Origin of the sequence: Teichococcus coralli, assembly GCF_009829925.1 — a bacterium.
Lineage (GTDB): Bacteria > Pseudomonadota > Alphaproteobacteria > Acetobacterales > Acetobacteraceae > Pseudoroseomonas > Pseudoroseomonas coralli.
Window position 1 is genome coordinate 167,553 of record NZ_SNVJ01000006.1, and the last position, 55,615, is coordinate 223,167.

Genomic DNA, 55,615 nt, shown 5'->3' on the forward strand with positions numbered 1-55,615 from the left:
GCGGCCATCTCGCCCATGCGGCCTGCCACCTCATCGTCTGCCGCGCCGCCTATTCCATCCCCGCCTGGTCAGCGGCGAAGCCTAGGCCGGGCCGTTAAAGGTAGAGGGGCTCCACGGAAGTGATCTCGGCCTGCGCTCCGCATTTGCGAGGGAAGCACCACCTGCCCTACCACCGCAGCACTGTTGCAATTTCCATTGTATCGCGTTGTCGGAACGAAGGGTGCGGCAAGCCTTGGCAGGAAACAAGCCGCAGGGAAGGCGTTGTGCCGCTCGCGCAAGCGCTCGCCGATGCGACAACAATGCCGACCTGCTGCGTCTGATCACAGTCTGCGCGGTGACTTGGGGCCACGCCTATGCGCTGGCCTGCCCAAGCAAGGCGATGCCGGTCAGCCGCCTGCTGGGCTTCGACTGTTCCGGATTGCTCGCAACAATGCTTCTTTTTGTCCTGAACGGCCTGCCCGCCCTGAACAGCGGGATCGGCAACCCCTCGGCCGCACACCGCATGTGCGCACGTGCATTCCGCCTCTTCCTCGCGCCCGTCATCCGCGCTGCTGCTTCCTTGCTTGTTCTGAGACTCTTGCTCACCGGGCTGCCGCCTCGCACCTGCTCCGCAAGCTCATGAAGCGGCTGACCCATCCTCATCAAGCCTGCGACGGCGGATGTTCTGGCGGGCGCGTTGCAGCACGGCCCGAACCGGCTTGCGAATGGCGTGCTGCGGGCTCTCCTTCATGACCAGACGATGCATGAACCAGCTCGGCCTTGCCGGAAGCTCCAAGTCTCGGGAAGGCGGAGCCCAGACAAGCAAGACGTTCAACCGCCTTTCGTCCGAGGCCCGATAGCGGGAGGCGCGGCTGGTGCTGGATCGCGGAGGCGCCCAGGCTCCGTCGGGAGCGGCCGCCGGCGCAATCGCGGCCAGCACGGCCGAGGCCTTTCGGAAGCTCGGTGCGGCGGGCGGAACACGGCCATGGGCTACCGGCTCGCCCGAGCACGGCGGATCAGGACGCTGGCGCGGGAGAACCGCGCCCAAACCCCTCTTGCGCGCCGATCCGCGGCGCCGACTCAGCGGCGACTGACAGCGTCACACTCCGGTCCAGCAGTTGCATGGCAAAATCTTGTTGAACACTCCGGCAAGCCCTGGCCAACACCATCTGCCACGCGGCATCATGGTCAAAACCGAGCTGAGGCTATGCGGGGCGCATTAGGGTGTTTTATGGCGATTGTTCAGGTGAGGGCCTGATTTAATTCCGTTACCCCGGGTAGTAGCTTCGATGGTCAATGGCCGCCCCGCCTTTTCCGGTGCAGGAGGTATTGCTTGGTCCGGATCTTGCTGGTTGATGACCACGACGTGGTTCGCCATGGACTGCGGCACCTCCTTGAGCAACAGGAGGGCTGGGCGGTTTGTGGCGAAGCAGCCTCCGGTCGTGCGGCGGTCGAGCTGGCTCGGTCACTTACTCCCGACGTCGCCGTGATCGACGTTGCGATGCCAGACCTGAATGGCCTTGAGACAACACGGCAGATCCGAAAGGCCAGCCCTCGCACTGAAGTTCTCATCTTTACCATGCATGAGTCCGAGCAGCTTGTTCGCGAGGTGCTCGCGGCAGGCGCCAAGGGTTACCTGCTGAAGTCCGATGCTGCGCGCTCCATCGTCGCGGCGGTTGAGGCTGTGGCAGCGCGCCACCCATATTTCAATTGGAAAGTTTCCGAAACGATCCTGGATGGCTTTCTACGCATCACCAACAACTCATCAGGCGAAGGAGAGGCGGTGGGCGAACCACTCACCCCTCGCGAGCGAGAAATTGTTCAACTTATTGCTGAGGGATGCAGCAATAAGGAGACGGCCATACGTCTCGATATCAGCGTCAAGACCGTTGAAACTCATCGCGCGGCACTGATGCGCAAGATCGGCGCACATACCATCGTTGATATCATCCGCTATGCCACGCGCAATAAGCTGGCCTCGATGTGAAATCTCCAAGGCTTCGCAGAGCTTGACCCTGCCGGCGGCGCCTGCGGGGCAGAGGACGCATGGAATGGGGGACGTGCTTTCCGTGGCAGGCGGCTACGGCGCGCCACTCCTTCAGGTACACTCAAAGCTTCTCCAACCGGAACCTCTTGTTGTCGATCCAGATGAGATGAGCCAGAGGCGTTTCGGTTCGCCTAGGCAGAATCGTGAGCCGAGCGCCCATGGCCCGGATCCCGCCGCGGAAGGCATCAGAGGCATAGTCCTTGCCGCCTACAACCCAGCCCTGCGTCCATAGCAGACAGCCAGCAGGTCACGAGCGGTTCCCACGCCTCGCCGTCTGCGAGAGCCAAGGTGGTGGCCTGTCCACATCCCATCCAGAGCCCGCCCGCTTGGTGCCATGGCCGTCGCGTAGCCGGCTCAGGCGCTTGGCGCAGATTTCGGTTCTCGCCAAGAGCCAGCTTCTTCCGCCGGCGCTGACGTGTGGCGAGCGAAAATGTTGATGCCTTCGAGGAAGATCATGCCGAACGCCGCGCCATAACGCTTGATTTGCGCCAGCAGGTGCGTGCAGATGCCTGCCTTGCCACATCGAATGAAAAGTTTGGCCCTCCAGCCATCAGGCCGGGTCGGCGGGAAGGCTGTGCCGCTTGGCGCCGTCCTGAGGCCCTCAAGGATTGGCCGCGAGCCTTCGCTGCGGCTTCTTTGGAGGCACCTTGCTGCTAGACCCGATCTCCTCAATCCGAGGCTCCAACACTGCTCTGGCCGCATCTGCGAAGGCGTGGCCCCTCTCGCTTTCCGCCACATTCGGAAAATAGGGCCGGTATTCGAGATCTGGCAGGCCTCAAACCACCACTCCCTCAGGGACGTGTTCTTACTTCTTCAGGGATCGACCTGATACTGCCCATACAAAAAATGCGTGAAGCTGCCGTTTGTGAATCCTCTGGTGCAGCACATTCCCGCTGCGCATAGAGAGCCGATGGGAAGGATGGATATCATGAAGTTTTGCAGTACCTTTCGCGTTTTAGCGCTGGGCATGGCAGCCTTCGCCGGCCTTCACGCTTCCGAGGCTTCCGCCCAGCAGAAAAACTGCATCGATGTGCTTGCTGGCAACAAGCAATTCTCGCGTTTTGTGAATGGCATCGTTCATACTCACCTGTCCAACCAGATGCGAAACGCGAATGAGATAACGATCTTCGCGCCGACCAACGACGCTGTAGGTCATATCAACCAGGTTCTGCTCGACCGCTTGTTTCCCATGGAAGAGGGAAACTCTCGGCAAGCAGATCCTGTGCTGGCGCCCGCCGCGGTGGGTGCGCACATCGTTCAGGGAAAACACTCCCGTGAGCAGCTTCGTCACGGCGCCAACTTCACAACTGTTTCTGGTACGCCGCTGAGTGTGCAGGCAACGGGCGACACACTTCGCGTCCAAGGTGCTGGCGGCACGGAGGCTCGTGTTACGCAAGCTGACATTCAGTGTTCAAATGGCGTAATCCACGCCATTGATGCGCCTCTCCTTCGTTGAGCAGGCGGGGAGAAGGCGGCATCGACGATGAACTGGTGCCGCCTTCTCTACGCTTCTCTTACAAGCTGGAGGCAGCATCTTCCTTGCTGTGGCTTGCGTCAGGGACGAGTTTGCCTTGGCTGCGGAAAGGCGAAGATGAGCATCATAACGCGACATAAAAGATGGTTGGTTGCCTCCACCGCTTATCTGTTGGCCAGTGCTGCGCCTTCGCAGGCGCAATGGCGTTTTCTTGCCCCAGAGAGCGGTCAATCTCTGACAAGGGAGGATCTTGATCTGCAGCGTGCGGCAGCGCAGTCGCTTCTCGCTATGAATCCCCCCGCTCCGGGCGCTTCGAAGTCCTGGGAGAACTCTCAGTCAGGCGCGCGAGGCGAAGTATCAATGCTGCGGGCTTTCGAGCAGGGCGGGATGCCCTGCCGGGATTTGAAATATTTCCTGGCAAATTCCGGCTCCACAAATTCAACAGAAATGGTTTTGAAGCTTTGCTTGACAAAGGCCGGCGAATGGAAAGCTGTCGATTGAGGCTTATTTGGCCTGCATTCCTGGAGATGAGATCATAATCTGATATGGAGCCAAGACGGCTGCGGTTCAGGCAGACTTGGACCAACGCATTCCTCGGCGATTGCACGCGGCAGAGCTGACAAGCGCCGTCCAGAAACTGGGCAATGGCCCGGTTCCGCCCCTCACAGGCATTCGAGACGACCAGCTTCACGCCGCGCCTGACCCGTGTCTTGAGGCAGGCAGTTTAAGGCAGTGCCTCGTGTCACCCTGGAATTTTAGCTGGATCAAGGCGTAGGAGGACCGGCAACTAGGTCCTGAGCCGCCCGGCACCGGCGCGACAGAGACCGACTGGCCGCGATCACTGGCCAGGCACTGGCTCCCCCCTGTGTGGCCGCCGCGCGAGCAGCCCAGCGCTCGCCCCCACTCCTCGACTCAGGACGATGCCACGGACCTGCCGCCGTCGGGAGGTGCGCCAGCGCGTGCGAGTGGCCGAGGCTGGCTGCACGCGGCACCTGGCCAGATGTAAGTCGCCACCATGGCGAACATGCGCGGCAGGAGGCCTTGCCGCAGATGGATCTTGTCTGGCGCCCCCTCGATCGGCCCCTCCGCGTCGAAGGGGATTGCCTGCTCGGCTGATTGGGGATGAAGAGGATGGCTTCCCGCCCGATCCGCCAAAATGTCCTTGAAGGCACTTGTCGAAGCTGACCTGGTGCTCCCTCAAATCCCGGCAGATCAGTGCACCTCAGCTCCTCCACATGCGAGGTTCATGAAGTTCCTCCATACCGGTGCAGTCTCCGCTCTCTTGGTGATGCCTCCTCCGGTCCAGTTGTTGATCAAATCAGGACTCAACCGGATGCAAGGCGGAGCGGCGGTGCGTGCAAGCTTCCGTCTCGAGAGCTGCAACACACCACCTGAGCAGATAGGGGATTCCGGAGCATGAGACGCACCGCGCTTTCGCTCGCCTTCCTCATAATGGGAACGGCCGCCGCCACGGCGCAGGACAGCGCAACATCGTCCGATTCCCTGAACGCGGAGGCTTTCCGCGGCGGCAACGGAGGAGATCTTGCGCGTCTTTGCGCCGTGAAGCCTGACACCACCGCACGTGTCCTGGCCATGGGATACTGCCACGGCTTCCTGGCAGGAGTTGGTCAGGTGCATCGTGTGCTGACCGGCACCGATGGGCCATTCCATCCAATGTTTTGCCCGCCGCAGCCGCCCCCGACGCTCTTCCAGGTTGCCGAGCAGTATGTGGCCTGGATGCAGGCACATCCGGAGCATGCGGAGGAATTGGCGGTGAATGCGCTCTTGCGCTTCGCGGACGCCACCTATCCCTGCCAGTCGCCCCCCGCCGCAAGCCGGCGGCGGCGCTAGTGCCCCCATGCGTATGAAAGGAGGAGCCTTGGCGATGGAACTCTTCGGAGCAGGGCGGAGGATTGCCCTTGTGGTGCTGCTTGGCCTAGCCGCATGCGCACCGCAGACCGAGACAGGACGCACAACCACAACGGGAGCGGGTCTTGGCGCACTCAGTGGCGCGGTGGTCGGCTCGTTTTCCGGCAATGCTGGATGGGGCGCGCTGGCTGGCGCGGGTGTCGGCGCTGCCGGAGGCTACGCCGTCGGGCGCTCGCGCGAAGCTCGGCGAGATGCTTATTGGCACGGATACAACGACGCTTACCGCCGGTAGGAGACGTCCTGGAAACAGCAAAGCGAGACGCCTCTCAGGACGCCGCCTTTGTCATGGGAGGGGTGTCCGGGGAGGAGAAGGCAGCTTGGGTGCCGTTTGGAAGCTGTCGATCGTCCATTCATAGACAGCCGCGCTGGTTCGCAGCGCGCCGATGCGCGAAGCTCCGAGATCCAGGATGCTCAGGATGATCACGGTCCACATCACCGTCAGGACTGCGCCCAGAACACGCAGCGGGTTGTCGCGCAGGCCCAGTTGGAAACCGAGAGCTGCCATGCTCAACAGAGCGAGGCCGATCAGCAAGCCGACCAGCCGGCCCGGAAGTGTGAAGGCATAGGCGAAGCGCTGGGCTGTGCTTGCGTCGAAGGTGTCGTTGACGGCGCTCATGAGTGACACCGTGACTGGATCGGCGCGCTCACGCACCAGTGCCGAGATCTGCTCCCAGATTTTCTGCTGCAGCTCTCCCGTCTGGCGGTCTGCCGCACCGATGATATCCGGATCCAACGGTGCGCGCACGAACTCTGCCCGGACCCGTGCGTAGCCCTCCAGGAGATGCATGATCTCGCTGGCTCTCGGGCCGCCCACCGCCTCTGCCCGCAACCAGGCCGTTCCGATGGCATTCGCCTCCGCCAGTGTCCCCGCGCGGCGTTCGCCGAAGCGCGCGTTGGCAAAGGAAAGGGTCAGCGCCAGGACGAAGGCCAGCAGGCCAAGCATCGCGCCGACCATGACGTTGACACCTTCCCCCTCCCCTCCTTGCTTGCGTGCGGTCCGGCGCCCGAACCAGTAGCCGACCTCGCGCGCCAGGATCTGTACGAGGAGGAGCAAGGCGGCGAAGGCCGGCATGCTCCAGGTCGCGATCGCCGCGAGGAACTGCATTGCAGTGTCCATCATGTTGCCCCGTCTTGCTGTTCAGAAGCTGACACCGAGACCGACGGAGAAGCCAGAAATATTCCGGCCGAACACGTAGCGCCCGAGCAGGCGAACGCGCTCCACGTACAGGCCCAGGGCTCCAATCTTCAACGCACCAGTGTCAAGTTCCAGACCACCACCGACCTTTGTGAGATATTCGATGCCAAGTGCCGCGTCGCGTCTGCCGAAGAAGCGCGAGTGCTGCCCTTCCAGGACCCAGCGGACAGGCCGGTCAAAGGCATCCATACCGGTTGGCCAGCGTATCCGGCTCCAGAGATTGACGGTGGTCGCCTCAGTCCCGATCCCGCGAACCGCGGCCGAGGTGTCGCCGAAGGTTTCGAGATGGAAGCGTGTTCCCCGGAGCTCGACGTCGATCTCGCGCGCTGGCTGATGATCGTACCAGGCCAGCACAAGGGAGCCGCCAAGGCCCCAGGCGTTCATCCGGCCCCGGTCGAGAAAGGCGAGATTGATATCGTTGCGAAACTCAACCAGGCTTCCGAACAGCGCGGCGTCGCTCGTCACATGCGCGACTGCCGCGTTCAAGATCGGCCGCAGGTAAAGGTTCCGTGCCAGGCGGAAGTCCCATCCCACGCCGAAGGTCGCGGAAATCTGGTCCCAGCGTGCCGGCAGACGCCGCTGTTGCTCACCATCGCTGAAGACGAAGCGCGGATCGTAACGCGCATAGCCAAGATATCCTTCGAGATACAGCGGAAAGCCTTCGCTGACGGTGAAGCCGGCGCCGAGCTGTCCCAGGGTGACGCCAACATCATCATCGCTGCGGTTGATCTGCAGGGCACTCGCGGTGCCGTCGGGCACAACAGAATAGGCCAGCAGGTCGAGCACGCCCTCGGCCACGCTTCGCGGGGTGGTGCCCACAATGCCGGGTGGAAGTTGCGGCAGGCGGATCTCCTGCGCGGCCGCCTGGCCGAAGGCAGGCCCCAGGACAAGGCTCAGTCGGAGCAGGCCGAGCAATCCGCGGGCGACAAGGTGGAGCGCCTTACGCATATCCGTCACTCCTGGGCAGAGCCGATCGGATAAAGGATCGAGCCACGCAGCGGCGGTTCTGCCCCCTCCTGTCGCCAAGCCGCGCCAAGCTTCTGCTCCTTGAAGCTGCTGCCGAGGCGGGCGCACCATCCGCCAGCCCAGCCATACGCATCGCCCCGCCCTACCGCTCAGAACCTGAAAGTCAGCGACAGAAACGGACCGTTGAAGTCGAGATCCAGGCCAAAGCCGTGGCGCACACGATCGAAGGTCAGATAGCGCCAGCCGATCGCTGCCGAGACCGAGTCTGAGAAGCGATAGTCCAATGCCCCGAGTGCCTGCCAGCTAAGGTCGGAACCGGCGCCGAACCCACCAACATCGCCGTAGAGCGTGATGCCGAGCTGCGGCGACACTCGCAGGTGGTGACGGACAGCGATGACCGGGTCCGCCCAGTTCGCCGCGTTCTTGGCAATCTGGCCCGCGATCAGGCCCGAGTTGAGGGAAACCTTGGCGCTGACCCCGTAGATCCGCACGCCGGCGCCGAATTCAAGCGGCTGCTCCGACGTGCCCGCGACGCGTGCCATGCCGAGAATTGTGCCGACTGTGACCGCCGCCCGTGCATGCCCCCCGCTGAACAGCAGGTCCCTTTCCTTGATGTCGCTCTCGAGCGCCGCATAGACGAAGTCGCCGACAAGGGCGAAGCGGTCGTACCGAGCCTCCGCGGCGACCATGACCGGCACCGCCGAGAGGCTGGTGAGCACATCGCCCGATTCGAGATCGGAGGTGTGGTTGCCGACATTTGGCAGAGGTGTCTGGATGGAGCCGCCAAGCGCCGGCAGCCAGACATAGGGCGTCAGCGTGAACTGCCAGCCAGGTAGAGGCCCGCTAGCGGCCGCATTCGCGGGTTGCGCTTGCGAAGGCGGCACCGATCCAGGCAAGACGCCGCCAACGATGGCCAGGATGACGAAGGCAGCGGATCGGGGGCAGGCTTCCCTCAGCCTGCGCCACAGCGATGGCCAGCCGGGCGCGGCTCGCGCTGCACGGCCCGCGCAATCCCGGTGCGCACCCGGTTCGCCGCCCCTTACGAGAGCGCCTGCGACTAGTGTCGCCGCATGGAGCTCATCGACCAGCCCGCGGCGGGGTGTGGCGTCAGGGCTGGACATCCCATTCTGCCAGTTCGGAATCATCGCGCCCATCGCGGATCAGTCAGCCGTGGCGTGAACGTGGCTGCCACCGGGTTGAGCGGCGGCAACGGCGCGACCCTGGCAACACCGCCTGAGGAGTCGCGCAGCCGCCACTCAACGCACCGGGCGGCGGTGAGCAGCTCCGCGCCGCGCCACTGCGTGTCGGCGGCCCTGCCGTAGAGCTGCGCTTCGAGGGCTGTTGCCGCCACCGCCAGCTCAGGCACGCCGGTGATGGCGGCGAGCCGCGCGACGCGCCTCTCGCCGCCTGGCGGCAGTCGCGCGTCGGCCCATTGATAGAGCGCTGTGACGGCGGCGTGCGCGTCATTCCTGCGGCACGCAGCGGCAAGGCGAGCGAGCGGCGACGATGCGCGACGGGCGCGCCGTCGCGCCAGCCACCAGGCGGAGGCGCCGAGCGCCAGGAGGACCAGCGCCACACTAACCCAGCGCCCGGGATGAGGCGCGAACACCTCCTGCGCCGTTCCCGCCGCGGGCAATACGGTGAGCCGCACCGGCGGCACCTGCGGCGTCTGCAACCTGCCGCTGCGCGGGTCGACCCAGCTCACGCCGAAGCCCGGCAACTCCACCGTTCCCGGCTGTTGCGGCACGTAAGTCACGCTGTCGCGGCGCTCGGCACGCAGCACGCCGCGATCCGTGCTGTCCTGCAGCGCCGGCGGGTCGGGATACACGCGCACGCCTTCAGGCTCACCCCAGAGCGCGGGGGGCAGCAGCATGGCGCTGGTGTCCTCGGCCACCATCTGCACGCGGCGTGTCACCGGTTGGCCGACGCGCAGCTCGCCTCCGGCCCCCTCGGTCGAAACCTCAAGCCGGAAGGCCGGAGAGACGACGAGGCGCGCGACATCGTCAACGTTTGGAGGAAGGCGGGCCGTAAGGCGCGCTGCCTCGGTCCTGGAGCGTGCCGTGACCGGCTGGCCCTCCGAACCGCCCACGCGCACCGTCATGTCGATCGCCTCCAGCACCAGCGTGCCGGCGCTTACCGGAAACAGCGTATAGGTCCGCTGCAAGGCGGCGTAGCTCTGGCCGCCCACCCGCTCGGTGCCCGGCACGGTGTCGGCCTCGGGAAGCACCACGGCGCGGCCGGCGGTGAAGGCGAGATCGGGCCAGCGCGGCGGGTCCACGAAGCGCACGGGCGTCATCGCCGTCAGCGTCACCCTCACCCGCTGGTTCACCGTGACCGGCCCCTCGGGCGAGACCCGCAGGCGCAGCAGGAAATCCGCCGCCTCCTGCGCCCGCGCGTCCGGCAGGCCGGCCAGCAGCAGCAGGAGAAGAATGGCGGCGGCCCTCATGGCGTGCCCCCCGCCGCGGCCTGGCGGGCGAAGCGCAGGCGAAGGAAGTCCGCCGGGGTGCCGCCGACGCGGCGCATCCACAGGGCCTGGATCTCGCCGTCCGAAAGCCCCTGGCCGGGCGTGTCGCCCTGCGTCTCCCGCCGCTCGCCCTCGGGCTGCGGCGGCTGGTCGACGACGATCTGGTCCGGGTCGGGCGGGTGGGTCTCGGGCTGGTCGGTCTGGTTCGCCGCACGATCCTTCGACGCCGCCTCCCAGGCGCGCAGGAAGGCGGCGGCCAGGTCGCGGTTCTCGCGCGCCTCGGGGAAGTCGGGACGAAGTTGCAGCGCGTGGTCATAGGCCTCGATCGCCTCCGCCCAGGCGCGCGGCCGCATCATCTGCGCATTGCCGAGGTCATAGGCCGCCTCGGCCGTGTCGCCCTGGCTGAAGGCGGTGGCCGCGCCGTCGAAGTCGCCGGCGCGGTAGAGCGCCGCGCCGCGCCGCACCGGGTCGGTGAACAGGCCGGCGGCGCGCGCCGGCTCGCCCCGGTCGAGCATCAGCTGGGCGCGCTGGTCCGGCGTCAGCCAGAGCTGCCAGAACCAGTTCAGGTCGCCCTCCGCCGCCATGGCCGGGCGGGCACCGAGGGCGAGCAGCAGCAGCGCCGCCAGGAAGCCGCGGCGGGCGAAAAGCAACGCCATTGGCACGGCCAGCAGCGCCACCCAGGGGCCGGCATCCCGCCAGCGCATCGCTGGGTCGTCGGCGGGCGCGGTGGCGAAGTTGCGGCGCGCCAGCGCGGCGACCTGGTCCACATCCGCCGTGTCCGGTGCCGGCGCCACCACGGTGGCACCGGGAGCGCCGGCGAAGGGGCCCTGCCCGGTCGCCAGCAGCACAATGGCGTGGGGGCCCGCCTGCCCGGCGGCGGCCTGGAAGGCGGCGGCCTGCGTGGCCGGCACCGCCGGCGTCACCAGCACCACCGTGCCGGCGCCGCCCTCCCCCGCCTCCAGCATCGCCAGCCCCGCCTCCAGCGCTGCCCCGGCGGCATCGCCGTCGCGCGGCATCACCTTGGGCGAGAGCGCGTCGAGATAGGCCTCGATCAGGCGCGGGTCGTCGGTGGGCGGCAGCGCCGGGTGGGCGCTGCCGGCATAGGCGACGAGGCCGGTCCGCGCCCCGGCCCGCGCCGCCACCAGGTCGCGCACCTTGCGCTTGCCGGCCGCCAGCGCCGGCTCCGCCGCGCGGGAAAGGTCGAGCGCCACCACCAGCCGGGCGCTGTCCGCGACAAAGGGGCTGGGCTCGCGCCGCCAGCTCGGCCCGGCCAGCGCCACGGCCAGCACGGGGAACAGCAGCAGCGCGACGGTCGCCGGCCGCAGGCGCGGCGGCACCCCGTCCCGCACCAGCAGGGCGGCGAGCAGGTGCGGCGCGACCACGCCGCGCCAGCCGCCGGCGCCACGCCGCCGGGCGCGCTCCAGCAGCAGGGCGGCCGGTCCCGCCAGGGCGAGCAGCAGCCACCAGGGCCGCAGGACGTGGAAGGCGGCGAGGAACCCGCTCATGCCGCCCTCCGCCCCGGCGCCAGCGGCCCGGTGCCGAGCAGCAGCGCCGCGAGCAGCGCGAAGCCGGCGAGCGGCCAGGCGAAAAGCGGCGTGCGCGGGCGCCAGGAGACCGCCTGCGCGGGCGTCGGCTCCATCGCGTCGATCCGCCGGTAGGCCTCGGCCAGCGCGGCGGGGTCGGAGGCATGGAAATGCGCGCCGCCGGTCGCCTGCGCGATGGCGTCGAGGGCGGCGAGGTCGAGCGCCGCCTCGCCGGCCGCTGCCGGGTCGCCGAGCGAGACGGCGTAGATCCGGACGCCCAGGTTGCCGGCGATGGCGGCGGCGCGGGCCGGTGGCACGCGGCTGCCGGTGTCGTTGCCGTCGGTCAGCAGCACCAGCAGCCGGCCGGTCACCTTGGCGCGCTCGAAGGTCCGCGCGGCGAGGCCGATGGCGTCGCCGATCATGGTCTGCGGCCCGGCCATGCGCGGGAAGGCCTCGTCGAGCAGGGCAAGCAGCGCGGCATGGTCGCGCGTGAAGGGAGCGAGCACGAAGGCGGAGGTGCCGAAGACGATCAGCCCGAGCCGGTCGTCCTCGCGGCGCGCGATGAACTCCTTCAGCACGGCGCGCGCGGAATCCAGCCGGCTCTCCATGCCGCCGGAGCCGGGCATGTCCTCCGCCGCCATGGAGCCCGAGAGGTCGAGCGCCAGCAGCACGTCGCGCCCGCCGGTCTCCCGCGTCACCGGCGGCTCGATCCGCACCGGCGCGGCCAGGGCGAGCACCAGCAGCAGCCAGGCCAGCAGCGCCAGCGCGGCGCGCAGCCAGCCCGGGCGCGGCGCCTCGGGCTGGGGCGGCCCGGCCTCCCCGGCGATCCGCGCCAGCATGGGCAGGCGCAGCGCCAGGCCGGGCTCGCGGTAGGCGGGCAGCAGCAGCCAGGCGAGCAGCGGCAGCGGCAGCAGGGCGAGCGCCCAGGGCTGGTCAAGCGCGAGGGTCATGGCGCCGGATCCACTGCGCCGCCGCCGCCCGCACCTCGGGGGGCGCCGCAGGGGCGTAGGCGAGGCCGGCAAGGCGCTCCGCCATGGCCGCGCCGAGCGCAGCGCGCGGCGCGCTGCGGCGCAGGAAGGCGGCCCAGTCCGCGCCGGAGAGCGCCGCCACCCGCTCGCGCGGCCAGGCCGCGAGGGCGGTGCGCTTCAGCAGCGCCGCAATCTCCGCCGGACCGGCCCCGGCGAGCGCCCGCAGGGCGTCGCGCCGGTAGGCATCGCGGCGCCAGGCGCGCCAGGCCCGCAGCGCCAGCCAGCCGAGCAGCGCCAGCACCAGCAGCAGCAGCACCAGCCAGGCGGGCGTGGCCGGCCAGAAGGCGACCGGCGGCGGCTCGATCAGCCCGTGCATGGCCGCGCGGCTGGGCATGGCGTCGGGGTTCATGTGGAGCGCCTCCGCTTCGGCGCGGCGGCGCCGCCGAGCAGGCGGCGGAGCTGCGGGGCGGCATCCTCCTCCGTCCCGATCGGCAGCACCGGCGTCTCCAGCCGGATGCCGCCGCGCCGCACCGCCTCCAGCCGCCGCTCGTGCGCCGCCCGCACCTTCGCCCCGAGCCCGCCGCGCCCGGGGTCCAGCACCACCACCCGCGCGCCGTCCGCCGTGGCGCGGCCCTGCCAGGGCGGCGCCGGCAGGGCGCGCTCCAGCGGATCGGACACGGTGACGGCGATGACGTCGTTGTGCCGCGCGATGCGGCCGATGGCCTGGTCGGCGGCGAGGTCGAAGGCCTGCAGGTCGGCCGCGACCAGCACCAGCCAGTCATGCCCCGCGATCGCCTCCGCCCGCGCCAGGGCGGCGTTCAGCGGGCCGGCGCCGACCGGGCGCGGCGGCGCGGCGGGCAGCGCCGCGGCGCGGGCGGCGAGGGCGCCCAGCACGCGCATCACCGCCGCGCGGCTGCGCTGCGGGTGGTGCTCCTCCAGCCCGTCATCGCCGAACACGATGGCGCCCACCCGGTCGCCGAAGCGCAGGCTGAGCCAGGCGGCGAGCGCCGTCGCCTCGGCGATCACCGCCGCCTTGGTCGCGTGCACGCTGCCGAAGAAGGTGGCGGCGGTGAGGTCGGCCAGCAGCAGCGTCGGGCGGTCGCGCTCCTCGGTGAAGACGCGGGTCTGGGTGCGGCCGGTGCGGGCGCTGGCGCGCCAGTCGATCTGCCGCACGTCGTCGCCGGGGCGGTAGGCGCGCAGCTCCTCGAAGGCGAGGCCGCGGCCGCGGATGCGCGAGGCGCGGCGCCCGGCCAGCAGGCTGGTGACCGGCTGGCGGTGCAGGAAGGAGAAGCCGCGCGCCTGGAACTGGCAGCGGATCAGCGCGCCGAGCGTCGGGACCAGGCGCGGGTCGGGGCCGGGCGCGTCCATCGGCTCAGGCCACCGCGACCAGCGACAGCAGCCGCTCCACGGCCGCGTCGGCGGAGACCCGCTCCGCGCTCGCCTCGTAGCTGAGGATCAGGCGGTGCCGCAGCACGTCGGGCGCGACGGCCCGCACGTTGTCGGGCGTCACCTGCGGCTGGCCCGCCAGCCAGGCATGGGCGCGCGCCGCGCGGTCGAGCGCGATGGTCGCGCGCGGGCTGGCGCCCACCTCGATCCAGGTGCCGAGCTCGCGGTCCAGCGCGGCGGGGGCGCGCGTGGCGCAGACGAGGGCGACGATGTAGTCCTCGATCGCCTCCACCACCGTCAGGCGGGAGAGCTCGGCGCGGGCGTCGAAGACCGCCTGCTGCGGGATCGGCGGGGGCGCCGCCGCGCCGCCGCCGTGCCGCGCCTGCTCCTCGCCGCGCACGAGGCGGAGGATGGCGCGCTCGTCCGCGTCGGGCGGATAGTCCACCGAGACCTTCATCAGGAAGCGATCGAGCTGCGCCTCCGGCAGCGGGTAGGTGCCCTCCTGCTCGATCGGGTTCTGCGTCGCCATCACCATGAACAGCGGCGGCAGCGCGTGGGTGGTGCCGCCGACGGTGACCTGGCGCTCCTCCATCGCCTCCAGCAGCGCGGACTGCACCTTGGCGGGGGCGCGGTTGATCTCGTCCACCAGCACGATGCTGCCGAAGACCGGCCCCGGCTCGAAGCGGAACTTCCCGGTGGCCGCCTCGTAGATGTCGCTGCCCACCACGTCGGCGGGCAAAAGGTCCGGCGTGAACTGGATGCGGCGGAAGGCCGCCTCCAGGTTCCGCGCCAGCGCCTTGACCGCGCGCGTCTTGGCGACGCCGGGCAGGCCCTCGACCAGCACGTTGCCATCCGCCAGCAGCGCGACGAGCAGCCGCTCGATCACCCGCTCCTGGCCGATGATGGCCTCGCCCATGCGGGCGCGGAGGTCCGCGAAGGCGGCGCGTGGGCTTATGACCGCGCCTTCGGACATCACCGGCCCACCGGCGGCGAAAGGCTTTCGAGCTGCTGGAGCCGTTGCAGCGCCTCCGTCGCCCGCAGCGTGTTGTAGCCGATGCCGGCGGCGTTCAGGGAGTTGCCCGTCTGCATCGGGAACTGATCGAGAGTGCCGATGAACTCCTTGATCTTGCCCTGCACGGGCACGAGCAGCCACATCAGATCGGCATACCAGCGGATATAGTTGCTCGCCTCCGACGGAGCTTTCTCGTACGGATCGGCCCGCAGGTTGATGATCACCGGCCAGGCCGGCACCGAGCGCGTGCCAGTGGCGATGTTGCCGACCAGCGTCGCGAAATGGATTTTCCAGTCGTCCCAGCGCACGGCGTTCAGCTCGCCGCCCTGCCCGAAGTAGTAGATGGTGTCGCGCGGCCCCTTCGGCGCGTCGGCCGGGCGCACCGCGGGGGGAGGCACCGGCTGCGGCGTGCGCAGCGTCTGGAAGAAGGGCAGGAAGTTCTGCCCGTCGGCATGGATCTTCCAGGTCTTGCCCAGCGCCTGATGCCCGTTGGCCAGCTTCTGCACGATGTCGGGCTCGCCGGCCGCGGCGAGCAGCGTCGGCATCCAGTCCTCATGCGACATCATGTCGTTGATGACGGTGCCGGGGGCGATGACGCCGGGCCAGCGCACCAGCTGCGGAACGCGGAAGCCACCCTCCCAGGTGGTGCCCTTCTCGCCGTGGAAGGGCGTTATTCCGCCATCCGGCCAGGAGCCGACCTCCGCGCCATTGTCGGTCGAGTAGATGACGATGGTGTTGTCGGCGATGCCGAGCTGGTCGAGCTTGTTGAGCAACTGCCCGACATGGCCGTCATGCTCGACCATGCCGTCGGGGTAGAGGCCGACCCCCGTGGTGCCCTGCGAAGCCGGCTTCAGGTGCGTCCAGACATGCATCCGCGTGCTGTTGAACCACATGAAGAACGGCTTCTTCGCCTGGTTCTGGCGGTCGATGAAGTCGAGCCCGGCGGCGAGGAACTCCTCGTCCACCGTCTCCATCCGCTTACGGTTCAGCGGCCCGGTATCCTCGATGCGGCCATCGGCATTGCTGCGGATGACGCCGCGTGGGCCAAATTTCTGCCGGAAGGCCGGGTCCTTCGGGTAGTAGTAGGTTTCCGGCTCCTCCTCGGCATTCAGGTGGTAGAGGTTGCCGAAGAACTCGTCGAAGCCGTTGTTGGTGGGCAGGTGCTTGTCCCGATCGCCCAGATGGTTCTTGCCGAACTGCGCGGTGGCGTAGCCGCGCTCCTTCAGCAGCGTCGCGATGGTTGGCGACCACTCCGGGATGCCATGCGGATCGCCCGGCATGCCGATGGTGAGCAGCCCGGTGCGGAACGGATGCTGGCCGAGGATGAAGGAAGCACGACCGGCGGTGCAGGATTGCTGGCCGTAGGCGTCGGTGAAGATCGCGCCCTCGCGCCCGATGCGGTCGATATTGGGCGTGCGGTAGCCCATGATGCCATGATTGTAGGCGCTGACGTTGCTGACGCCGATGTCGTCACCCCAGATGACGAGGATGTTCGGCGTCGTGCCTGCGGCCGGTGCGGCTCCGCCTTCCGCCGGGCGCTGCGCCTGCTGGGCGCGGGCTCCGCCCATGCCAGTGAGGGCGGGCGCGGCCAGCGCGGCGGCGCTGCCCAGCAACATGGTCCGCCGGTTCGGTTGATCAGCCATCCTTACCCTCCTCGCTTCCGACAGCGCCGCAGCCGGCAGGGCCGCCGCGTTTCAGCCTTCAGGGAAAGACGCGCGACCAGTCCTCGCGCATCGAGACGAGTTGCCAGCCGCGCCGAGGCGCCTCCTCCATCGCCTTCGCCAGGCGGCCGGTATGGCTGTCGCGGTCGTAGGCGTATTCGCGCGCCGCGTCGTCATGGTGCACCAGCATTCCGAAGCGGCGGCCCGGCCCCTCCGTGGCATAGCGGAGCATCTGGTAGTCGCCATCCGAGTTGCCGAAGGCGGCGATCGGGCGCTGGCCGATATGGCGGGCGATGCCGACCGGCTTGCCCGGCCCGTCATCCACGAAATCCACCTTCGGCTCGCGCGTCAGCGTGATCCGGCCATCCTGCTCGCCCGGGGTGAGCGCGAAGCTGGAGCCGACAACCTGGTGCGGCGGAATGCCATAGGTCTCGGCCGAGAAGGTGCGGACGAACTCGACGCCGCCGCCGGAGACGATGAAGGTGGTGAAGCCCTTGCTCCGCAGGAAGCTCAGCACCTCCAGCATCGGCTGGTAGATGAGGCTCGTGTAGGGCCGCCCCCATTTGGGGTCGCGCGCGGAGGCGAGCCACTGCGTGGCGATGCGCTGGAACTCCTCGGGGCTGTTGCCGGCCTGCGCCACCCCGGCAAGGCGCAGCAGCCCCTCCACGCCCTGCGCGGAAGCGCCGGCGATGTCACCCGCGATGGCCGCGCGCAGCAGCGGATCCTGCTGCCATTCCGGATGCTGGGGCGCGAGTTCGCGAATCCGGTCGAAGGCGAAGATGAACTGCGTGTAGATGGGTTGTTCCACCCAAAGGCAGCCGTCGTTGTCGAAGGTCGCGATCCGCGCGCCGGGCGGCACGAAATCCGGTCCGCCCTCCGTGGTGACGGCAGCGACGAAATCAAGCAGCGCGCGTCGGCGTGGCCCGTCCCGCCAGGAGGGCAAGGGGTCGGCCCCCTGCGCGCGGGCAACGCGCGGTGCGGCCAGTGCCGCGCTCGCGAGGAGCAGCGCGTGGCGTCGTCGCAGGCCGTGGGATGCTGGCATCATGGCGATCACATTCCCGGTCCGGGTCGGGGGCTCGGGCGGGCGGCCACGGAAGCGGCCGCCCGCGATTGATCAGGCGCTCAGCCGCCGCCGGCGGCTCCCTGCTCCAGCTGGCGCAGCACGCCTTCCAGGTTGAAGGAGTCGGGCTTCTGCCGCGGCGGGAATTCGCGGAAGGACTCGTAGAACTGGCGGGCCATCGCCTGCGCCGGCACCAGCAGATAGACCCTGGAGAGCAGCCAGTCGTTGTAGGTGTTGCTCGAATCGTCGGCGCGCTCGAAGGGATCCATGCGCAGGTCGAACAGCTTCGGGACGCGCAGCTCGATGAACGGCTCCCGCCAGACCCCGAAGCCGACGCCGCGGTTCTCCAGGAAGACGACCTTCCAGCGCTCGTAGCGCATGGCGACCATCTGCCCGTCGTCGTTGAAGTAGAAGAACTCCTTGCGCGGTCCATCCTCCGTCTGCCCGGTCAGCAGCGGCAGCTGGTTGTAGCCGTCCAGGTGGACCTTGTAGGTGCGTCCCCCCGCGTTGAAGCCATCCAGCAGCTTCTGCTTGATGCCGTCGTCGCCCGCCGCGGCGACGAGCGTGGGGAACCAGTCGAGGTTCGAGACGATCTGGTTGGTGACGCTGCCCGGCTTGATGTGCCCCGGCCAGCGCACGGCGAAGGGCACGCGGTAGGCGCCTTCCCAGTTCGAGTTCTTCTCGCTGCGGAAGGGGGTGATGCCGGCATCCGGCCAGGTGTTGAAGTGCGGGCCGTTGTCGGTTCCGTAGACGACGATGGTGTTGTCCGCGATGCCGAGATCTTCGATCTTCTTCAGCATCTGGCCGACCTGGTCGTCATGCTGCAGCATGCCGTCGGCGTATTCGTCGAGGCCGGAGCGGCCGCGGTAGTCGGACGGGACATGCGTGCGGAAATGCATGCGCGTGGTGTTGAACCAAACGAACATCGGCTGGTTCGCCGAATGCTTGCGGTCCATGAAGTCGAGCGCCGCGGTCAGGAACTCGCTGTCGATCGTCTCCATGCGCTTCTTGGTCAGCGGGCCGGTGTTCTCGATCCGGCCATCGGCGAAGCTCTTGATCACGCCGCGCGGACCGAAGCGGCGGCGGAACTCCGGGTTCTTCGGATAATCCTCGTTCTCCGGCTCCTCCTCGGCGTTGAGGTGGTAGAGGTTGCCGAAGAACTCATCGAAGCCGTGGTTGGTGGGCAGGTGTTCGTCGCGGTCGCCCAGGTGGTTCTTGCCGAACTGGCCCGTCGAGTAGCCCATGCCCTTGAGGATGGTGGCGATGGTCGGGTCCTCGGCCTGCATGCCGGCCGCGGCGCCGGGAAGGCCGACCTTGGAGAGGCCGGTGCGCACCGGCGTCTGCCCGGTGATGAAGGCGGAGCGGCCCGCGGTGCAGGACTGCTCCGCGTAGTAGTCGGTGAAGGCCATGCCCTCGTTGAAGATGCGGTCGATGTTGGGCGTGCGGTAGCCCATCATTCCGCGGTTGTTGTAGCTGAGATTCCAGAACCCAATATCGTCGCCCCAGATGACGATGATGTTCGGCTTGTCACCCGCCGCCTGCTGCGTGCCCTGCTGCTGCGCCGATTGTTGCTGCGCCGGTTGTTGCTGTGCCTGGGCGAAGCGCGCGCCGGCGACCATGGGGGCGGCAAGGGTGGCCGCACTGCCCAGCAGCATGGCGCGGCGATTGGGATTCTCGCTCATATGGCTCTCCTCGGGGCCTATCGGCCAGGGCTGTCGATTCAAGTCCTCGGCGAACGCTTCAGGAGTTGCGCCGTCTTCGGCGGAGCGGCAGAAACGCCAGCCGTCCCCGTCGTTCTTTCACATTCCCCCGCTGGCCGGCCGCGACACGCAGCGGAAGCCGATATGGCAGGTGGAAGTGTCCTCCGCCTCCGCATGGCGGGCGGCAGGGCGGTAGCGGCGGCAGGCATTGGGCGCGCAGAGAAAGCTGCCGCCCTTCAGCACCCGCCGCGCGATGCGGATGGCGGGGTGCGCCGGGTCGTAGCTCGCCTCCGCCGAGGCGACGCGCGGGTTGCGCGGGATGCAGCAGGGCTTGGCCGCGTCGCCGGGGTGGCGGGGCTGCCAGTAGTCCTGCGTCCATTCCCAGACGTTGCCGATCATGTCGGAAAGCCCGTAGCCGTTCGGCGGAAAGGCGCCGACCGGGCTGGTGGCCTCCCAGCCGTCCTCCCGCGTGTTCTTCCAGGGGAACTGGCCCTGCCAGGTGTTGGCCATGATCCGGCCGCCCGGCCGCATCACCTCGCCCCAGGCGAAAGCGGCGCCGTCCAGGCCGCCACGCGCGGCGAACTCCCATTCCGCCTCGCTCGCCAGGTCCTTGCCCGCCCAGCGCGCATAGGCGAGCGCATCGGCATAGGCGATATGGACCACCGGATGCTTTTCCAGGCCCTTGAGGGAGGAACCGGGGCCATAGGGCTCGCGCCACCAGGCGCCGCGGCGGTACTCCCACCACAGGCCCCACTGCGTCAGGTCCACTGGCCGCTTCGTTTTGCGGAACACCAGGCTGCCGGCATAGAGCATGTGCGGCAGCGCGCCGGGATAGTCGCGCGGGTCGGGCGGCACCTCCGCCAGCGTGACGTGCCCCGTGGCGGCGACGAAGGCGGCGAACTCGCGGTTGGTGACCGGCGCGCGGTCGATCCAGAACCCGTCCACCGTGACCCGGTGCACCGGCGCCTCCTCGGCGTAGTGCGCCTCCGAGCCCATGCGGAAGGTGCCGCCGGGGATCCAGGTCATGCCCGGCGGCGCCTCCAGGGCGGTGTCCATCACGGCGCTCATCGCGGGAACACGAAGACAAGGTTGAAGCGGAGGCCCCAGTCCGGCCCGCCATCCGGCGAGGCGGCTATGTAGCGCAACCCGCCGCCGATCTGCACGCGCTGGCCGCCGAGGTTCACCAGCTGGTTCACCCCGAGGTTTATCGGCACCGTCCATTCCCGGCGCGACCAGTCGTAGGTGCTTTCTGTGTTCAGGAAGTAGGTTGTCTGCGACGGCGTCACGTAGTTGATGAAGGGCTGCAGGAAGGTCGCGTCCACGTCCTCGCTGCGGTCCGGCGTGCCGCCGAGGCTCCAGATGTGGTTGGCCAGCGCGCCAACGATCCAGGGCCCCGCTTGCCGCAGGATCACGCCGGTCGGGCCGGCGCCCCATTGCCGCTGGCCCAGCCCGTCGGTGGCCGTGGGGTAGAGGAAGGCAGGCCCGACGCCCCAGGTGATGCCGGACTCGGTCGGCCGCGCCGGGGAAAGGAAGAAGCTCTGCACCACGTCGCCAAGGCCGGTGCGGTGGTCGGGATAGACCCGCTCGACATGGCTGAACGGAAGGATCGTTCGGGTGATCAGGTTCCAGTCGCTGCTCAGCGAGATGGGGATCACGGGCTGGATGTTCAGCGTGTAGCGGAACGCGTCGCCGGTGCCGCCGCCATAGTCCAGATTGCTCTGGAACGGCACGCTGATCAGGCTCGCAACCGGGTTGGCAAGCTGCTTCGCAAGCTCGTCCTGGCTGTCCTGTGCCGGCGCGCGCTTGGGCACGAGCAGGCTCATCACGCTGCAAGCTACGCAGAGCAGCCGGATTGCGACATTTGTCTCGGCCCTTTCCCGGGCGCAACGCCGCGCATTCAGGATGCGGCGCGAACTTCCTGCTGAAGTCGGCGGATGCATCACCTTCCTCCTGTGACGCAGTAGCCCTGACATTAATCAGGAGACCGGAGTGGCTCCATCAGGCCATCTACTGAGGGGTGAGGAGGAATGACTGGAGAAGGCAGGGGGCCATACCGCAGTACACGCCCCATGCCGCCCATGCGGCGCATGAGGTCTTCAGGAGGATCCTCGCAGCCCGTGGCGCGAAGCGTCATGTGTGGAGGCAACGCTCTTGCGAAGAGCGATTGCGGAGCATTCCAGCGCCCGGCGCGGCAACCGCGACCGAACGTGTGCGCTAGCTGACCGCGTTTCTTCGTTCAAGGGAGGGCAACGGCACCGTCGCCTGAACGAGAGTGCCGCCCTGAGGGGCTGGGCCGATATTCAGGCAGCCGCCAAGCTGGCGTAGCCGCTCACGCATGCCGGCAACGCCGACCCCCAGATCGCCCGGCCCGGCCTCCGCGGGGATCTTGCCTGCGCCACGGGCCCGCCCATCGTCCTGCACGATCAGGCGCAGCCTCCGCGCCACGCCGCTCCCGGTCATCTCCATCCGGACTTCGGCCGTCGTGGCGACGGCATGGCGGTGCACATTCACGAGCGCCTCCTGCGCGACGCGGAACAGAGCGGTTGCCGCCTCGCTCGAAAGCTCTTCCGGCAGCGTCTCGGCCGCCACGGTGATCCGAAGGCCGCTGCGCCGGGCGAAACCCCGTGCGAACCATTCCAAGGCGGCGCCGAGACCGGCTTCGTCCAGCATGGGCGGGTGCAGGAGATAGGACAGGGTCCGGATCTCGCGCTGCGTCCGCTCAATGAGGTCCAGGCTTTCCGCCAGCAAGGCCGCGGGCTCTTCCGCCAGCTCGGGCGCGAGCCTGCCCGCGCAACCGAGCGCGAGAGCGGCACCGAGCAGGTTCTGCGCCGTTGAATCGTGCAGCTCGCGGGCAATGCGCCGCCGCTCCGCATCCTGCGCTGCAAGCAGCCGACCCGCCAGGCTGCGCACCGCTTCTGTCGCCTCTCTGGCTTCCGTGATGTCCTCATGCGCCATGACGATGCGGCGCTGCTCCGCCTCACCGAACCGCGCCGCCCGAAGCTGGAACCAACGGCGGGCATGCGGGGAATGGCAGGCGTACTCAATGCGGAACTCTTCTCGCGGCCCGTGCAGCATGGAGCGCAGGGCAGCGGCGATTGTGGCCGCCACGGCAGAACCCTGGCTGGCACCCTCGCAGACAGCGAGATAATTCATCCCGATGCCATCATCCCTGTCCTTCAAGGCATTGGCTCGGGCGAAGCGCCGCCAGGCGGCGTTCACGGCGAGGATGCAGCCCTTGTTGTCCAGGATCGCCACATGCGCGGAGAGCGCATCCAGCGTGCGGCCCAGCATGTCGCGCGTCGCGTCCGCGGCCGACTCAGCCTGGCGGCGGAGGGTCACGTCCTGCGCGCAGCCGAGCATGTGCGTCACCCGGCCCTGCGCGTCGCGGGCAAACACCGTCTCCCGGCTCGACAGCCAACGCCACTCTCCCGAGCGGTGCCGCAACCGGTAGTCCACGGCCGCGAACGATACGTCCGGCAGCGCCTCGCATCGACGAAGATGCGCCTCGATGCCGGCCCGGTCATCGGGGTGCAGCAGGTGCGGGATGATCTGCTCGCCCATTGCCGCGAGCTCGGCTTTGCCGTAGCCCAGCACCTCGCTGGCCTGCGCGTTGATCCAGACGCTGGTTTGGGCGTGCAGATCGTAGACATACAGAAGGTCAGGCGTGGTTTCCGCGATGCGGCGGAACATGGCCAGCGCCTTGTCGCGCTCGCGCTCGGCCTGGCGTTGCGCGGTGACATCGCGTGCGCTGGCGAGAATCGATTTTATCAGCCCTGTCGCCGGATCGTGGATGGGAACGAGAATGAGTTCCCAATCACGCTGAACGCCTGGCAGGCTCAGCAAGTTCTCGTAGCGGACCGGCGCACCCGTCGCGATGCACTGGCGGCAGTTCGCGACCGCGAGAGCTGCGGCCTGAGGCGCGAGAACCTCGGTGATGTCGCGCCCAACGACAGCCTCCGCGCACAAGCCGGTCTGGCGTTCATAGGCCGGATTCACGGCATCCAGCAGGAAGCGGCCATCCTCCGTCACTCGAATGTCGAACAAGGCTTCGTCGGTGCTCTTCCAGTGCGCGCGCTGGCGCGCCTCGACGCCATGCTGATGCCGCCGGGTGGCGTCGAGGAGATTGGACAGGTGCTCGACCGGCCGCTCGATCCGGCGGGCCAGGGCCAATCCGGCGGCGATGCCCCCGGCGAGCAGCGCGAGGCCGGCGCCGAGGAGCAGCTTGAGCACGCTTCGCACAGGCGCGTCCGCAATGGTGAGCGGCACCTCCACAACGGCGGTCCAGCCGGCCTCGCCCACGCGGCTCATCGCGACCATCGCCGGCGCACCGGAGAGCCCCTGCCCCTGCAGCAGCTCTTCACTTCCGGGCGATGCGGCGATCTGCTGAAGCAACTCTGCCGGCGGCTTGTCGCCGACAGCAAGGGAGCCAGCCGGAACCAGAACATTTCCCTGACGATCGAGCAGGGTCGCCAGCCACCCGCTTGGCAGCGAGCGGAGAGACACGGCGGCGGCGAGCTGTTCGGCCGGGATGATCGAGCCCAACGCGAAGATGACCTCACCATCGATGCGCACGGGGTAGTGCACCGAGGTGGCCTGAAGGTCCCTGCCCGCCACAGGCGTCCGGGTGAGGTTCGAAACCCGCGGCTGCCCGCGCTGGAAAAGCTGCGCCCGCCCCGCTTCAGCTGCCGGGCCGAAATCCGTGAAACGAGGAAGGTCGCGCTCACCGAAGGGGCGTAAGGTATTGAGCAGTTGTTGTTCCGCATCCCACAAAAACAGCCAGGTCCCCGGCGGGAGGGGAACAGCCTTCATCTGGTCGTAAAGCGTGCGGAAATCGCGGTGCTGAAGCGCCGGTGAGGTGGCGAGCGTCTCAAGACGCGCAAAACCTGTGGAGATTTCGCGCTGCACGGCAGTGGACGCATTGTGTGCTGCCGCGACCGCCTGCCGGCGAATGCCCGCTTGCTTCTCTGTAGCCTCATGCAGCGCCAATGCGGCGGTCAGTGTTAACCCTGAGGAGATGCAGGCAACCGCCAGCAAAGTCAGAACCCTTCTGACTTCGCATGATATCACCCCTGAGGAATGCACCTGAGCTTCAGGGCGCCCGAACTTCGTAGCCGACGGCGCTGCAGGTACAGACTGGTACCCGTCGAGCATATCAGGCTTACCCCTTCAGTTTCTCTTTTTGAGGATGCGTTATCTAGTGAAGATTCCCATTATGAAACGTTCAAGGCTCCGTGAAGTCTGCTCTCTCAGTCTCGTTTCAAAGATTTGAACCGTGGCTTGCACCTCGGGCACAGACCTGAGGACAGCGAACCTGCGGCCCGGGCGCCTGGGCAGCGTTGATCGTGTCCATGACACCAACTCCGTTCCGCAGCAGATCCAGAGCCAAGGCAAGGTTCCAACTCGTCGGCCGGAGCTGAACTGGGATTGGAAATGTTGCTTCAGTTCGTTCTCTGCTGCGGCCGCAAGCTCATTGAGCAGATGCTTTGCCGCAGAACGGGGTTTCACCGCATCTTCGCCCGATACAATAGGCCGGCGACGGGTCCTGACCGCTGCCCAGTTTACCACCACCGCCAACAACAGGTTAGGCGTCTCGAATATTTCATACCTCGGTCCCCAAGCGGGACTTAGGCGATCGTGCGGACCGCCCTTTGCTGCGTCGGACAGCTTGGTGCGGCCGGCCGGAGTACCCGTCCATGCTTGACGATGCGACCGGGCAATTCGTTACTGACATGTTCGAGGCGGCTTCCCGAACCGCGCCCTTCATCATCATGAATCGAGAATGCCTCGTCTTCTGCGTGCAAGTCTACGCAATCAGCCGCGCCGCGTTGGTTTTCACTCCCACCCAAGGCTCGGCGTTTATCGTGGTCGAAGTGGCGGGACCGCGGCGCTCGCGAACCGCGCCGGCCTGGATGGCGCCAGCGGCTCGGAGATCGTCGCCTGCCGAGAGCTCAACCACCCCGTGTTCCTGGTAAATACTGGCACCCCGTTGATGCGCCGTCAGGTCAAGCCGAACCTCTCCCAGACGGCGCGGCGGACCGGAAGGCGGGGAGGCGCGGCGCCCTACCCTGCTGCGACCCAGCCTCTCGCGGCGTGACGTCGGCCTTCCGCACCACGCGGATCCAGCGGTTCAGGTCGGCGGCGACACGGCGATCTTCCACCGTGTGCCGCCTCTGCTGAACGCGATGGCCGACCGCACCATCCCTGTCGCCGACAGCATTCAGAACGGGGGATCGCCAGCGGTCGCGCGGCACTACACGCGGTGATCGAGGCGGATGGAGCCGAGCGTCCCGGCAGGACCTGGAGAGCCGATGCGGCGCCCCCCGGCGCCGCATCGCGCACGCCGTCGCCTTAGGCCTCGCCGGAACGGTTGCCACCGCCCAGCGCCTCGCCGGCCAGCCGCTCGGAGAACTGGGCCATCGCCGTGTGGTCCATTCCCGGCCCCAGCAGCTTCACCGCGCTGGCCCACATCTCCCGGCACAGGGCCGAGAACGGGGCGGGCGTGGCGGTGTCGCGCGCCACTTCCAGCGCCACGGAAACGTCCTTGGCCATCAGCTCCAGGCCAAAGCCGGCATCGAAGCGGCGCGACAGCACGAACTGCTTGAACTTCTTCTGCGTGCTGTTGTTCATGCCGGTCGAGTTGTTCAGCACGTCCACCATCTGCGCCGGGTCGAGGCCGAAGCGCTGGCCGATGAGCAGCGCCTCAACGCCGATCAGGAAGCCGGCGGCGCCCATCAGGTTGTTCAGCGCCTTCATGGCCTGCCCCGCGCCCACGCCGCCGACATGCGTCAGCGTAGTGCCCATCGCGCGCAGCACCGGGTCGGCCCGCTCCACCAGCGCCGCCTCGCCGCCGATCATGATCGCCAACTCGCCGGTCCGCGCGCGCGGCACACCGCCGGAGACCGGCGCGTCGATCATGGCGACGTCGCGCGCCGCCAGGCTCTCCGCGAACCCGCGCGTCGCCGTCGGCACGCCGGAACTCATCTCGATCAGCAGCGTCCCGGCGGTCAGCGCGTCACCCATCGCCCCGATCGCCTCGCCGACCTGCTTGGAGGTCGGCAGGATGGTGATCACGGCATCCGCACCGCGCACGGCGGCGGCGGCGTCCGCCGCGGCCTCGCCGCCAACCTCATCGGCGAAGCGGGCCGCGCGCTCCGGCATCACGTCGCAGGCAACGACCTGGAATCCGGCAGCGGCCAGGCGGGCGGCCATCGGCCAGCCCATGTTGCCGATGCCGATGAAGGCGATGCGGCGCAGTCCGTCGCCCAGGGCGGCGCCGCTCACTTCCTTGCCGGCTCGCCGGTGAGCGCGCCCTCCTTCACCAGCACCTCGTGCGCCGCCTTGAAGGCGTCGAGCCCCGCGGGGATGCCGCAATAGACCGTCGCGTGCAGCAGGATCTCCTTGATCTCCTCAACGGTGACGCCGTTCGCCAGCGCTCCCTTCACATGCAGCTTGAGTTCGGGCGTCTTGCCCAGCGCGGTCAGCATGGCGAGGTTCAGCATCGAGCGCTGCTTGCGATCCAGCCCGGGGCGGGTCCAGGCAAAGCCCCAGCACCATTCGGTGGTGATGTGCTGGAAGGCCATCATGAAGTCATCGGCCTTGGCGATGCTGCCGTCCACGTATTCGGCGCCGAGCACCGCGCGGCGGACCTCAAGACCACGGTCGAACAGGCTGTCATCGGACATTTTGGCGTCTCCCTTGAGATGGCAAAACTCTGTTGTATGTCTGATTGTCTGTCAATGCGCGGCGGCTTCATCCCTTTCGCTGGACGGCAGCGCTGCCGGTCGCCAGATTGCGGAGTGCGGCGTGACTCAGGGAGGCCCGCCGCAGGGAACACGGAAGAGAATGCCGGACGATTCACTGCAGATCACTCCACAGCCCGTGCGGCGCCAGGTCGAGGAGCGGCTGCGCGAGGCCATCATCACCAGCCGCTTCATGCCTGGCGAGCATCTCTCCGACCGCATGCTCTGCGATCTCTTCGGCGTCAGCCGCGGCGTGATCCGCGAAGCCGTGCGGCTGCTGGAAGCCGAGGGGCTGGTCATCGTGGTGCCCAACCGCGGCCCCTTCGTCGCCTACCTTTCCGCGGCGGAGGCGACCCAGGTCTATGAGGTGCGTGGCGTGCTGGAGGCGCTGGCGGGCCATGGCTTCGCCGAACGCGCCTCCACCGAGGAAGTCGCCGAGCTGCGCGCGGTGTTCGAGGAAATCGCCGCCACCAGGCCAGGCGCGGACCGGATGGCCCTGCTCACCCTGAAGCGCCGCTTCTACGACGTGCTGCTGCGAGGCTGCCGCAACAGCTATGTCGCACGGATGCTGGACCAGCTGCTCAACCGCAACTCACAGCTCCGCGCCACCACCCTCTCGGACCCGACGCGGCTGCCGCACACCGTGGAGGAGATCCGGCGCATCGTCGAGGCCGTGGAGCGGCGTGACGCGGAGGGAGCTTGGCAGGCCTGCCGGGATCATGTCGCGCAGGCAGCCAGGGTCGCACTGCGCATCCTGAACGAGCGGGCCGCGACCGGCGGCCCGGCCCCCGCACGCCGGCCGGCGGCACGGCGCCGGGCCGGCTGACCGCTCATCGCACCGCCGAGAAGGCGGTCGGCTGCAGGATCAGGTTCTCCACGCGCGCGATGATGGCGCCGTCGCGCTCCGTTTCCGCCCGCTTCCCGATCCATTCCGGGTCGGACTGGAAGGCGTTCCACTTCTGCTCGCGCTCGGCCAGGGAGTCCCATTCCAGGAGGTAGTAGAGGTCCTGGTTGGAGTCACCGATCGTCACGGTCCAGAAGCCGGCCTGGCGGATGCCGTGCTTCTGCCAGATGCCGAGGGTGATGGTTTCGAAGCGCCGCAGCAGCGCCGGCAAGCGGCCGGAGACGCAGTGATAGATGCGCAGTTCGTGGATCATGGGACCTCCTTGCTTGCGACGATACCCGGCCAGGCGGCAGGAACTCCAGCGTGCCGATCCCCGCCTCGGCAACCTCGATCGCGCTCCTGGCGCGGCGACGCTCGCGCTTGGCGCGGCAGCGGCCGAAGCGCATGCGGACCGGCGCGCCATCTGGCTCCGGGCGGTCGCGCGCACCGCCGCCGCAGGGCGCGACACGTCCCTGCCGGAAGGCCGCGGGGCCGGTCAGCAGGTCCCGGCGGATGGCGGGAGTCCGGCCAGCCTCGCCAGTGCCGTGGCCGAGCCCTGCGCGCCCGCACCGGCACGCACCTCCTCGCGCACCAGCCCGCGCCTGGCGGCGGTCTTGGCGAAGGCGGCCCCGCCCGTGACGCCGCGCCGATGCCGCTGTCCTCCCCAGTGACGACAACACGCCTGCTCACGAGTGGCCCGCTGCCTCTGCGGGCGGCACGTCCAGCCGGACGGCGATGCCCTCCAGCTCGGGCGAGACCGCCGGATACCGCCGCATCACCTCGGGATCATGCCCGGGAACAATATGCGCAAGGCTGGGTGCTGCGGCACGCAGGCGGTCGTGGCTTTCCAGCATCTCGGCCACGCTGACGCAGATCGGGAAAGGCCGGCCCGTTTCCAAGTTCTCGTAGAAATGGGTGACGTCGGAAGCCAGCACCACCGCCCCCCGCGCGGTGTTCACGCGCACGAACTGCAGGCCCGCCGAATGCCCGGGCGCGGGATGCAGCGTGATGCCCGGCGCCAGCTCGACCTGGCCGGTGTAAAGCCGCACCCGCTCGGCGAAGTTCAGCCGGACGATGCCGACCACGTCCTCCACCTCGAAGGCGTGGCGCAGATGCCCGTAACGCATGTGCCGCCCGCAGGCGAAGTGCAGGTCGGCCTCCTGCAGATGAAAGGTCGCGACAGGGAAGCGGTGGAAGTTGCCGACGTGGTCGTAGTGCAGGTGCGTCAGCACCACGTCCTGAACCCTCTCCGCCTCGACACCGAGCAGCCGAAGCGCCTCGATCGGGTCGCGCAGGAAGGTGCGCTTGCGGCGCGCCGCCACCTCGGCGGTGAAGCCGGAATCGACGACGATGCTGCGCCCGGCGCCGCGGATCAGCCAGAGAAAGTAGTCCATCGGCATCGGCCCGTCATGCGGGTCGCCGCCGATGAAGTGGTCGGAGCGCATCGCCTCCCGCATGGCGTAGCGCAGGGCGAACACCTCATAGGTCGGAAGCTCGGTCATGCAGCCCCTCCTCACAACTGCGGACGCTGCACGGATTCGAAGATCGTGTCCACGACGGTGGGCGGGAGGCTCATGGAGGGCCTTTCCAGCCCTTGCGGAGAGGTGATGGCAACTCCGGCCCCGAGCACCACCGCCCTGCGGCCCGCGACGGAACCTTGCAGCCCCGCGCCCGAGATCCCCTCGGACGAGCGGCCATCATGGGGCCGTGAGGCACTTCGCGCGGCCGCCGATCCAGGGCGGGCTTGTGTCATCTCCTGCGGCCGCGCAGGATCGCCGCCCTGAAGCAGAGGGAAAGCTCGATGGCCGCGCGGATCGACTACTACGTTTCGCTGAATTCACCCTGGACATATTTCGGCGCGGGCCGGATCGAGGCTCTCGCGGCGCGTCACGCCGCCGCCCTCCGCATCTACCCGGTCGACTTCTCGGCCATCTTTGCCGCCTCGGGCGGGCTTCCCCTCCCGAAGCGCTCGCCGCAGCGGCAGGCCTACCGCATGATGGAGTTGCGGCGGTGGCGCGAGCGGCTCGGAGTGCCGATCCATCTGCAGCCGAAATTCTTTCCGGCCCGCGAGGCCCTGCCGGCGCATGCGGTGATCGCGGTGCGGGAAAGCTTCGGCGACGCGCCTGCGGTCGCCCTGGCGCACGCCATTCTGAAGGCGCTCTGGGAACAGGAGCGCGACACCGGCGACGCCGCCACACTGGCCGAGATCGCCACCGGTACAGGGCTGGACGGCGGGGCGGTTCTGCGCCTGGCCGAGGAGCCGCGCTGGGCGGAACGGCGCGCAGCGGATACGCAGGCTGCGCTGGAGCGCGGCGTCTTCGGGGCACCGAGCTACGTGCTGAACGAGGAGATCTTCTGGGGCCAGGATCGGCTGGACTTCCTGGACGGTGCGCTCACCCGCTGATGCGGCCGGACGGCTGGGCGGCCGGTGGCCCGCCCGGTTCTCAACCACGGCCATCATGTCCGGAGGCCGGAGCCCTCTGCCGGGAAGGGCGGCCGAGCGCATCCGCCTGGACCCGATCCACGATCGCGCCATGACGCGGGAGTCCCGCCAGGGGCACGGCCACTCTTGGATTCTCCCCGGAATGCCGGGGAGGAGACCGGCGGCGTCCCGCCAGGGTCCCGCGCCCTTCCGCGCCTCCGATCACGGCCTCGCGCCGCACCTCTCATCGCCCCGTGCGGCGAGCGTGGGACGGGGGCAGGTCATGCGGCGCCGTCCGCATCGGAGGAACCCGTCAGAAGCGTGGCGAGGGCCTGGAGCAGGGTCGCGCCGCTAACAGGCTTGTTGCACCACGGATGGGTCCTGTAGGCCGCCTCGATGCTCTCCGGCCCGAACCCGGTGGTGAAGATGAAAGCCTGTCCGCTCCTGATCAGCATCTCCGCCAGCACGTAGGATTTCTCGCCACGCAGGTCCACGTCGAGAACGGCGCCGTCGAGTTCCCGGCCGCGCTCCCGCAGAAAGCGTGCTGCCTGCCCGACGCGGCCGATCGGCCCCAGCACCACCGCGCCGGCCCGCTCCAGGATGCCGCACATGTCCTGGCCGATGAAGTAGTCATCCTCCACCACCAGGATCCGCTTGCCGCGCAAGACCGTGTCGTTCATCAGGCCTTGCTCCAGGCTGCACCATCCTTACCTTCCGGCAGCGGCATCTCGATGGTGCAGACAACGCCATCCTCGCCGAATACCAGCTCGGTCCGCGCATCCAGGCTGAAGGAGAGGGCGCGCTCGATCAGCTCGCGGCCATAGCCGCTCCGCTCCGGCGGCGCGGCGATCGGCACGCCGCTTTCCCGCCATATCAGCACCAGGCAGCGGTCGGAGTGCTCGTCCGCGCGGATTGTCCAGCCGATGTGCAGCTTGCCGCCGGCCCGCTCCAGCGCACCGTATTTCAGGGCGTTGGTGGCGAGCTCGTGAAGCGCGAGCGCCATGATCTGCACATGCGTCATGCCGAGCGGCACGCGTGGCCCGGTCACGGCCACCCGCTCGCCTTCCCGCGCGTCCAGGGCGCGCAGCTCGGCCCGGACGACGTCGCCGAGATCGATCTGGGTGTCGGCGGTGTTCCCGATCAGGCTTTGCACGCGGCCGAGCGCGGCGAGGCGCTGCTGGAAGGCCTCCATCCGCGCGTCATAGCCCAGCGTGCGCTGCGCGATGGACTGCACCACGCCCAGAAGATTGCGTGTGCGATGCTGCAGCTCGGCCACCAGCATGCGCTGCCGCGCCTCCGCGCGGGTCAGGTTGCTGACATCGATGATGCTGACGACGACGCCCTCGGCGCGCCGGTCGCCGTCGAGGTATGGCGCCACGCGGAGCAGGTAGAAGGCCTGGTTCTTCTCGTCGTCCACACGCCGCTCCAGCGGCCTGCCGGCCGCCAGCACTTCCGCGAGGTCCTCGGTGAAGGTGGGCATCGCGAAGCGCTGCGACAGGTCGGTGATCGGCCGGCCGCGGTCGCCCGGCAGGATGTTGAACACGGTGGAGGCGGTCGGCGTGAAGCTGCGGATCTTCAGCGCGCCGTCGAGAAAGATGGTCGCGATATCCGAGCTGTTGAACAGGTTCTGCAGGTCGCTGTTGGCACGGTCCAGAGCGTCCACCTTGGAGTGCAGGTCCGCGTTGACAGTGTGCAGCTCCTCGTTGACGGACTGCAGCTCCTCCTTGGAGGCCTCGAGCTCCTCGTTCGTGGACTGCAGCTCCTCGTTCACGGAGACCAGTTCCTCGTTCGAGGACTTCAGCTCCTCCAGCGCCGTCTCGTACTCCTCGATCAGCGATTGCAGCCGGTCGCGCGTCTCGCGCAGTTCGCGCTCCAGGTGCGGCGCGGCGCCATCGTGCTGGGTATGAGCGCGGCCGGCCGCCTCCTCCCGGCTGAGGGTGGGGCCCTGGTCGGTGAACAGCACCAGGAAGAGCGGCTCACCGTCGTCGTGCTTGCGCAAGGGTTCGGCGGTCAGCGTGACGATCTGCACGCGGCCGTCCTCGTCCTCGATGGCGATGTCCTCGCGCGTCACGGTGCGGCCGGCTTCGAGAGCCTCGCGGAACACTGTCCGCAGCTCGAGCCGCAGCCCTTTGCGGGCCATGGCCAGAAGCTGACGGCTTGGCAGCCCCGCCGCGGCCTCCAGGTACTTCCCGGTGCGCCCGGAATAAAAGACCACGTCGCCGTCGATGCCGTAGATCTCCCCCAGCGCCTCATCCTCATGCGCCAGCAGGGAACGGGAGGCCATGCCGTCGAGCAGGCGCAGGGAGCGCGCGAAGTCCACCAGCCGCTCGCCCATCCGGTCCGCCGGCAGGGCGAAATCCACCAGCCCGGTGGAGAGGGCGCTCTCCGGCATGTCCTCGGGCCGGGGGCCGTGCCCGTCGGCGACCTGGGCCAGAGTCACGCCGCCGCGCTCCTTGATGGCCTTGATGCCGAGCGTCCCGTCGCCATCCCCTCCCGAGAGCACCACGCCGGCCGCCCGCTCCCCCTGGTCCGCCGCCAGGGCGCTGAAGAAGATGTCGATCGGCTTGCGGTGGCGCCGGCTGGAGTTCGGCTTCTGGATGACGAGATGCTGCTGCTCGATGCCCACGACGGCGTCGGCCGGCAGGACATAGACATGGTCCTTCTCGACCCTGGCCCCGTCGGTGGCGACCAGGACCGGCAGGCGGGTGTAGCGCTTGACGATCTCGTGAAGCAGGCTTTTCCGCTCGGGACTCAGGTGGGTGATGATGACGAAGGCCAAGCCGGGGCTTTCCGGCAGCCCCTAGAAGAAACCTTCCAGCGCCTCGACGCCGCCGGCGGAAGCGCCGATGCCAACGATCGGGAAGGCGTCCTGCGTGCCAGCGTCCATTATCGCGTCGCCTTGCCCTGGTTCAGTCCGCGCCGCCGTGCTCCGCTACCGCGGCTTGGCCGGGCCCCGGCTGAGGATCCGCCTGCTCGTCCCCGAGGCGGCACGGCTCAATGCCTTATCAGCCTCATCGGGACGGCCATGCTCCGCTTGGCGGAGCGTCCAACGGCGATAGTCGGCCACGGGAACACCCTTGGCAAGGCGGAGCGACAATACGTCTCTCCGAAGCAACGCCACGCGAATGGCGAAAGCTGCCCTTCTCTCGCCATCACCTCCGCGGTATCGCGGCCGCCCGGCATGGCGCCGGGGGATCTCCGAACTGGGGCGCGGCTGGCCGTGGCGGATCGCACGCGACGGGCGGTTTTGCGGAACGCGCGCCGGCCGCCCAAACGCGAAAAGCCCGGCGCGAGCGCCGGGCTTTTTCGGAATCCCCATGTTTTCCAAGGAGAAGATCTGGCGCGCTCGAGAGGATTCGAACCCCTAACCCCCAGATCCGTAGTCTAGTGCTCTATCCAATTGAGCTACGAGCGCTTGCCAGTGGCGGGGAGATAACCGACCGGCCCTCCCCGCGCAAGGGCGTTTTTCGGTTGTTACGCCCCCAGCTTGTCCAGCTCGCGCAGCACCGCGTCACCCATGACGCTGGTGCCGACACGGGCGGTGCCGGGACCCATGATGTCGGCGGTGCGGAGCCCACCGGCCAGCACCTTCTCGATCGCCGTCTCGACCAGCCTGGCATCCTCCTCCATGCCGAAGGACCAGCGCAGCAGCATGGCGAAGGAGAGCAACTGGGCACAGGGATTGGCGATGCCCTTGCCAGCGATGTCCGGCGCCGAGCCATGGATGGGCTCGTAGAGCGCGCGCCGCCGGCCGGAGGCGTCCGGCGCCCCGAGCGTGGCGGAGGGCAGCATGCCGAGCGAGCCGGTGGCCGCCGCCGCCAGGTCGGAGAGCAGGTCGCCGAAAATGTTGCTGGCCAGGATGGTGTCGAACTGCTTCGGCCGGGCGCAGAGCTGCATGGCGCAGTTGTCGGCATACATGTGCGACAGCTCGACTTCCGGGTACTCGGCCTTGCCGATCTCGGAAACCACGGCGCGCCAGAGGCGGCCGGACTGCATCACGTTGGCCTTGTCCACGCTGGTCATCTTGCCGGTGCGGCCCTTGGCCAGCTCGAAGGCGACCCGCGCCACGCGGGCGATCTCGTCCTCGGTATAAACCTCGGTGTCCACGCCGCGGCGCTTGCCGTTGGACAGGGTCTCCACGCCGCGCGGCTCGCCGAAATAGATGCCGCCGGTGGATTCCCGCACGATCATCAGGTCGAGCCCGCGCACCACGTCAGGCTTCAGGCTGGAGGCGTCCACAAGGGGGTCCAGCACCAGGGCGGGGCGAAGGTTGGCGAAGAGGCCCAGCTCCTTGCGCAGCCGCAGGATGCCGAGCTCAGGCCGCTTGTCGAAGGGCAGCGTGTCCCATTTCGGGCCACCCACGGAGCCGAACAGCACGGCATCGGCGGCCAGCGCCCGCTCGACGGTGCCATCCGGGCAGGGCGAACCCTCGGCCTCCAGCGCGGCACCGCCGACCAGCCCTTCCTCCAGCGCGAAGCTGACGTGGCGGCGGCGGTCCATCCACTCGATGACCCGCCGCACCTCACGCATCACCTCGGGCCCGATGCCGTCGCCGGGCAGGACCAGCAGCCTCTTGTTCGCCGTCATGTTCGCGGGTCGTCCTTCTTTCCTGGACCGGCCCGCCGGCGGCGGGCCGGGCTTGGTATGGGTCTCAGCGGTACAGCCAGGGCTGCGCCGCGCGCTGCTTGGCCTCGAAGCCGTCGATCGCGGGGGCCTGCTGCAGGGTCTGGCCGATGTCGTCCAGCCCGTTCAGCAGCAGGTGCCGGCGCAGCGGGTCGATCTCGAAGGAGATCTCCTCGCCGTTCGGCCGCACCACCACCTGGCGCTCCAGGTCCACGGTGAGCCGCGCATTGGCGCCGAGCTTCGCATCCTCCATCAGCTGGTCGCACACCGCGCGCGGCAGGCGCACGGGCAGGATGCCGTTCTTGAAGCTGTTGTTGTGGAAGATGTCGGCGAAATCGGGCGCGATGACGCAGCGGATGCCGAAGTCGAGCAGCGCCCAGGGCGCATGCTCGCGCGAGGAGCCGCAGCCGAAGTTCTCGTGCGCGATCAGGATCTCCGCCTGGCGGTAGGGCTCCCGGTTCAGGACGAAGNCTCGTGCGCGATCAGGATCTCCGCCTGGCGGTAGGGCTCCCGGTTCAGGACGAAGTCCGGGTTCTCGCTGCCGTCCTCCTTGTAGCGGAGGTTGGCGAAGAGCGACTTGCCCAGCCCCGTGCGCGCGATGGTCTTGAGGAAGCGCGCGGGGATGATCTTGTCGGTATCGACATTCGCCATCGGCAGCGGCGCGGCGACGCCGGTCAGCTTGGTGAAGGCGTCCATGTCAGCCAATCTCCCGCACGTCGGTCAGCTTGCCGGCGATGGCGGCCGCGGCGGCCATGGCCGGCGAGCAGAGATGCGTGCGCCCGCCCGGCCCCTGCCGGCCCTCGAAGTTCCGGTTGCTGGTGGAGGCGCAGCGCTGCCCGGGCTTCAGCTTGTCCGGGTTCATGCCGAGGCACATCGAGCAGCCGGCCTCGCGCCACTCGAAGCCGGCCTCCTTGAAGACGGCGTCCAGCCCTTCCTGCTCGGCCTGCAGCTTCACCAGGCCGGAGCCCGGCACCACCATGGCGCGCACGCCCTCGGCCACCTTGCGGCCCCGGGCGATGGCGGCGGCGGCGCGCATGTCCTCGATGCGGCTGTTGGTGCAGGAGCCGATGAAGACGACGTCCACCGGCAGCTCGGTCAGCCGCTGCCCCGGCGTCAGGCCCATGTACTCGACCATGCGGCGGAGCTGGGCGCGGCGTGCCTCGTCGGCGGCCTCCTCCGGGTCGGGCACGGTGCCGGTGATCGGCAGCACGTCCTCCGGGCTGGTGCCCCAGGAAACCATCGGCACGATCTCGGCGGCGTCGAGGAACACCTCCTTGTCGAAGACGGCCCCCTCGTCGGTCGGCAGCGTCTTCCACCATTCCACCGCGCGGTCGAAATACTCGCCCTCAGGCGCGAAGGGGCGGCCCTTGACGTATTCGAAGGTGGTCTCGTCCGGCGCGATCATGCCGGCGCGGGCGCCCGCCTCGATCGACATGTTGCAGATCGAGAAGCGGCCGGCCATGTCGAGCGCGCGGATGGTCGAGCCGGCAAATTCGATGACATGCCCGTTGCCGCCGGCGGTGCCGATCTTGCCGATGATGGCCAGCACGATGTCCTTCGCCGTGCAGCCCGCCGGCAGCGTGCCCTCCACCGTCACGCGCATGTTCTTGGCGCGCTTCTGCAGCAGGGTCTGGGTGGCCAGCACGTGCTCGACCTCCGAGGTGCCGATGCCGAAGGCCAGCGCGCCCATGGCGCCATGGGTGGAGGTGTGGCTGTCGCCGCAGACGATGGTCATGCCGGGCAGCGAGAGGCCCTGCTCCGGCCCGATGATGTGCACGATGCCCTGCCGCGCATCGGCCAGCGGGATGTAGGGCACATTGAACTCGGCGACGTTGCGCTCCAGCGTCTCGACCTGCAGCCGGCTCTCGGGGTCCTCGATGCCGGTGAAGCGGGAGGCGTCGGTGGCGATGTTGTGGTCCACCACGGCCATGGTGCCGTCCAGGCGGCGCACCGGGCGCTTCGCCATGCGCAGCCCCTCGAAGGCCTGCGGGCTGGTCACCTCATGCACAAGATGCCGGTCGATGTAGAGAAGCGCGGTGCCGTCCGGGAGCGTCTCGACGACATGGGCGTCCCAGATCTTGTCGAACAGCGTGCGCGGCTTCGTGGCCGACATGGTGCTTTCCTCTGGCAGATGGATCACTCATCCGCGTGGCGACGGGGCTTGGGGCCCGCAACCACACGGGCGTCGCTCTTGGCGTCGCGGAGGGAGGCATCCCCCGGAACCCCTCCGGCCGGGCGCGCGGGGGGAGGCATCCCCCGGGGAGCGCCCCCGGTCTCACATAGCGCCTGGGGAGCTTAATCCCCAGACGGTCCCGGCGCGCCACGGCGCGCCGGCTTCCTGTCAAACCTGCGCAGCGGGAGGAGGCAGGCGCCCCCTCCCCGCCCGGCTCACGCCTTCGGCGCGGCCCGTTCGGCGATGCGGGCGGACTTGCCGGTGCGGCCGCGCAGGTAATACAGCTTCGCGCGGCGAACCTTGCCGCGGCGCAGCACGGCGATCTCGGCGATGTTCGGGCTGTAGAGCGGGAAGACGCGCTCGACGCCCTCGCCGTAGGACAGCTTGCGCACGGTGAAGTTGCTGTGCAGGCCCTTGTTGGAGCGCGCGATCACGACGCCCTCATAGGCCTGGGTGCGGGTGCGCTCGCCCTCGACCACCTTCACCATCACGCGCACCGTGTCACCGGCGGCGAAATCAGGGACGGCGCGGGCCTCGGCGAGGCGGGCGAGCTGCTCGGCGTCGAACTGCTGCAGCAGGTTCATGGTTCAGGTCCTCTCGTCAACTCGTTTAGGCGGCCACGGCCGCCCGTTCAATCCTGTGTTCTCAGCCCGCCGCACGATGCCGGGCCCAGAGGTCCGGCCGCCGCTCGCGCGTCGCCGCCTCCGCCATCTCCCGGCGCCAGCGCGCCACCGCCGCATGGTGGCCGGAGAGCAGCACCTCCGGCACCCGCCGCCCCTGCCACTCCACCGGGCGGGTGTAGTGCGGGTATTCCAGCAGCGGGGCCGCCGCGTCGGAGAAGCTTTCCTCCTCCGCGCTTTCCGCCCCGCCCATCACGCCCGGCAGCAGCCGCACGCAGGCGTCCAGCAGCACCAGCGCCGCGGGCTCGCCGCCCGACAGCACGAAGTCGCCCACCGAGACCTCGCGCATCCCGCGCGCCTCGATCACCCGCTGGTCCAGCCCCTCGTAGCGGCCGCAGACCAGGATCACCCCCGGCCCCGCCGCCAGCTCCCGCACCAGCGCCTGCTCCAGCGGGCGCCCGCGCGGGGTGAGATAGACCAGCGGCCGCGCCACTCCGCCCTCCAGGGCGGCGGCGCAGGCGGCGTCCACCACGTCCGGCCGCATCACCATCCCGGCGCCGCCGCCGCAGGGCGTGTCGTCCACCGAGCGGTGCCTGTCCGTCGCGAAGTCGCGGATCTGCAGCGTGTCCAGGCTCCACCGCCCCTCGCGCAGCGCGCGCCCGGCCAGCGAATGGCCGAGCGGCCCCGGGAACATCTCGGGGAACAGCGTCAGGGCGGTGGCGCGCCAGGTCACGCGGCACCTCCGCGCACCCCGCGCGGACCGATGCGCTTCGGCGCGTCCTGCCGGCGCGGCAGCGGATGCACGGGCTCCGGCGGCGCCGCCTCGGAAGCGGCCTCGCCGCCCTCCTCCGGCCGCACCACCACATCCTCCGGCAGTTCCACCACGACATGGCCGGCCGCCACATCCACCACGGGCACCACGGCCTTGGTGAAGGGCAGCAGCGTCTCCCGCCCCTGCTCGTCGATGACGGTCAGGAAGGCGCCGGCGCCGAAGTCGTCCACCGTCCGCACCTCACCGAGCACCCGCCCCTCCGCATCGCGGACGGCGAGGCCGATCAGGTCGGCGAGGTAGAACTCCTCCGCCTCCGGCTGCGGCAGCTTCTCGCGTGGCAGGTAGAGCCGCGTGCCGGTCAGCTTCGCGGCGGCGTCACGGTCGGCGATGCCCTCGATGCGCGCCAGCCCGTTGCCCAGCCATTGCAGCGCGAACGCCTTGCCGCGCTCGTCCGCGAGCGGGCCATAGGCGGCGATGTCCGCGGGCTCGGCGGTGAAGGACTGGACGCGGACCAGGCCGCGCACACCGTGCGGCCTGCCGATCTCCCCCACCAGGATGCGGTCCTTGGGCATGACGGGTCAGTGCGCTCGCCGGGCTCCGCTCAGCCGGCCGCCGCGGCGGCGGCGGCGGCGCGGTCCTGCGCCTTCTTCTTCGGCGCGGACTGCTTCGGCTGCTCGCGATAGGTCGGCATCGGCGCCAGCTCGGCCTTGCCGAGGAACTTCGCCACGCGGTCGGTCGCCACGGCACCGTTGCTCAGCCAATGCTTGATGCGCTCGTCCTGCAGGCGGATGCGCTCGGCATGGTCGGAGGGCAGCATCGGGTTGTAGCTGCCGACCTTCTCGATGAAGCGGCCGTCGCGCGGGGAGCGGCTGTCGGCCACCACGATGTGGTAGTAGGGGCGCTTCTTGGCACCGGCGCGCGCGAGACGGATCTTCAGGGCCATAATCGGTTCCTTGGTTAGGCTGTCAGGTTGATCAGAAGGGGCGCTTGCCGCCGCCCCCGCCACCGGGGAGAAGCGCGCCGAGCCCGCCGCGCATCAGCCCCTTCTGGCCGAGCTTGTTCATCCGCTTCATCATCACGGACATGTCGTCGAACTGCTTCAGCAGCCGGTTGACTTCCTGCACCGTGGTGCCCGAGCCCAGCGCGATGCGGCGCTTGCGCGACGCCTTCAGGATCTCGGGGCTGCGGCGCTCCTTCGGCGTCATGCTGCCGATGATGGCGGCCTGGCGCTTCAGGATGGAATTGTCGAGATTGGCCCCCTCAAGCTGGGACTTCAGCTTGCCGATGCCCGGCAGCATGCCCAGGATGCCCGAGAGCGAGCCCATCTTGTTGATCTGCTTGAGCTGCGCCGCGTAGTCCTCCAGGTCGAACTGACCCTTCTGCATCTTCGCGGCGAGCTTCTCCGCCTCGGCCTTGTCGATCGTCTCGGCGGCGCGCTCGACGAGCGAGACGATGTCGCCCATGCCGAGGATGCGGCCGGCGATGCGGTCCGGGTGGAAGTCCTCCAGCGCGTCCAGCTTCTCGCCGGCGCCCAGCAGCTTGATCGGCGCGCCCGTCACCGCCCGCATGGAAAGCGCCGCGCCACCGCGCGCGTCGCCATCCACGCGCGTCATGACGATGCCGGTGACGCCGACCCGCTCGTTGAAGGAGCGCGCGGTGTTCACCGCGTCCTGGCCGGTCATGGCGTCCACCACCAGCAGGCTCTCATGCGGCTTCGTCGCGGCCTTCACGGCGGCGACCTCGGCCATCAGCTCCTCGTCGATCGAGAGGCGGCCGGCGGTGTCGAGGATGACGACGTCGTAGAGCTCGCCGCGCGCCACCTGCATGGCCCGCGCCGCGATCTCCAGCGGCGACTGACCCTTGACGATCGGCAGGCTGGTGACGCCGGCCTGCTTCGCCAGCGTCTCCAGCTGGAGCTGCGCCGCCGGGCGCTGCACGTCCAGGCTGGCCAGCAGGACCTTCTTCCTGTCCCGCGTCCGCAGCCGCAGCGCGATCTTGCCCGAGGTGGTGGTCTTGCCCGAGCCCTGCAGGCCGATCATCAGGATGGCCACCGGCGGCGCCGCGTTCAGGCTGAGGCCGGGGACGTGCTCCACGCCGTCCGTCCCAGGGGCCCCGCCGCCGAGCGCCTCGACCAGGCAGTCGTTGACGATCTTGATGACCTGCTGCGCCGGGGAGACGGATCGGATGACCTCCTGCCCCACCGAGCGCTCGCGCACCTTGTTGACGATGTCCTTGACGACGGGCAACGCCACGTCGGCCTCGAGCAGCGCGATGCGGACCTCCCGCAGCGCCTCCGACACGTCCGCCTCCGACAGCGCGCCGCGGCGGCGCAGCCGGTCAAAGACCCCGTTCAGCTTGCCCGACAAAGCCTCGAACATCGTGGCCGCGCCGTCCTTTCATGCGGGCTGACACCCGCCCAAAACAAAACGCGCCGCTGCGCGAGCCTTCGCGGAGCGACGGAGCCGGACCTCCCCTGAGGCACCGACCATCGGAACCTGGGCCTGACCCAGGTCGGCGCGATGTAGGCGATGGCGCGTCGAGGGTCAAGCGTCGCGGTGCTTTCGCGCCCGGCTGGGAGCCCGGCACGAATCCGCTTGCCGGCCTGTCGCCGGGCGGTCTATGGATCATCCCATGAACACGCGAATTCCTCCTCAAGGTTGGTGGTGGCCGCTCTCCTAAGGCGGCCCGCGTTTCCTGTTTTCACGGCCGCCACGGAGTTCCGGGCGGCTTTTTTTGACCCTGCAGCCGATCGTCCCGGACCCCGTGGCAGCCCAGCCCGGAGTTCCCGATGCAGACGACCTACCGAACCGAAGGCGGCCTGACGATCCATCGTGAGGTGCTGGAGGCGGATGGCTCCCACAGCGTCGCCGCCCTTGCCCGCCGGCTGGACCGGCAGCGCGGCGTGCTGCTCTCCTCCTCCTTCGAGTTCCCGGGCCGCTACACCCGCTGGGACCTAGGCTTCTCCGACCCGCCGCTGATGCTCGCCGCCCGCGGCCGCGACGTCACGCTGCGCGCCCTGAACGAGCGCGGCACGCTGCTGCTCGCCGCCATCGCCCCCGCCCTGCGCGCCATGCCCGAGCTGGCCGGGCTGGAGGCCGGCACCGACCACATCGCCCTGCAGGTGAAGGCGCCCGAGGGCCGCTTCGCCGAGGAGGAGCGCTCCCGCCAGCCTTCCGTCTTTTCCGTGCTGCGCGCGCTGCGCGACCTGTTCGGCAGCACAGAGGACCCGCATCTCGGCCTCTACGGTGCCTTCGGCTATGACCTGGTCTTCCAGTTCGAGCCCATGCCGCTGCGCCTGCCCCGCGCCGCCGACCAGCGCGACCTCGTCCTCTACCTGCCGGACGAGATCATGGTGGTGGACCACATGCGCGGCGCGGCCATGCTGCACCGCTATGACTTCAGCTTCGCGGGCCGTTCCACCGCCGGCATGTCCCGCGAAACGCCGGCCGATGGCTTCCGTCCGGGCAGCGGCGCCACTCCACCCGAAAGCGACTATGGCCCCGGCGAGTACGCCGCCATGGTCGAGCGCGCCCGGAAGGCGTTCGAGCGCGGTGACCTTTTCGAGGTGGTGCTGGGCCAGACCTTCGCCACCACCTGCGCCGACGCCCCGAGCGAGGTCTTCGACCGCCTGCGCCGGGTGAACCCCTCCCCCTATGGCGCGCTGATGAACCTCGGCGAGGGCGAGTTCCTGATCGCCGCCTCGCCTGAGATGTTCGTGCGCGTCGAGAACAAGCGCATCGAGACCTGCCCGATCAGCGGCACCATCAGGCGCGGCCGCGACGCGCTGGAGGACGCCGCCAACATCCGCACCCTGCTCAACTCCACCAAGGAGGAGAGCGAGCTGACCATGTGCACCGACGTGGACCGCAACGACAAGGCGCGCGTCTGCGTCCCCGGCACGGTGAAGGTGATCGGCCGGCGGCAGATCGAGATGTATTCCCGCCTGATCCACACGGTGGACCATGTGGAGGGCACGCTGCTGCCGGAGATGGACGCGCTGGACGGCTTCCTCTCCCATGCCTGGGCGGTGACGGTGACCGGCGCGCCCAAGACCTGGGCGATCCGCCATGTCGAGGCCGAGGAGCGCTCCGCCCGCCGCTGGTATGGCGGCGCCATCGGGCGCATGACCTTCGACGGCAACATGAACACCGGCCTCACCCTGCGCACCATCCGCCTGAAGGAGGGCGTGGCCGAGGTGCGGGCCGGCGCCACTCTGCTGCATGACAGCGAGCCGGCGGCGGAGGAGGCGGAATGCCGCCTGAAGGCCAGCGCCATGTTCGCCGCCATCCGCGGCGAGGTGCCGGGCGCGGCAACAGCCGGCGCGGCGCCGCGCCCGGCCGTCTCCGCCCTGCAGGTGCTGCTGGTGGACCATGAGGACAGCTTCGTCCACACCTTGGCCAGCTACTTCCGCGCCGCCGGCGCAACCGTCCGTACCCTGCGGCCCGACCTCGCCCGCGAGGAGCTGCGGCGCGGCGCGGCGGTGGACCTGGTGCTGCTCTCCCCCGGCCCTGGCCGCCCCTCCGACTTCGCCATGTCCGAGACGCTGGACCTGGTGGTGAAGCGCGGCCTGCCGGCCTTCGGCGTCTGCCTCGGCCTGCAGGGCATGGTGGAGCATTTCGGCGGCGCGCTGGACATCCTGCCACTGCCGATGCACGGCAAGCCCTCTCCGATCCGCAACCTGGGCGGCCGCTTGCTGGACGGCCTGCCGGAGCAGTTCAGCGTCGGCCGCTACCACTCCCTGCATGCGCGGCGCGTGGCGCTGCCGCGGGATCTGATCGCCACCGCTGAAACCGAGGACGGCGTCATCATGGCCGTCGAGCACCGGAGCCTGCCGCTCTCGGCCGTGCAGTTCCATCCAGAGTCGCTGATGACCGATCCGGCCCAGATCGGCATGCCGCTGATCAGAGGTCTCCTGACCCGGCTCGCGGCCACGCCCGCCGCCGCCGAGTAGGGCGATTTCACTTCCGCGTCAGCAGAGAGGGGCAGCACCCACCCTCTCTGTTCGCCGGACCAGGTCACGCTTGGTACCGGGCATGGCGAAGCCTTTGACGGCGGCCAATTTTTGCCTGTTCTCGCGCCTTTTGAGACCATGCCTGGGAGCATGCCGGGCCCGACGCCCTCCCGCCCCTGTGAGTTGATCGGGACCAAGAAGAGATAAACCCTCTTGTACTGAGGCTTGGCTTCCAGGCCGCCCCCAAATCCCCCGTGGACAACCGTTATGAACGCAGCCGCGCCTGCTCGTGCCCTTACCCCTGCGCCCTATGAGGGCGCCTTTCTGCACACCCCCCGCGCGGCTGACCGCTGGCCGTTGCTGATTTTCCGCTGGGGAGGCTTCGAGGCCGAGATCGATGGGCCGTTCGCCGGTTTCGTCCGCATTGGCAGGCTGGAAACCTATAGCCGCTGGGAAGCCGTGAGCGTCTGGCGCTGGCAGCGCGAGCCGGGGGCGCTGGAGATCGGCTTCGGGCGGTACCACGTCACCATCTCCCGCAGCCCCGAGGCCTAGGCCTTCGCATCAGCGGCAGCCGGGCGCGCTCAGCCAGCCCAGTTCCCGCCCGGCCGCATCGGACACCTGCCTCGCGGCGGCGCAGGGGCGCTCCAGGGTGAACCGGCGCTCATCCTCACCGGGAAGGGGTGGCGCCGCCCCAAGGGGCTTGAGGCTTTCGCGCCGTGCCGGCTGCCCGGGCGGCGCGAGTTCGGCAATGCACTCCAGCCGCTCACCATCGGCCCGCTCCAGCCGCACGAGCGCCCGGCCATGGTTCATCGGCAGCGCGGCGCTGGCGGCGCTACCGGCCTCTCCCTGCAGGCATGCCACCATGGCGGGCGCCAGCTTGGGCAGGAAGCGGGTCCAGCCCTCATCCTGCGCAAGCGCGGGAAAGGCGGCGGCGGAAAGCAGCAGGGCAAGGCGAAGGCGAGGCGCGGCAGGCATGATCGGCGGCTCTCCAGGAGAACGTTGTTTCGTCAGGCTTCAAGGGTGGCCAGCCTTCACCCGGCCGCCCGGCCTCACGATCAGCAGCTCTCGCGGGGCTGAAGGCAGGTCCGGTCCAGGATCGCCTCGCCCGGCCGGCCGAGCAGATAGCCCTGCACCAGATCGCAGCCCTCCCGCTGCAGAAAGGCGAGCTGTTCCTGGTCCTCGACCCCTTCGACGCAAACCGTCATGCCCAGTTCGCGGCCGAGCCGCAAGGTGGCGCGCAACACCACTTCCGCCCGAGGCTCCTGTCCGAGGCGGCGAAGGAAGCGGCGGTCGATCTTCAGCACGTCAAAGGGAAACCGCTCCAGGTAGCCGAGCGAGGAGTAGCCGGTGCCGAAATCGTCCAGCGCGACCCGCACGCCGAGCGACCGCAGCGCCTGGATCTTGCCCAGCGCACAATCCGGACTGTCGATCAGCACGCCTTCCGTGATCTCGATCATCAGGCGGTCCGCCGGAAGGCCGCTGCGCGCCAGTTCCTGTTCCACGAGATGCGGCAGGGTCGCCCCCGCCTGGCGGACCCAGTCGGCGGAGAAGTTCACCGAAACCCGCGCCGGGAGCGGCCAGGCAGCGGCCTCCGCGCAGGCCTTGCGGAGCATCGCCTTGTCGATGCGGCCGACCAGCCCGTCCTGCTCCGCCAGGGGAATGAAGCGGTCCGGCGGCACGATCCCGTGCCGGGGCCGCTGCCACCGCGCCAGGGCCTCGTAGCCATGGATGCGCAGGCTTCGGGCCTCGACGATCGGCTGCCAGTTGAGGAACAGCGCATCGTTCGCCACGGCCAGCCGCAGGTCCCGCATCAACGCCTGACGCTCCTGCCAGCGGCTCTGGTGCTCCGCAACCAGGCCCTCCACCTCGCGGGCAAGCTCGCGCAACACGCTTTCCTGCCCGGGAGAGAGGTGCCCTGGGCGGTGGTCCAGCACGCAGAGTGCTCCGAGCGGGAACCCGCCCGGCGAGCGGATCGGCTTGCCGGCATAGAAGCGCAGCCCCAGCTCGCCGCCCGCCAGGGGAAGCGCGGCGAAACGGGGATCTTTCTGCGCATCGGTCACCACCAGCACCTCGTCGGGCCGGCGCAGCGCCGTGTCGCAGAAGGAAGCCTCGCGCGGGATGAATCCACGCAGCTCCGGGCTGCCGAAGCGGATGATCTGCCGGCCCGCCTCGAGCAACGTGACGGCGGAGAGCGGACGCTCGAGCAGTTGCGCCGCGCGGCCCGCCGCATCCTCGATCCGCGGATCCGGCAACCCCTCCATCAGGCCCGTCGCCTCCAGGGCTGCGAGGCGTGCCTGCTCGCCGGCCGGTATGGAGGTCGGCATTAGATGGGGTTCCTTGCCTGAGCCAAAATAAAGGGAACAGCCCAGGCGCTGCGGGGCTCCACAGCGGAGGAGATCATCACCGTTACCGAGCCTGCTTCATCGTCGAAAAAGTCAACGTCCTGAAAGGCAAAGTAGCGCGGATTTGAACAATAACCCAGAAAATTTATCACGAAGGCACAAACTCGCCTGCGCCGGCAGGGCTAACGCCCGACCCTGCCGGCGCCAGGCCGGCTCAGCGCCCCGGTGTGCCCGATTCGCCGAGGTCCCACCACATGCCGGCGAATCCCGCGATGCCCTCCCGCGCCGGGGCGACCAGCAGATGCTCGTCAGGCCCATGCTGCTTGCAGCCGTTGTAGCTGTGCGGCACCCAGACCAGCGGCACGCCGAGATGGTCCACGAAGACGTCGCCGGGCAGGCCGCCGCTGCTGTTGGGGATGATCTGCACCCGGCGGCCGAGGCTGCGCTCCATGCTGGCCTGCGCCCAGCGCACCCAGGGATGGTCCGGCGCGGTGCGGCTGGCCGGCATGCGGATCCCGGCGTTCTCGATCCGCACCAGGCTCAAGCCGTGTGCGTCCAGGTGCTGGCGCAGCGCGCTCTCGAACTGCGCCGGGTCGCTGTCCACGGTGTAGCGGATCTGGCAGTGTGCCCGCGCATCGGGTGCCACGGCATTGACCGGATTGGCCGGAACGCCGCTGGTCATCGCCAGCACGATGAAGCTGTTCCAGCCATAGATCTTCTCGGCGGAGGTCAGGCCGGGCTCGCCCCAGCCCTCGTCGATGCTCGCGGCACCGTCGCCGCCGCCCACCGGGCAGCCCTCCAGCACCGCGCGCACCGCGGCGGGCACCGCCCCGCCGGCCGGCAGCCAGTTGCGCACCAGGATCTTGCCGTCGCGGTCCATGATGGTGGAAAGCGCGTGCGCCAGCACCACCGCCGGATCCGCGGTCAGCCCGCCCCAGTGGCCCGAATGCACTCCGCCCTCGCGCAGCCGCACGGCCAGGTCGAAATGGAAGGTGCCGCGGGTGCCGGTGGCGATGGTCGGCATCTCGGGCGTCACGCGCGGCCCGTCGGAGGCGATCAGCACGTCGGCCGCCAGCGCCTCCGCCTGCCGCGCCACAAAGCTGCGCAGCCCCTTGCTGCCACGCTCCTCGGCCATCTCCAGCACCAGCTTCACGTTGAAGCCCAGCTTGCCGCCGCGCTCGGCCAGCACGGCCTCCAGGGCGGCGATGTTCAGCGCGTGCTGCCCCTTGTTGTCGGCGGTGCCGCGCCCGTACCACCGGTCGCCGCGATCGGTCAGCGCCCAGGGCGAGAGCCCTTCCGACCACTGGGCATCGAGCCCTGCCACCGTATCGCCATGCCCGTAAAGCAGCACGGTCGGGCGCGCCGGGTCCTCGATGCGGGTCGCCGTCAGGATCGGCCCGAAGCCGGGCTCCGGGTTCGCGTGCTGGCTGATGCTGAAGCCGAGCCGCTCCAGCCAGGGGCGGATCGCCGTCTCCAGGTAGCGGCCGAGCGCCTCGGCATGCCGTTCCTCCTGCGAGGTGGAGGGGATCGCCACCAGCCTCGCCAGGAGATCGCGGAAGCCGCCGCGGTCGAAGAATTCCAGTGCGCGCCCGATTGCGCCTTCGCGTGTGGCCATGCGGCTCCTCCTTCTCCCGTTCCCCCGCCGCTCCACCGGGCGGCGCCCCTCGCAGAAAGGCGGCGGCAGAATGAGGCCGTGCCGGGGCGGCGTCGAGAGGGGGAGCAGGCGCTCAGCGGGTGCGGACGGGTCCGGAGCCGGAACCGCTGCCGCCACCTGCCACGCCGGCCCCCAGCAGCGCGCCCGCCGCCATCGGCAGGATCAGGCCGAGCGGAGCGGCCAGGCCCTGCCCGCCCGCCGGCAACTGCAGCGGCGCGGGCCCCTCGTCCAGAAACGCCTCCGCCAGGGCGGAAGGCGGCCGCACCAGGCGTGGCTGCACCTGGCCGCGCGGCGCGACAACCACGCCCGCCTCGGCCGGGACCGACAGGCTGCGCAGCTGCGCGCGCGCGCCGCCGGCGGACAGCAGCGCCGCGGCGCCCAGCAGCGCCGCCATCCAGGCCCGCGCACGGCGGCGGCGGTCATCCGACATGAAGCATCTCCGGCTGGACGTGACGGAAGGCGGGCAGGGTCATGCTGGCGGCCTCGGCGGCCAGCAGGCGCGGAAAGGCGAGGTGAACGCCGAGCTGACGGGCTGCCTGAAGCTGGGGAACCAGGCAGGCATCCGCGAGGCTCGGCGCCTCCCCGAAGCAGAAGGGGCCGGTGGTGTCGCGCAGCATCGCCTCGCAGGCATCCAGCCGCTCCGCGCTCATCCGCCGCGCCCAGCCCTGCGCCTGCCCCTCGGAAACGCCGGCGGCCCAGAGGCGGCCTTGCCCGCGAGCGATGTCGAAGGGCTGCACGTCCCCTGCGACGGTCAGCGCGAAGGCCCGCACCCGCGCGCGGGTCAGCGGGTCCGGCGGCAGCAGGGGCGGGCTGGGCCAGATCTCCTCGAGCCATTCTAGGATGGCGATGGGATGCGTCATCACCGTGCCGTCGGCGAGCTCGAGGGCTGGCAGCATGGCGGGTGCCGCGGGAAGCGCCTCGCCGGGCAAACGGCGCCAGATGTCCGGCAAGGGGCGCAGCGCCTCCTGCACCGTCAGCCCCTTGAGGGCCAGGGCCACGCGCACCTGCTGGGTTGCCGAAGATTGGGAATAGCCGTGCAACCGCATCACATGATCCTCAAGCACGAACATGTTACAACTCTATCACTTTGTCAAGGACAAGCGAGGATTTTCGCTCCATGGTTGTATAAACACCCGCGCCAGCGCTGGTGTCGCGTTCCGTCGGCCACTCTTCTCGGCACGGCGTGATCGTTTCAGCGAGCTCTCCACTCCCGTTTCAAAGGACCGCAATGGACCAAACCGACCGTCGGATCCTCCGTACGCTGGCGCGCAACGCTCGCGTCACCAATGCCGAGCTGGCGGAGCAGGCGGGAATCTCGCCCTCGCCCTGCTGGACGCGGGTGCGCCGGCTGGAGCAGGCGGGAGTGATCGAAGGTTATGTGGCGCTGCTCAGCCAGGCGGCGCTCGGCCTGCCGGACACGATCTTTGTCGAGATCATGATGGAGAAGCATGACGAAGCCGTCCTCACGCGCTTCGAACAGGCGGTGCAGGACATGCCCGAGATTCTGGAATGCCATCTCACCACCGGGGAATACGACTACCTCGTGAAGGCAGCGGTCAGCGGCACGGCAGGCTATGAGGCGTTGCTGCGGGAAAAGCTGTACCGATTGCCCGGCGTGCGCCACACCCGCACCGCCTTCGCGCTACGCTGCCTGAAGCGCAACCTTTCCCCCCTGCCCTGAGAGGCGTCAGCGTCCGGACAGGAGGTCCTCCAGCGCGCGCCGCACCGCATCGCCCGGCAATTCCGCGAGGGGCATGTGCCGCAGCACGGCCACCGCCGGCCCGCGTGGCGCGCAAAGCCCGGGATTGCTGGCATCGCCGAACAGCGCAAGGGTCGGGCAGCCGGCGGCGGCGGCAAAATGCGTCGGGCCGGTGTCGTTGCCGATGGCGAAAGCGGCACGTCGCGCCAGGGCGCCGATCTGCAGCAGGTCGGTGCGCCCGGTGAGATCCAGGGTCGCCGGGGCGGCCTGCCGGATCGCCTCGGCGAGGGGCTGCTCCCCCTTGCCGCCCAGCACCACGGCCGGGCAATCGAGCCGGGCTGCCAGGGCCGCATAGCGCTCCGCCGGCCATCGCTTGCCGGGATGCGCCGGCGAGGCGCCGGGGATCAGCAGCCCGAAGCGCGGCGGCAGGCCGAAGGCCGAAAGGTCGCCCTCCAGCCAGGCCATATCCGGTGCAGGAAACTCGGTGATGCCGGCGATGCGCAGTTGTTCGCGCTGCCGCTCAACCGTGTGCATGCCATCGCGCGCCGGATCGTCGTGGCGGTGGCTGGCGCCAGGAGCGATGCCGGACCATTCCGGCCGGTTTCCTGTCAGCCAGCGGTAGCGCGAGGAGCGACCGGAGGTCTGCAGGTCATAGATGCGGTTGAAGCCGGAAAGGCGCAGCTTCCGTGCCAGGCGCCACACCGCCGGCAGGTCGCCCCAGGAAGGGCGCCCATCCTCCCAGACCTGATCGAACCAGGGGGCGCGGCGGGCCAGCGGGGCGAAGGGCCGCGTGGTCAGCAGGGTGATCTCGGCCTGCGGATGGTGCGCCCGGATGGCGGCGAAAGGTCCGAAGGCCTGGATGAAGTCGCCCAGCGCCGAAAGCTTGATGACCAGGATGCGCTGCGTCACGCCAGCAGTTCCCGATAGACGGCGAGCGTCGCGCGCTGCATCGCCGCGGTGGTATACTCGGCCCGCACCATGGCCTGGGCGCGCCGACCGATCGCGGCGCGTTCCGCCGCCGGCAAGGCCAGTGCGCGCGTGATGGCGGCGGCCAGCGCAGCCGGGTCGGCGGGCGGCACGCGCCAGCCGGTCTCGCCTTCCCGCACCGTCTCGCGCGGGGCGCCGAGGTCGGCGGCGATCACCGGCCGGGCCATGGCCTGCGCCTCGACGATGGTGCGGCCGAAGGCTTCCGCATCGGTTGAGCAGTGCAGGGCCAGGTCGGCCAGCAGAAAGGCGGCCGGCAGGTCGTCGCTGTGGCCGGGCATGGCGACGTCGCCGGCGAGGCCAAGGCTTTCCGCCTGCCGGCGCAGGTCCTCCGCGAAGGCGCCGCGCCCGGCCTCGCCGAGCAGCAGCGCGAAGGGGCGCGGCGCCGGCAGGCGTGCCAGGGCCTCCAGCAGCACGCCCTGCCCTTTCCAGCGCGTCAGGCGGCCGGCCAGCAGCAGGACGGGGCGCCCTTCCGGCACGCCCCAGGCGGCGCGCAGCGTGGCCACCCGCTCCGGCGGCACGGCTGCCGGATCGAAGGTGCCGATGTCCACGCCCCGCGGGATCACCCGGATGCGCGCCGCGTCGGTGCCATGCCGCGCCTGGATCAACTCGGCGATGAAGCGGCTGATGGCGATGACGCGCTCTCCACGCGCCATCACCGAGTTGTAGAACCGCTTGCCCGGAAAGCCCTCGTTGTAGGTGCCATGGTAGGTGGTGACGAAGCGCGCGCCCGTGCGCCGCGCCGCCAGCAGCGCCGACCAGGCGGGGAAGCGGCTGCGGGCATGGACGACGCGCACCCCCTCGGCGCGCACCAGGCGCTCCAGCGCGGCGGCGTTGCGCACCAGCGCGGCGGGAGACTTCCTGTCCAGCGGCAAGGAAACATGCTGCCCTCCCAGCCGCTCCAGCCCCGGCACGAGGCGCCCGCCGGCCGAGGCGACGAGCGGCCGGAACCCGGCTTCAGCCAGGGCGCTGGCGATTTCGAGCGTGCCGCGCTCCACGCCGCCCGCGTTCAGCGCGGGGAGGACTTGCAGCACGGCGGGGCGTTCCTGGATGGGCATGGCGATGCGCCATAGCGCCTGGATGCGCCGCTGTCAGCCGCCCGCCCCAAACTCGCCGGCGGCATCATGCCTTGGCCGGATCGCCGCGCTTCCCCTGCGCCCCACCCTCCTCGGCGCCTCGCTGCCGCGCATGCCGGCGCCCGGCTGGCGCGCCTCGCGATTCCGGACCTTCGCCGTGCATCCAGGCGCCGGCGCATCTTCATGCGGCCCTGCCGCGGGAACTGGCTTCGCTCAGGCGAAGGGCGGAGTTCCGGGGGTAACAGCGTCACCTCCCGGAACGGAGGCCCGCGACGGAAGCGGCGCCTCCTCGGCCCGCCTCAGCCGCCCTTCACCCCGCCCGTGGTCAGCCCGGCGATGATCTGCTTCTGCGCGAGGAGCGTCAGCAGCAGCACCGGCAGGGTGACAAGCAGCGCCGCGGCGGCGAGCGGACCCCAGGATATCTGCTCAAAGGTGAGCATGTTGTTCACAGCGACCGGAAGGGTGCGTGTTTCGCGTCCTGCCAGCACCACGGCGAAGATGAAGTTGTTCCAGGAGAAGATGAAGGAGAGGATGACCGCCACCGTGATGCCCGGCCGCGCCAGCGGAAATGCCACGTGGCGGAAGGCCTGCCAGATGGTGGCGCCGTCCACCAGCGCCGCCTCCTCCAGCTCGCCGGGAAGCCCCTCGAAGAAGCCGATCATGACCCAGACCACAATGGGCACGGTGATGACGAGATGGGTGACGACGATCGGCACCAGCGTGCCGGTCAGCCCGAGCCACTGGAACAGCAGGAAAAGCGGGATGAGGTAGGAGAGCCCCGGCGTGATGCGCGCGATCAGGATGACCATGGCCGCCCGTGTCGCCCGCATCTTGGCGATGCCGTAACCGGCCGGCACGCCGATCAGGATGGCCAGCGCCGTGGCCGAGAAGGACACGACGACGCTGTTCCAGGTGTAGAGCAGGAAGTCGTTGCGGGCGAAAACGGCGGCGAAGTTCTCCAGCACCGGCGGGTCGGGGATGAAGACCGGCGGCCAGGCGGTGTTGTCCAGCTCCGTCTTCAGCGAGAGCGAGAGCATCCAGAGAAACACCAGCGCCGCCGGCGAGACCAGCACCAGCACGGCCAGCGCGAAGCCGACCCGTTCCAGCAGCCGCCTCATGCGTTCCTCACCCGGTTGCGGGTCCAGAGCAGCAGCGCCGCAAGCGAGACGATCAGCGCGAAGAACACCACCACCACCGCGCTGGCATAGCCCATGTTGTAGTAGGCGAAGCCCTGCAGGTAGAGGAAGATGTTGATGGTCTCGCTGCTCGTTCCCGGGCCGCCCTGGGTGATGACGTAGATGGTGTCGAAGGCCTTCAACGCGTCAATGGTGCGGATGATCAGCGCCACCACGATGAAGGGCATCAGCAGCGGCAGCGTGATGTGGCGGAAGGCCTGCCAGGCGCTGGCGCCGTCGATCTTCGCCGCCTCGTAGGGGTCCACCGGCAGCGAGGCGAGGCCGCCGAGCACGATCAGCATGACCAGCGGCGTCCAGTGCCAGACCTCGACGATGACAAGGGTCGGGATCACCGTGCTGGCGTCATAGACCCACATGCTGGGCGGCAGGCCCACCTGCGTCAGCAGCCAGTTCAGCACGCCGAGCTGCGGGTGGAACATCATGGTCCAGACCAGCGCCACGGCCACGGGCGTCGCCATCATCGGCAGGATGAAGACGGTGCGTGCCAGGCCGCGCAGCGGGAAGCGGCGGTTGAACACCAGCGCGGCGGCGGTGCCGAACAGCATCGGCAGCACCACCGCAAGCGCGGTGAAATAGAGCGTCCGCACCACCGACCACAGGAAGCGTTCGTCGGTGAACAGCTTGCGGTAGTTCTCGAAGCCGACATAGAGGCGGCCGCCGCCGACCTTCCAGTCATGCACCGACATGAACAGGGTGAAGGCCCAGGGGAACAGGATCACGCCAAGCACCACCACGCCCGCCGGCACGATGAACCAGCCGTAGCGGCGCGCGTAGTTGCGGCGGCGGCCCGCCCCGGCCGCCGCCGCGGCGCCGCCGGGCAGCGCGGCGGCGGGATGGCCCATCAGGTGCCGCGCTCCGACTGCTCCAGCACCGGCCGGAAAGCCTCGGTGGCGCGCTTCAGCTCGGCGGCCGGGTCGGCGCCGCCCACCATGTTGGTCAGCGCCGCGCCGATGGTGTCGCGGAACTCGGTGACGGGCACGATCTCCGGCAGGCCTGGGCGGGCGATGCGGGCGCTTTCCACCAGCGTCTCGAAGAACTCGCGCGGGAAGCGGCTCTCCTTGATCGCCTCCTCGTTGCGGAAGGGGCTGCTGCGGGCGGGCGCCCCCGCGCCGGAGGTGAGGAAGCGCAGCTGGTTCGTCTTGTTGACCGCCCATTGCACGTAGTACCAGGCCGGCCCCTTGCGGCTGCTCTGCTCGCTGATGCCGAGGCCGGTGCCGAACAGGCAGCAATTGTGGTGCGCCGGGCCCGCCGGCACCACGGCATAGCCCACCTTCCCCGCCACGCGGGAGCGCGCCTTGTCCTCCAGCGGCGCGGCGAAGCCCACGCCGTCGATCCAGAAGGCGGCGCGGCCCTGCATGAAGGTGGTCTGGCACTCGTTCCAGTTGAAGCCGATGCTGCCGGGCGGCGCGCAGTCCCGCATCAGCTTCTGGTACATCTGGCCGGCCCAGACGGCATCCGGCGTGTCGGTCAGCAGCTTCATGTCGGGGCTGACCGTGTCCTGCTGCTGCGTGCCGAGCAGGAAGGAGGACCAGAGCACCACATTGGCGTTGCGCAGGCCGCGGCCGACGAAGCCGTATTGCTGCTTGGAGGGGTCGGTCAGCGCCTTGGCGGCGGTGTAGAGCTCCTCGAAGGTCTTGGGCACGGCGATGTTCTTCGCCGCCAGCAGGTCCTTGTTGTAGTAGAGGATGAAGTAGTCGGTGAACTCGGGAAGCGTGTCCATCCGCCCGTCCGCCTGGGTGGAGTAGGCCACGGCACCCTTGCCGAAGTCCCCGAAGTCGAAGTCCGGCGCGGTCAGCGTGGCGTCCTGGATCATCGGACGCAGGTCGGTGCACCACTTCGCCCGGCCGACCTGCCGCTTGTTCACGTGCAGGCTGATGCCGACCACGTCGAAGGAGGGCCGCCCCGAGGCGAACTCGATGACGAACTTCTGCCGGTGCTGCTGCTCGGGGATCTGCTCGGCCCCGACCTTGATGCCGGTGAGTTCCTCGAATTCCGGCTGGTGCCTCAGCAGCAGGGCGGAGCGCGGATTGGCGGTGAGGCTGGCCTCCACCTTCTCGCCCTTGAAGCGCTTCCAGTCGAAGGCCTGCTGGGCGCCGACGCGCTCCACCAGGGCCGGGGCCGCCAGCAGGCCGGCAGCCACGCGCAACGTGGTGCGCCGCGTGATCTCGGACATCGTCTGCACTCCCAAGCGCCGGGCTTCGCCGGCTTGTTCCGCTATGCTTCCATTCTCGCGCCCTGGATGGCAAGCGGGATCGGTTGGGGCTAGGACGGGAGAAACACGCCGCCATGGAGGAAACCGCATGAGCACCCTCTCCACCGCCCTGCCCGCGGATTGGCGCGAGGGGCACTTCGCCCTCCGCGTCGAGGGCGCCGAGGGCCCGCAGGCGGTCGCGCTCGCCAAGGGCCGCGCCTTCGACATGACGCCGGCCTTCGGCACCGTCAGCGCCTGGCTGAACGCCGAGGAGCCGCTGGGCGCCATCGCGGCGCGCGGCGAGCCGCTTTCGCTCGACGCGGAGGCCCTGCTGGCCGGCACCGACCCCGCCCGCCTGCTGGCGCCCTTCGACCTGCAGGCGCTGAAGGCCTGCGGCGTGACCTATGCCCGCTCCATGCTGGAGCGCGTGATCGAGGAGCGCTGCCGCGGCGACGCCACCCAGGCGGAGGCGATCCGCGCCGAGGTGCGCGGCATCATCGGCGACGAGCTTTCGGCGCTCCGCCCCGGCAGCCCCGAGGCCATGGCGCTGAAGCAGAACCTCGTCGCCCGCGGCTGGTGGAGCCAGTACCTGGAGGTCGGCATCGGCCCGGATGCCGAGATCTTCACCAAGGCCCAGCCGCTCTCGGCCGTCGGCGGCGGGGCGCGCGTCGGTATCCACCCGTCCAGCGCCTGGAACAACCCGGAGCCCGAGGTGGTGCTGGCGATCGACGCCCGGGGCCGCATCCTTGGCGCCGCGCTCGGCAACGACGTCAACCTGCGCGACGTCGAGGGCCGCTCCGCCCTGCTGCTCGGCCGCGCCAAGGACAACAACGCCGCCTGCGCCATCGGCCCGGCCATCCGCCTGTTCGACGAGGGCTTCACCCTGGAGGACATCCGCGCCGCCGAGATCCGCCTGACCATCGAGG

51 protein-coding genes, 1 tRNA gene and 1 pseudogene (2 of these 53 only partly in view) are annotated in these 55,615 nt (G+C 69.4%); 12 read left to right on the top strand and 41 right to left on the bottom strand.

All coding sequences use genetic code 11. From position 1 onward, the window contains the following. On the bottom strand, window positions 1-17 hold the start of the coding sequence (locus E0493_RS09385; protein WP_160936674.1) for a class I SAM-dependent methyltransferase. 886 nt of this gene lie to the left of the window's left edge; only the first 17 of its 903 coding nucleotides appear in the window; the start codon lies at window positions 15-17; the stop codon falls past the left edge of the window. A 203-nt stretch (window positions 18-220) separates the two neighbouring features. Between E0493_RS09385 and E0493_RS09390 the strand changes: the two genes are divergently transcribed. The 6 genes from E0493_RS09390 (at window position 221) to E0493_RS09415 (ending at window position 5,661) form a co-directional block, all read left to right on the top strand. After that, window positions 221-622 carry a hypothetical protein gene (locus E0493_RS09390; RefSeq protein WP_160936675.1) on the top strand — a complete coding sequence of 134 codons (402 nt, stop codon included), beginning with the start codon at window positions 221-223 and terminating at the stop codon, window positions 620-622. Between the two features lie 690 nt (window positions 623-1,312). Beyond that, complete coding sequence (locus E0493_RS09395; RefSeq protein ID WP_160936676.1) at window positions 1,313-1,966, top strand: response regulator; 654 nt, start codon at window positions 1,313-1,315, stop codon at window positions 1,964-1,966. A 910-nt stretch (window positions 1,967-2,876) separates the two neighbouring features. Further along, complete coding sequence (locus E0493_RS09400) at window positions 2,877-3,482, top strand: fasciclin domain-containing protein (RefSeq protein WP_160936677.1); 606 nt, start codon at window positions 2,877-2,879, stop codon at window positions 3,480-3,482. Between the two features lie 135 nt (window positions 3,483-3,617). Next, window positions 3,618-4,001: an RT0821/Lpp0805 family surface protein gene (locus tag E0493_RS09405; protein ID WP_160936678.1), complete on the top strand. Its 384-nt coding sequence runs from the start codon at window positions 3,618-3,620 to the stop codon at window positions 3,999-4,001. Window positions 4,002-4,916: 915 nt separating this feature from the next. Beyond that, complete coding sequence (locus E0493_RS09410; protein ID WP_160936679.1) at window positions 4,917-5,351, top strand: Rap1a/Tai family immunity protein; 435 nt, start codon at window positions 4,917-4,919, stop codon at window positions 5,349-5,351. 34 nt (window positions 5,352-5,385) lie between these two features. Beyond that, window positions 5,386-5,661 carry a glycine zipper domain-containing protein gene (locus E0493_RS09415; protein ID WP_160936680.1) on the top strand — a complete coding sequence of 92 codons (276 nt, stop codon included), beginning with the start codon at window positions 5,386-5,388 and terminating at the stop codon, window positions 5,659-5,661. Window positions 5,662-5,712: 51 nt separating this feature from the next. Here the strand turns inward: E0493_RS09415 and E0493_RS09420 are convergent, their stop codons facing one another. From E0493_RS09420 to E0493_RS09500, 17 genes are all read right to left on the bottom strand, one after another. Then, the gene (locus E0493_RS09420; RefSeq protein ID WP_235913673.1) at window positions 5,713-6,549 is read right to left on the bottom strand and encodes a hypothetical protein; all 837 of its coding nucleotides are present in this window, start codon (window positions 6,547-6,549) and stop codon (window positions 5,713-5,715) included. 18 nt (window positions 6,550-6,567) lie between these two features. Further along, a complete protein-coding gene (locus E0493_RS09425) occupies window positions 6,568-7,572 on the bottom strand; it encodes an autotransporter domain-containing protein (protein ID WP_202397010.1) in 1,005 nt (334 codons plus the stop codon). A gap of 167 nt (window positions 7,573-7,739) precedes the next feature. Next, complete coding sequence (locus E0493_RS09430; RefSeq protein ID WP_160936681.1) at window positions 7,740-8,744, bottom strand: porin family protein; 1,005 nt, start codon at window positions 8,742-8,744, stop codon at window positions 7,740-7,742. After that, window positions 8,732-10,036, bottom strand: coding sequence for a BatD family protein (locus E0493_RS09435; RefSeq protein ID WP_160936682.1), 1,305 nt, complete (start codon window positions 10,034-10,036; stop codon window positions 8,732-8,734). The genes E0493_RS09430 and E0493_RS09435 overlap by 13 nt, the downstream gene beginning before the upstream one ends. Beyond that, window positions 10,033-11,559 (bottom strand): VWA domain-containing protein, encoded by a 1,527-nt coding sequence (locus tag E0493_RS09440; RefSeq protein WP_160936683.1) that lies wholly within the window; start codon window positions 11,557-11,559, stop codon window positions 10,033-10,035. The genes E0493_RS09435 and E0493_RS09440 overlap by 4 nt, the downstream gene beginning before the upstream one ends. After that, on the bottom strand, window positions 11,556-12,527 hold the full coding sequence (locus tag E0493_RS09445) for a VWA domain-containing protein (RefSeq protein WP_160936684.1): 972 nt from the start codon (window positions 12,525-12,527) through the stop codon (window positions 11,556-11,558). The genes E0493_RS09440 and E0493_RS09445 overlap by 4 nt, the downstream gene beginning before the upstream one ends. Then, window positions 12,511-12,954: a DUF4381 domain-containing protein gene (locus E0493_RS09450; protein WP_160936685.1), complete on the bottom strand. Its 444-nt coding sequence runs from the start codon at window positions 12,952-12,954 to the stop codon at window positions 12,511-12,513. Before E0493_RS09450 ends, E0493_RS09445 begins: the two co-directional genes overlap by 17 nt. Next, window positions 12,951-13,913, bottom strand: a complete 963-nt coding sequence (locus E0493_RS09455; RefSeq protein ID WP_160936686.1) for a DUF58 domain-containing protein — start codon at window positions 13,911-13,913, stop codon at window positions 12,951-12,953. Before E0493_RS09455 ends, E0493_RS09450 begins: the two co-directional genes overlap by 4 nt. 4 nt (window positions 13,914-13,917) lie before the next feature. Then, window positions 13,918-14,904 carry an AAA family ATPase gene (locus tag E0493_RS09460; protein WP_160936687.1) on the bottom strand — a complete coding sequence of 329 codons (987 nt, stop codon included), beginning with the start codon at window positions 14,902-14,904 and terminating at the stop codon, window positions 13,918-13,920. Continuing rightward, window positions 14,904-16,586, bottom strand: coding sequence for an arylsulfatase (locus E0493_RS09465; RefSeq protein ID WP_202397011.1), 1,683 nt, complete (start codon window positions 16,584-16,586; stop codon window positions 14,904-14,906). The genes E0493_RS09460 and E0493_RS09465 overlap by 1 nt, the downstream gene beginning before the upstream one ends. Window positions 16,587-16,644: 58 nt before the next feature. After that, the gene (locus E0493_RS09470) at window positions 16,645-17,649 is read right to left on the bottom strand and encodes an HAD family hydrolase (RefSeq protein WP_202397012.1); all 1,005 of its coding nucleotides are present in this window, start codon (window positions 17,647-17,649) and stop codon (window positions 16,645-16,647) included. A gap of 77 nt (window positions 17,650-17,726) precedes the next feature. Next, on the bottom strand, window positions 17,727-19,346 hold the full coding sequence (locus tag E0493_RS09475; RefSeq protein ID WP_160936688.1) for an arylsulfatase: 1,620 nt from the start codon (window positions 19,344-19,346) through the stop codon (window positions 17,727-17,729). Between the two features lie 117 nt (window positions 19,347-19,463). Beyond that, entirely contained in the window at window positions 19,464-20,420 is a 957-nt protein-coding gene (locus E0493_RS09480) for a formylglycine-generating enzyme family protein (protein WP_202397013.1), read from the bottom strand. Between the two features lie 8 nt (window positions 20,421-20,428). Beyond that, on the bottom strand, window positions 20,429-21,187 hold the full coding sequence (locus E0493_RS09485; RefSeq protein ID WP_160936690.1) for a transporter: 759 nt from the start codon (window positions 21,185-21,187) through the stop codon (window positions 20,429-20,431). A 391-nt stretch (window positions 21,188-21,578) separates the two neighbouring features. Next, a complete protein-coding gene (locus E0493_RS09490) occupies window positions 21,579-24,398 on the bottom strand; it encodes a PAS domain S-box protein (RefSeq protein ID WP_160936691.1) in 2,820 nt (939 codons plus the stop codon). Between the two features lie 1,314 nt (window positions 24,399-25,712). Next, complete coding sequence (locus tag E0493_RS09495; RefSeq protein ID WP_160936692.1) at window positions 25,713-26,645, bottom strand: NAD(P)-dependent oxidoreductase; 933 nt, start codon at window positions 26,643-26,645, stop codon at window positions 25,713-25,715. Beyond that, window positions 26,642-27,046: a carboxymuconolactone decarboxylase family protein gene (locus tag E0493_RS09500; RefSeq protein WP_160936693.1), complete on the bottom strand. Its 405-nt coding sequence runs from the start codon at window positions 27,044-27,046 to the stop codon at window positions 26,642-26,644. The genes E0493_RS09495 and E0493_RS09500 overlap by 4 nt, the downstream gene beginning before the upstream one ends. A 160-nt stretch (window positions 27,047-27,206) precedes the next feature. Here E0493_RS09500 and E0493_RS09505 point away from each other — a divergent pair, with 160 nt between their 5' ends. Next, window positions 27,207-27,929: a GntR family transcriptional regulator gene (locus E0493_RS09505; protein WP_160936694.1), complete on the top strand. Its 723-nt coding sequence runs from the start codon at window positions 27,207-27,209 to the stop codon at window positions 27,927-27,929. Between the two features lie 4 nt (window positions 27,930-27,933). Here the strand turns inward: E0493_RS09505 and E0493_RS09510 are convergent, their stop codons facing one another. Next, complete coding sequence (locus E0493_RS09510; RefSeq protein ID WP_160936695.1) at window positions 27,934-28,260, bottom strand: NIPSNAP family protein; 327 nt, start codon at window positions 28,258-28,260, stop codon at window positions 27,934-27,936. A gap of 412 nt (window positions 28,261-28,672) precedes the next feature. Further along, window positions 28,673-29,488, bottom strand: a complete 816-nt coding sequence (locus E0493_RS09515) for an N-acyl homoserine lactonase family protein (protein WP_160936696.1) — start codon at window positions 29,486-29,488, stop codon at window positions 28,673-28,675. 299 nt (window positions 29,489-29,787) lie between these two features. Between E0493_RS09515 and E0493_RS09520 the strand changes: the two genes are divergently transcribed. Beyond that, window positions 29,788-30,390 (top strand): 2-hydroxychromene-2-carboxylate isomerase, encoded by a 603-nt coding sequence (locus tag E0493_RS09520; protein WP_160936697.1) that lies wholly within the window; start codon window positions 29,788-29,790, stop codon window positions 30,388-30,390. Window positions 30,391-30,689: 299 nt separating this feature from the next. On the opposite strand, the gene E0493_RS09525 is transcribed toward E0493_RS09520, so the two are convergent. The 11 genes and pseudogenes from E0493_RS09525 to ffh all read right to left on the bottom strand — a co-directional run bounded on the left by E0493_RS09525 (window position 30,690) and on the right by ffh (window position 40,974). Then, on the bottom strand, window positions 30,690-31,088 hold the full coding sequence (locus E0493_RS09525) for a response regulator (RefSeq protein WP_160936698.1): 399 nt from the start codon (window positions 31,086-31,088) through the stop codon (window positions 30,690-30,692). Continuing rightward, entirely contained in the window at window positions 31,088-33,205 is a 2,118-nt protein-coding gene (locus tag E0493_RS09530; protein ID WP_268894108.1) for a chemotaxis protein CheB, read from the bottom strand. The genes E0493_RS09525 and E0493_RS09530 overlap by 1 nt, the downstream gene beginning before the upstream one ends. A 541-nt stretch (window positions 33,206-33,746) precedes the next feature. Then, window positions 33,747-33,823 (bottom strand) — tRNA-Arg (locus E0493_RS09535). Window positions 33,824-33,882: 59 nt separating this feature from the next. Then, window positions 33,883-34,995 carry a 3-isopropylmalate dehydrogenase gene (leuB, locus tag E0493_RS09540; RefSeq protein ID WP_160936699.1) on the bottom strand — a complete coding sequence of 371 codons (1,113 nt, stop codon included), beginning with the start codon at window positions 34,993-34,995 and terminating at the stop codon, window positions 33,883-33,885. Between the two features lie 64 nt (window positions 34,996-35,059). Next, a pseudogene (gene leuD, locus E0493_RS09545) lies at window positions 35,060-35,727 on the bottom strand (3-isopropylmalate dehydratase small subunit). A 1-nt stretch (window position 35,728) separates the two neighbouring features. Next, window positions 35,729-37,144 carry a 3-isopropylmalate dehydratase large subunit gene (leuC, locus tag E0493_RS09550; RefSeq protein WP_160936700.1) on the bottom strand — a complete coding sequence of 472 codons (1,416 nt, stop codon included), beginning with the start codon at window positions 37,142-37,144 and terminating at the stop codon, window positions 35,729-35,731. Window positions 37,145-37,419: 275 nt separating this feature from the next. Continuing rightward, window positions 37,420-37,788 carry a 50S ribosomal protein L19 gene (rplS, locus tag E0493_RS09555; protein ID WP_160936701.1) on the bottom strand — a complete coding sequence of 123 codons (369 nt, stop codon included), beginning with the start codon at window positions 37,786-37,788 and terminating at the stop codon, window positions 37,420-37,422. A 61-nt stretch (window positions 37,789-37,849) separates the two neighbouring features. Next, a complete protein-coding gene (trmD, locus tag E0493_RS09560; protein WP_160936702.1) occupies window positions 37,850-38,557 on the bottom strand; it encodes a tRNA (guanosine(37)-N1)-methyltransferase TrmD in 708 nt (235 codons plus the stop codon). Further along, window positions 38,554-39,168 carry a ribosome maturation factor RimM gene (rimM, locus tag E0493_RS09565; protein ID WP_160936703.1) on the bottom strand — a complete coding sequence of 205 codons (615 nt, stop codon included), beginning with the start codon at window positions 39,166-39,168 and terminating at the stop codon, window positions 38,554-38,556. Before rimM ends, trmD begins: the two co-directional genes overlap by 4 nt. A 29-nt stretch (window positions 39,169-39,197) precedes the next feature. Then, the gene (gene rpsP, locus E0493_RS09570; protein WP_160936704.1) at window positions 39,198-39,539 is read right to left on the bottom strand and encodes a 30S ribosomal protein S16; all 342 of its coding nucleotides are present in this window, start codon (window positions 39,537-39,539) and stop codon (window positions 39,198-39,200) included. A gap of 31 nt (window positions 39,540-39,570) precedes the next feature. Beyond that, entirely contained in the window at window positions 39,571-40,974 is a 1,404-nt protein-coding gene (ffh, locus tag E0493_RS09575; protein WP_160936705.1) for a signal recognition particle protein, read from the bottom strand. Window positions 40,975-41,384: 410 nt separating this feature from the next. Here ffh and E0493_RS09580 point away from each other — a divergent pair, with 410 nt between their 5' ends. Next, entirely contained in the window at window positions 41,385-43,547 is a 2,163-nt protein-coding gene (locus E0493_RS09580) for an anthranilate synthase component I (protein ID WP_160936706.1), read from the top strand. A gap of 267 nt (window positions 43,548-43,814) precedes the next feature. Further along, the gene (locus E0493_RS09585; protein ID WP_160936707.1) at window positions 43,815-44,099 is read left to right on the top strand and encodes a hypothetical protein; all 285 of its coding nucleotides are present in this window, start codon (window positions 43,815-43,817) and stop codon (window positions 44,097-44,099) included. A gap of 9 nt (window positions 44,100-44,108) precedes the next feature. Here E0493_RS09585 and E0493_RS09590 read toward each other — a convergent pair whose 3' ends face one another. The 5 genes from E0493_RS09590 to E0493_RS09610 all read right to left on the bottom strand — a co-directional run bounded on the left by E0493_RS09590 (window position 44,109) and on the right by E0493_RS09610 (window position 48,613). Next, window positions 44,109-44,522 carry a hypothetical protein gene (locus tag E0493_RS09590; protein ID WP_160936708.1) on the bottom strand — a complete coding sequence of 138 codons (414 nt, stop codon included), beginning with the start codon at window positions 44,520-44,522 and terminating at the stop codon, window positions 44,109-44,111. A gap of 80 nt (window positions 44,523-44,602) precedes the next feature. Then, entirely contained in the window at window positions 44,603-45,871 is a 1,269-nt protein-coding gene (locus E0493_RS09595; RefSeq protein ID WP_160936709.1) for a sensor domain-containing phosphodiesterase, read from the bottom strand. Between the two features lie 232 nt (window positions 45,872-46,103). Then, a complete protein-coding gene (locus E0493_RS09600) occupies window positions 46,104-47,504 on the bottom strand; it encodes a M20 family metallopeptidase (RefSeq protein ID WP_160936710.1) in 1,401 nt (466 codons plus the stop codon). 112 nt (window positions 47,505-47,616) lie between these two features. Then, window positions 47,617-47,973 carry a hypothetical protein gene (locus E0493_RS09605; RefSeq protein ID WP_160936711.1) on the bottom strand — a complete coding sequence of 119 codons (357 nt, stop codon included), beginning with the start codon at window positions 47,971-47,973 and terminating at the stop codon, window positions 47,617-47,619. Continuing rightward, window positions 47,963-48,613: a glutathione S-transferase C-terminal domain-containing protein gene (locus E0493_RS09610; RefSeq protein WP_235913674.1), complete on the bottom strand. Its 651-nt coding sequence runs from the start codon at window positions 48,611-48,613 to the stop codon at window positions 47,963-47,965. Before E0493_RS09610 ends, E0493_RS09605 begins: the two co-directional genes overlap by 11 nt. Before the next feature lie 158 nt (window positions 48,614-48,771). On the opposite strand from E0493_RS09610, the gene E0493_RS09615 reads away from it, so the two are divergent. Further along, window positions 48,772-49,224, top strand: coding sequence for an Lrp/AsnC family transcriptional regulator (locus E0493_RS09615; RefSeq protein ID WP_160936712.1), 453 nt, complete (start codon window positions 48,772-48,774; stop codon window positions 49,222-49,224). Window positions 49,225-49,230: 6 nt separating this feature from the next. On the opposite strand, the gene E0493_RS09620 is transcribed toward E0493_RS09615, so the two are convergent. The 5 genes from E0493_RS09620 to E0493_RS09640 all read right to left on the bottom strand — a co-directional run bounded on the left by E0493_RS09620 (window position 49,231) and on the right by E0493_RS09640 (window position 54,671). Beyond that, window positions 49,231-50,151: a glycosyltransferase family 9 protein gene (locus E0493_RS09620; RefSeq protein WP_160936713.1), complete on the bottom strand. Its 921-nt coding sequence runs from the start codon at window positions 50,149-50,151 to the stop codon at window positions 49,231-49,233. Beyond that, window positions 50,148-51,260 (bottom strand): glycosyltransferase family 4 protein, encoded by a 1,113-nt coding sequence (locus E0493_RS09625; protein ID WP_367614480.1) that lies wholly within the window; start codon window positions 51,258-51,260, stop codon window positions 50,148-50,150. The genes E0493_RS09620 and E0493_RS09625 overlap by 4 nt, the downstream gene beginning before the upstream one ends. Window positions 51,261-51,601: 341 nt before the next feature. Then, the gene (locus tag E0493_RS09630; RefSeq protein ID WP_160936715.1) at window positions 51,602-52,420 is read right to left on the bottom strand and encodes a carbohydrate ABC transporter permease; all 819 of its coding nucleotides are present in this window, start codon (window positions 52,418-52,420) and stop codon (window positions 51,602-51,604) included. Beyond that, window positions 52,417-53,340 carry a carbohydrate ABC transporter permease gene (locus E0493_RS09635; RefSeq protein ID WP_160936716.1) on the bottom strand — a complete coding sequence of 308 codons (924 nt, stop codon included), beginning with the start codon at window positions 53,338-53,340 and terminating at the stop codon, window positions 52,417-52,419. Before E0493_RS09635 ends, E0493_RS09630 begins: the two co-directional genes overlap by 4 nt. Then, window positions 53,340-54,671: an ABC transporter substrate-binding protein gene (locus tag E0493_RS09640; protein ID WP_160936717.1), complete on the bottom strand. Its 1,332-nt coding sequence runs from the start codon at window positions 54,669-54,671 to the stop codon at window positions 53,340-53,342. Before E0493_RS09640 ends, E0493_RS09635 begins: the two co-directional genes overlap by 1 nt. Before the next feature lie 127 nt (window positions 54,672-54,798). Between E0493_RS09640 and E0493_RS09645 the strand changes: the two genes are divergently transcribed. Then, window positions 54,799-55,615, top strand: partial view of a fumarylacetoacetate hydrolase family protein gene (locus E0493_RS09645; protein WP_160936718.1) — the 5' portion only. The gene runs 329 nt beyond the window's last position; the window shows 817 of its 1,146 coding nt (coding positions 1-817); the start codon lies at window positions 54,799-54,801; the stop codon falls past the right edge of the window.

What these genes read in the sequence shown, in the direction of transcription:
- E0493_RS09590 (WP_160936708.1), bottom strand. Translation starts at nt 44,522, where the DNA reads ATGCCTGCCGCGCCTCGCCTTCGCCTTGCCCTGCTGCTTTCCGCCGCC.
- E0493_RS09580 (WP_160936706.1), top strand. Translation starts at nt 41,385, where the DNA reads ATGCAGACGACCTACCGAACCGAAGGCGGCCTGACGATCCATCGTGAG.
- E0493_RS09485 (WP_160936690.1), bottom strand. Translation starts at nt 21,187, where the DNA reads ATGAGCCTGCTCGTGCCCAAGCGCGCGCCGGCACAGGACAGCCAGGAC.
- E0493_RS09435 (WP_160936682.1), bottom strand. Translation starts at nt 10,036, where the DNA reads ATGAGGGCCGCCGCCATTCTTCTCCTGCTGCTGCTGGCCGGCCTGCCG.
- E0493_RS09525 (WP_160936698.1), bottom strand. Translation starts at nt 31,088, where the DNA reads ATGAACGACACGGTCTTGCGCGGCAAGCGGATCCTGGTGGTGGAGGAT.
- E0493_RS09635 (WP_160936716.1), bottom strand. Translation starts at nt 53,340, where the DNA reads ATGGGCCATCCCGCCGCCGCGCTGCCCGGCGGCGCCGCGGCGGCGGCC.
- leuC (WP_160936700.1), bottom strand. Translation starts at nt 37,144, where the DNA reads ATGTCGGCCACGAAGCCGCGCACGCTGTTCGACAAGATCTGGGACGCC.
- E0493_RS09405 (WP_160936678.1), top strand. Translation starts at nt 3,618, where the DNA reads ATGAGCATCATAACGCGACATAAAAGATGGTTGGTTGCCTCCACCGCT.
- E0493_RS09585 (WP_160936707.1), top strand. Translation starts at nt 43,815, where the DNA reads ATGAACGCAGCCGCGCCTGCTCGTGCCCTTACCCCTGCGCCCTATGAG.
- E0493_RS09460 (WP_160936687.1), bottom strand. Translation starts at nt 14,904, where the DNA reads ATGTCCGAAGGCGCGGTCATAAGCCCACGCGCCGCCTTCGCGGACCTC.
- E0493_RS09445 (WP_160936684.1), bottom strand. Translation starts at nt 12,527, where the DNA reads ATGACCCTCGCGCTTGACCAGCCCTGGGCGCTCGCCCTGCTGCCGCTG.
- E0493_RS09605 (WP_160936711.1), bottom strand. Translation starts at nt 47,973, where the DNA reads ATGTCGGATGACCGCCGCCGCCGTGCGCGGGCCTGGATGGCGGCGCTG.
- E0493_RS09480 (WP_202397013.1), bottom strand. Translation starts at nt 20,420, where the DNA reads ATGGACACCGCCCTGGAGGCGCCGCCGGGCATGACCTGGATCCCCGGC.
- E0493_RS09630 (WP_160936715.1), bottom strand. Translation starts at nt 52,420, where the DNA reads ATGAGGCGGCTGCTGGAACGGGTCGGCTTCGCGCTGGCCGTGCTGGTG.
- E0493_RS09470 (WP_202397012.1), bottom strand. Translation starts at nt 17,649, where the DNA reads ATGATGCCAGCATCCCACGGCCTGCGACGACGCCACGCGCTGCTCCTC.
- E0493_RS09505 (WP_160936694.1), top strand. Translation starts at nt 27,207, where the DNA reads ATGCCGGACGATTCACTGCAGATCACTCCACAGCCCGTGCGGCGCCAG.
- E0493_RS09415 (WP_160936680.1), top strand. Translation starts at nt 5,386, where the DNA reads ATGGAACTCTTCGGAGCAGGGCGGAGGATTGCCCTTGTGGTGCTGCTT.
- E0493_RS09615 (WP_160936712.1), top strand. Translation starts at nt 48,772, where the DNA reads ATGGACCAAACCGACCGTCGGATCCTCCGTACGCTGGCGCGCAACGCT.
- E0493_RS09515 (WP_160936696.1), bottom strand. Translation starts at nt 29,488, where the DNA reads ATGACCGAGCTTCCGACCTATGAGGTGTTCGCCCTGCGCTACGCCATG.
- rimM (WP_160936703.1), bottom strand. Translation starts at nt 39,168, where the DNA reads ATGCCCAAGGACCGCATCCTGGTGGGGGAGATCGGCAGGCCGCACGGT.
- E0493_RS09450 (WP_160936685.1), bottom strand. Translation starts at nt 12,954, where the DNA reads ATGAACCCCGACGCCATGCCCAGCCGCGCGGCCATGCACGGGCTGATC.
- E0493_RS09465 (WP_202397011.1), bottom strand. Translation starts at nt 16,586, where the DNA reads ATGGCTGATCAACCGAACCGGCGGACCATGTTGCTGGGCAGCGCCGCC.
- E0493_RS09510 (WP_160936695.1), bottom strand. Translation starts at nt 28,260, where the DNA reads ATGATCCACGAACTGCGCATCTATCACTGCGTCTCCGGCCGCTTGCCG.
- E0493_RS09475 (WP_160936688.1), bottom strand. Translation starts at nt 19,346, where the DNA reads ATGAGCGAGAATCCCAATCGCCGCGCCATGCTGCTGGGCAGTGCGGCC.
- E0493_RS09500 (WP_160936693.1), bottom strand. Translation starts at nt 27,046, where the DNA reads ATGTCCGATGACAGCCTGTTCGACCGTGGTCTTGAGGTCCGCCGCGCG.
- ffh (WP_160936705.1), bottom strand. Translation starts at nt 40,974, where the DNA reads ATGTTCGAGGCTTTGTCGGGCAAGCTGAACGGGGTCTTTGACCGGCTG.
- E0493_RS09640 (WP_160936717.1), bottom strand. Translation starts at nt 54,671, where the DNA reads ATGTCCGAGATCACGCGGCGCACCACGTTGCGCGTGGCTGCCGGCCTG.
- E0493_RS09455 (WP_160936686.1), bottom strand. Translation starts at nt 13,913, where the DNA reads ATGGACGCGCCCGGCCCCGACCCGCGCCTGGTCCCGACGCTCGGCGCG.
- rplS (WP_160936701.1), bottom strand. Translation starts at nt 37,788, where the DNA reads ATGAACCTGCTGCAGCAGTTCGACGCCGAGCAGCTCGCCCGCCTCGCC.
- E0493_RS09520 (WP_160936697.1), top strand. Translation starts at nt 29,788, where the DNA reads ATGGCCGCGCGGATCGACTACTACGTTTCGCTGAATTCACCCTGGACA.
- E0493_RS09600 (WP_160936710.1), bottom strand. Translation starts at nt 47,504, where the DNA reads ATGGCCACACGCGAAGGCGCAATCGGGCGCGCACTGGAATTCTTCGAC.
- E0493_RS09610 (WP_235913674.1), bottom strand. Translation starts at nt 48,613, where the DNA reads ATGTTCGTGCTTGAGGATCATGTGATGCGGTTGCACGGCTATTCCCAA.
- E0493_RS09440 (WP_160936683.1), bottom strand. Translation starts at nt 11,559, where the DNA reads ATGAGCGGGTTCCTCGCCGCCTTCCACGTCCTGCGGCCCTGGTGGCTG.
- E0493_RS09410 (WP_160936679.1), top strand. Translation starts at nt 4,917, where the DNA reads ATGAGACGCACCGCGCTTTCGCTCGCCTTCCTCATAATGGGAACGGCC.
- rpsP (WP_160936704.1), bottom strand. Translation starts at nt 39,539, where the DNA reads ATGGCCCTGAAGATCCGTCTCGCGCGCGCCGGTGCCAAGAAGCGCCCC.
- E0493_RS09430 (WP_160936681.1), bottom strand. Translation starts at nt 8,744, where the DNA reads ATGGGCGCGATGATTCCGAACTGGCAGAATGGGATGTCCAGCCCTGAC.
- leuB (WP_160936699.1), bottom strand. Translation starts at nt 34,995, where the DNA reads ATGACGGCGAACAAGAGGCTGCTGGTCCTGCCCGGCGACGGCATCGGG.
- E0493_RS09425 (WP_202397010.1), bottom strand. Translation starts at nt 7,572, where the DNA reads ATGCGTAAGGCGCTCCACCTTGTCGCCCGCGGATTGCTCGGCCTGCTC.
- E0493_RS09420 (WP_235913673.1), bottom strand. Translation starts at nt 6,549, where the DNA reads ATGATGGACACTGCAATGCAGTTCCTCGCGGCGATCGCGACCTGGAGC.
- E0493_RS09595 (WP_160936709.1), bottom strand. Translation starts at nt 45,871, where the DNA reads ATGCCGACCTCCATACCGGCCGGCGAGCAGGCACGCCTCGCAGCCCTG.